Origin of the sequence: Nocardiopsis sp. NPDC101807 (assembly GCF_044766605.1) — a bacterium.
Lineage (GTDB): Bacteria > Actinomycetota > Actinomycetes > Streptosporangiales > Streptosporangiaceae > Nocardiopsis > Nocardiopsis tropica.
Genome location: NZ_JBIWMK010000003.1, coordinates 259,450 through 314,751, shown reverse-complemented (window position 1 = coordinate 314,751; position 55,302 = coordinate 259,450). Strand labels below are relative to the sequence as shown.

At 73.5% G+C, this 55,302-nt stretch carries 49 protein-coding genes and 3 pseudogenes (2 of these 52 cut by a window edge); 25 read left to right on the top strand and 27 right to left on the bottom strand.

Features of this window, described 5'->3' with window-relative positions:
• On the bottom strand, window positions 1-311 hold the beginning of the coding sequence (locus ACIRPH_RS10850; RefSeq protein WP_402912329.1) for a class I SAM-dependent DNA methyltransferase. 487 nt of this gene lie to the left of the window's left edge; only the first 311 of its 798 coding nucleotides appear in the window; the start codon lies at window positions 309-311; its stop codon lies off the left edge, out of view.
• A 671-nt stretch (window positions 312-982) separates the two neighbouring features.
• Here ACIRPH_RS10850 and ACIRPH_RS10845 point away from each other — a divergent pair.
• Entirely contained in the window at window positions 983-2,278 is a 1,296-nt protein-coding gene (locus ACIRPH_RS10845) for an amidohydrolase family protein (RefSeq protein ID WP_402912326.1), read from the top strand.
• Window positions 2,279-2,343: 65 nt separating this feature from the next.
• Here the strand turns inward: ACIRPH_RS10845 and ACIRPH_RS10840 are convergent, their stop codons facing one another.
• Both ACIRPH_RS10840 and ACIRPH_RS10835 read right to left on the bottom strand, forming a co-directional pair.
• Window positions 2,344-2,961, bottom strand: a complete 618-nt coding sequence (locus ACIRPH_RS10840; RefSeq protein WP_402912323.1) for a class I SAM-dependent methyltransferase — start codon at window positions 2,959-2,961, stop codon at window positions 2,344-2,346.
• A gap of 742 nt (window positions 2,962-3,703) precedes the next feature.
• The gene (locus tag ACIRPH_RS10835; protein ID WP_402912320.1) at window positions 3,704-4,492 is read right to left on the bottom strand and encodes a helix-turn-helix domain-containing protein; all 789 of its coding nucleotides are present in this window, start codon (window positions 4,490-4,492) and stop codon (window positions 3,704-3,706) included.
• Window positions 4,493-4,672: 180 nt separating this feature from the next.
• Here ACIRPH_RS10835 and ACIRPH_RS10830 point away from each other — a divergent pair, with 180 nt between their 5' ends.
• Window positions 4,673-5,425: an SDR family NAD(P)-dependent oxidoreductase gene (locus ACIRPH_RS10830; RefSeq protein WP_402912317.1), complete on the top strand. Its 753-nt coding sequence runs from the start codon at window positions 4,673-4,675 to the stop codon at window positions 5,423-5,425.
• A 184-nt stretch (window positions 5,426-5,609) separates the two neighbouring features.
• On the opposite strand, the gene ACIRPH_RS10825 is transcribed toward ACIRPH_RS10830, so the two are convergent.
• Window positions 5,610-6,929: a DUF418 domain-containing protein gene (locus tag ACIRPH_RS10825; RefSeq protein WP_402912314.1), complete on the bottom strand. Its 1,320-nt coding sequence runs from the start codon at window positions 6,927-6,929 to the stop codon at window positions 5,610-5,612.
• A gap of 1,000 nt (window positions 6,930-7,929) precedes the next feature.
• Between ACIRPH_RS10825 and ACIRPH_RS10820 the strand changes: the two genes are divergently transcribed.
• From ACIRPH_RS10820 to ACIRPH_RS10805, 4 genes are all read left to right on the top strand, one after another.
• Complete coding sequence (locus ACIRPH_RS10820) at window positions 7,930-9,744, top strand: calcineurin-like phosphoesterase C-terminal domain-containing protein (protein ID WP_402913284.1); 1,815 nt, start codon at window positions 7,930-7,932, stop codon at window positions 9,742-9,744.
• Window positions 9,745-10,114: 370 nt separating this feature from the next.
• Complete coding sequence (locus tag ACIRPH_RS10815; protein ID WP_402912311.1) at window positions 10,115-11,164, top strand: NAD(P)-dependent alcohol dehydrogenase; 1,050 nt, start codon at window positions 10,115-10,117, stop codon at window positions 11,162-11,164.
• A gap of 126 nt (window positions 11,165-11,290) precedes the next feature.
• A complete protein-coding gene (locus tag ACIRPH_RS10810) occupies window positions 11,291-12,187 on the top strand; it encodes a helix-turn-helix transcriptional regulator (protein WP_402912308.1) in 897 nt (298 codons plus the stop codon).
• 518 nt (window positions 12,188-12,705) lie between these two features.
• Window positions 12,706-13,374 (top strand): YdcF family protein, encoded by a 669-nt coding sequence (locus ACIRPH_RS10805; protein WP_402912305.1) that lies wholly within the window; start codon window positions 12,706-12,708, stop codon window positions 13,372-13,374.
• A 382-nt stretch (window positions 13,375-13,756) separates the two neighbouring features.
• Here ACIRPH_RS10805 and ACIRPH_RS10800 read toward each other — a convergent pair whose 3' ends face one another.
• Entirely contained in the window at window positions 13,757-14,779 is a 1,023-nt protein-coding gene (locus ACIRPH_RS10800) for a zinc-dependent alcohol dehydrogenase family protein (RefSeq protein WP_402912302.1), read from the bottom strand.
• Between the two features lie 327 nt (window positions 14,780-15,106).
• Between ACIRPH_RS10800 and ACIRPH_RS10795 the strand changes: the two genes are divergently transcribed.
• From ACIRPH_RS10795 to ACIRPH_RS10785, 3 genes are all read left to right on the top strand, one after another.
• Window positions 15,107-16,015: a manganese catalase family protein gene (locus ACIRPH_RS10795; protein WP_402912299.1), complete on the top strand. Its 909-nt coding sequence runs from the start codon at window positions 15,107-15,109 to the stop codon at window positions 16,013-16,015.
• Window positions 16,016-16,174: 159 nt separating this feature from the next.
• Window positions 16,175-17,206: an iron-containing redox enzyme family protein gene (locus ACIRPH_RS10790; protein ID WP_402912296.1), complete on the top strand. Its 1,032-nt coding sequence runs from the start codon at window positions 16,175-16,177 to the stop codon at window positions 17,204-17,206.
• Window positions 17,203-18,252, top strand: a complete 1,050-nt coding sequence (locus tag ACIRPH_RS10785) for a glycosyltransferase (RefSeq protein ID WP_402912293.1) — start codon at window positions 17,203-17,205, stop codon at window positions 18,250-18,252. The genes ACIRPH_RS10790 and ACIRPH_RS10785 overlap by 4 nt, the downstream gene beginning before the upstream one ends.
• Here the strand turns inward: ACIRPH_RS10785 and ACIRPH_RS10780 are convergent.
• From ACIRPH_RS10780 to ACIRPH_RS10770, 3 genes and pseudogenes are all read right to left on the bottom strand, one after another.
• A complete protein-coding gene (locus ACIRPH_RS10780) occupies window positions 18,142-18,417 on the bottom strand; it encodes a CDGSH iron-sulfur domain-containing protein (RefSeq protein ID WP_402912290.1) in 276 nt (91 codons plus the stop codon). The genes ACIRPH_RS10785 and ACIRPH_RS10780 overlap by 111 nt on opposite strands.
• 140 nt (window positions 18,418-18,557) lie before the next feature.
• A complete protein-coding gene (locus tag ACIRPH_RS10775) occupies window positions 18,558-19,196 on the bottom strand; it encodes a hypothetical protein (protein WP_402912287.1) in 639 nt (212 codons plus the stop codon).
• A gap of 100 nt (window positions 19,197-19,296) precedes the next feature.
• Window positions 19,297-19,854 (bottom strand): annotated as a pseudogene (locus tag ACIRPH_RS10770) (zinc-binding dehydrogenase); the annotation flags it as partial.
• Between ACIRPH_RS10770 and ACIRPH_RS10765 the strand changes: the two are divergent.
• Window positions 19,808-19,924 (top strand): annotated as a pseudogene (locus ACIRPH_RS10765) (hypothetical protein); the annotation flags it as partial. The pseudogenes ACIRPH_RS10770 and ACIRPH_RS10765 sit on opposite strands and share 47 nt — an antisense overlap.
• Window positions 19,925-19,998: 74 nt before the next feature.
• Here the strand turns inward: ACIRPH_RS10765 and ACIRPH_RS10760 are convergent.
• A pseudogene (locus tag ACIRPH_RS10760) lies at window positions 19,999-20,346 on the bottom strand (alcohol dehydrogenase catalytic domain-containing protein); the annotation flags it as partial.
• A gap of 104 nt (window positions 20,347-20,450) precedes the next feature.
• Here ACIRPH_RS10760 and ACIRPH_RS10755 point away from each other — a divergent pair.
• Complete coding sequence (locus tag ACIRPH_RS10755; RefSeq protein WP_402912284.1) at window positions 20,451-21,092, top strand: TetR/AcrR family transcriptional regulator; 642 nt, start codon at window positions 20,451-20,453, stop codon at window positions 21,090-21,092.
• A gap of 60 nt (window positions 21,093-21,152) precedes the next feature.
• Here ACIRPH_RS10755 and ACIRPH_RS10750 read toward each other — a convergent pair whose 3' ends face one another.
• Window positions 21,153-22,352, bottom strand: coding sequence for an MFS transporter (locus ACIRPH_RS10750; protein ID WP_402912281.1), 1,200 nt, complete (start codon window positions 22,350-22,352; stop codon window positions 21,153-21,155).
• A gap of 84 nt (window positions 22,353-22,436) precedes the next feature.
• Between ACIRPH_RS10750 and ACIRPH_RS10745 the strand changes: the two genes are divergently transcribed.
• On the top strand, window positions 22,437-22,880 hold the full coding sequence (locus ACIRPH_RS10745; protein WP_402912278.1) for a winged helix-turn-helix transcriptional regulator: 444 nt from the start codon (window positions 22,437-22,439) through the stop codon (window positions 22,878-22,880).
• Window positions 22,881-23,052: 172 nt separating this feature from the next.
• Complete coding sequence (locus ACIRPH_RS10740; RefSeq protein ID WP_402912275.1) at window positions 23,053-24,492, top strand: hypothetical protein; 1,440 nt, start codon at window positions 23,053-23,055, stop codon at window positions 24,490-24,492.
• Between the two features lie 210 nt (window positions 24,493-24,702).
• On the opposite strand, the gene ACIRPH_RS10735 is transcribed toward ACIRPH_RS10740, so the two are convergent.
• From ACIRPH_RS10735 to ACIRPH_RS10720, 4 genes are all read right to left on the bottom strand, one after another.
• Window positions 24,703-26,037, bottom strand: coding sequence for an MFS transporter (locus ACIRPH_RS10735; RefSeq protein ID WP_402912272.1), 1,335 nt, complete (start codon window positions 26,035-26,037; stop codon window positions 24,703-24,705).
• Between the two features lie 142 nt (window positions 26,038-26,179).
• Complete coding sequence (locus ACIRPH_RS10730) at window positions 26,180-26,713, bottom strand: 3-isopropylmalate dehydratase (RefSeq protein WP_402912269.1); 534 nt, start codon at window positions 26,711-26,713, stop codon at window positions 26,180-26,182.
• Entirely contained in the window at window positions 26,710-27,978 is a 1,269-nt protein-coding gene (locus ACIRPH_RS10725; protein ID WP_402912267.1) for an aconitase family protein, read from the bottom strand. Before ACIRPH_RS10725 ends, ACIRPH_RS10730 begins: the two co-directional genes overlap by 4 nt.
• A 2-nt stretch (window positions 27,979-27,980) precedes the next feature.
• The gene (locus ACIRPH_RS10720) at window positions 27,981-28,853 is read right to left on the bottom strand and encodes an oxaloacetate decarboxylase (protein WP_402912264.1); all 873 of its coding nucleotides are present in this window, start codon (window positions 28,851-28,853) and stop codon (window positions 27,981-27,983) included.
• A gap of 215 nt (window positions 28,854-29,068) precedes the next feature.
• On the opposite strand from ACIRPH_RS10720, the gene ACIRPH_RS10715 reads away from it, so the two are divergent.
• Window positions 29,069-30,691, top strand: coding sequence for a long-chain-fatty-acid--CoA ligase (locus tag ACIRPH_RS10715; RefSeq protein ID WP_402912261.1), 1,623 nt, complete (start codon window positions 29,069-29,071; stop codon window positions 30,689-30,691).
• Window positions 30,692-30,796: 105 nt separating this feature from the next.
• Complete coding sequence (locus ACIRPH_RS10710) at window positions 30,797-31,597, top strand: IclR family transcriptional regulator (protein ID WP_402913281.1); 801 nt, start codon at window positions 30,797-30,799, stop codon at window positions 31,595-31,597.
• 87 nt (window positions 31,598-31,684) lie between these two features.
• On the opposite strand, the gene ACIRPH_RS10705 is transcribed toward ACIRPH_RS10710, so the two are convergent.
• On the bottom strand, window positions 31,685-32,902 hold the full coding sequence (locus ACIRPH_RS10705; protein WP_402912258.1) for an MFS transporter: 1,218 nt from the start codon (window positions 32,900-32,902) through the stop codon (window positions 31,685-31,687).
• A 125-nt stretch (window positions 32,903-33,027) separates the two neighbouring features.
• Between ACIRPH_RS10705 and ACIRPH_RS10700 the strand changes: the two genes are divergently transcribed.
• Window positions 33,028-33,591, top strand: coding sequence for a TetR/AcrR family transcriptional regulator (locus tag ACIRPH_RS10700; protein WP_402912256.1), 564 nt, complete (start codon window positions 33,028-33,030; stop codon window positions 33,589-33,591).
• A gap of 42 nt (window positions 33,592-33,633) precedes the next feature.
• Here ACIRPH_RS10700 and ACIRPH_RS10695 read toward each other — a convergent pair whose 3' ends face one another.
• The gene (locus tag ACIRPH_RS10695) at window positions 33,634-35,292 is read right to left on the bottom strand and encodes a family 43 glycosylhydrolase (RefSeq protein ID WP_402912253.1); all 1,659 of its coding nucleotides are present in this window, start codon (window positions 35,290-35,292) and stop codon (window positions 33,634-33,636) included.
• 151 nt (window positions 35,293-35,443) lie between these two features.
• Entirely contained in the window at window positions 35,444-35,686 is a 243-nt protein-coding gene (locus ACIRPH_RS10690; RefSeq protein ID WP_402912250.1) for a hypothetical protein, read from the bottom strand.
• A gap of 112 nt (window positions 35,687-35,798) precedes the next feature.
• Between ACIRPH_RS10690 and ACIRPH_RS10685 the strand changes: the two genes are divergently transcribed.
• Complete coding sequence (locus ACIRPH_RS10685; RefSeq protein ID WP_402912247.1) at window positions 35,799-36,713, top strand: LysR family transcriptional regulator; 915 nt, start codon at window positions 35,799-35,801, stop codon at window positions 36,711-36,713.
• A 26-nt stretch (window positions 36,714-36,739) separates the two neighbouring features.
• Here the strand turns inward: ACIRPH_RS10685 and ACIRPH_RS10680 are convergent, their stop codons facing one another.
• The 8 genes from ACIRPH_RS10680 to ACIRPH_RS10645 all read right to left on the bottom strand — a co-directional run bounded on the left by ACIRPH_RS10680 (window position 36,740) and on the right by ACIRPH_RS10645 (window position 45,171).
• A complete protein-coding gene (locus ACIRPH_RS10680; RefSeq protein ID WP_402912244.1) occupies window positions 36,740-37,069 on the bottom strand; it encodes a PRC-barrel domain-containing protein in 330 nt (109 codons plus the stop codon).
• Window positions 37,066-37,452: a hypothetical protein gene (locus ACIRPH_RS10675; RefSeq protein ID WP_402912241.1), complete on the bottom strand. Its 387-nt coding sequence runs from the start codon at window positions 37,450-37,452 to the stop codon at window positions 37,066-37,068. The genes ACIRPH_RS10680 and ACIRPH_RS10675 overlap by 4 nt, the downstream gene beginning before the upstream one ends.
• A gap of 1 nt (window position 37,453) precedes the next feature.
• On the bottom strand, window positions 37,454-38,683 hold the full coding sequence (locus tag ACIRPH_RS10670) for an NRAMP family divalent metal transporter (protein WP_402912238.1): 1,230 nt from the start codon (window positions 38,681-38,683) through the stop codon (window positions 37,454-37,456).
• On the bottom strand, window positions 38,680-39,183 hold the full coding sequence (locus ACIRPH_RS10665) for a hypothetical protein (RefSeq protein ID WP_402912235.1): 504 nt from the start codon (window positions 39,181-39,183) through the stop codon (window positions 38,680-38,682). The genes ACIRPH_RS10670 and ACIRPH_RS10665 overlap by 4 nt, the downstream gene beginning before the upstream one ends.
• Window positions 39,184-39,428: 245 nt before the next feature.
• Window positions 39,429-40,436, bottom strand: a complete 1,008-nt coding sequence (locus tag ACIRPH_RS10660; RefSeq protein ID WP_402912232.1) for a MerR family transcriptional regulator — start codon at window positions 40,434-40,436, stop codon at window positions 39,429-39,431.
• 157 nt (window positions 40,437-40,593) lie between these two features.
• The gene (locus ACIRPH_RS10655; protein ID WP_402912229.1) at window positions 40,594-42,420 is read right to left on the bottom strand and encodes an alkyl/aryl-sulfatase; all 1,827 of its coding nucleotides are present in this window, start codon (window positions 42,418-42,420) and stop codon (window positions 40,594-40,596) included.
• Window positions 42,417-43,607, bottom strand: coding sequence for an acyl-CoA dehydrogenase family protein (locus ACIRPH_RS10650; protein WP_402912226.1), 1,191 nt, complete (start codon window positions 43,605-43,607; stop codon window positions 42,417-42,419). The genes ACIRPH_RS10655 and ACIRPH_RS10650 overlap by 4 nt, the downstream gene beginning before the upstream one ends.
• 7 nt (window positions 43,608-43,614) lie before the next feature.
• Entirely contained in the window at window positions 43,615-45,171 is a 1,557-nt protein-coding gene (locus tag ACIRPH_RS10645; RefSeq protein WP_402912223.1) for a class I adenylate-forming enzyme family protein, read from the bottom strand.
• A gap of 92 nt (window positions 45,172-45,263) precedes the next feature.
• On the opposite strand from ACIRPH_RS10645, the gene ACIRPH_RS10640 reads away from it, so the two are divergent.
• The gene (locus tag ACIRPH_RS10640) at window positions 45,264-45,863 is read left to right on the top strand and encodes a TetR/AcrR family transcriptional regulator (RefSeq protein ID WP_402912220.1); all 600 of its coding nucleotides are present in this window, start codon (window positions 45,264-45,266) and stop codon (window positions 45,861-45,863) included.
• Window positions 45,864-45,953: 90 nt separating this feature from the next.
• Window positions 45,954-47,312 carry an MFS transporter gene (locus ACIRPH_RS10635; RefSeq protein ID WP_402912217.1) on the top strand — a complete coding sequence of 453 codons (1,359 nt, stop codon included), beginning with the start codon at window positions 45,954-45,956 and terminating at the stop codon, window positions 47,310-47,312.
• Window positions 47,313-47,393: 81 nt separating this feature from the next.
• Here the strand turns inward: ACIRPH_RS10635 and ACIRPH_RS10630 are convergent, their stop codons facing one another.
• Window positions 47,394-47,681, bottom strand: a complete 288-nt coding sequence (locus ACIRPH_RS10630; RefSeq protein WP_402912214.1) for a MerR family transcriptional regulator — start codon at window positions 47,679-47,681, stop codon at window positions 47,394-47,396.
• A 160-nt stretch (window positions 47,682-47,841) separates the two neighbouring features.
• On the opposite strand from ACIRPH_RS10630, the gene ACIRPH_RS10625 reads away from it, so the two are divergent.
• The 6 genes from ACIRPH_RS10625 to ACIRPH_RS10600 all read left to right on the top strand — a co-directional run bounded on the left by ACIRPH_RS10625 (window position 47,842) and on the right by ACIRPH_RS10600 (window position 53,013).
• Complete coding sequence (locus tag ACIRPH_RS10625) at window positions 47,842-48,270, top strand: Hsp20/alpha crystallin family protein (protein ID WP_402912211.1); 429 nt, start codon at window positions 47,842-47,844, stop codon at window positions 48,268-48,270.
• A gap of 77 nt (window positions 48,271-48,347) precedes the next feature.
• Entirely contained in the window at window positions 48,348-48,671 is a 324-nt protein-coding gene (locus ACIRPH_RS10620) for a hypothetical protein (RefSeq protein ID WP_402912208.1), read from the top strand.
• A 615-nt stretch (window positions 48,672-49,286) separates the two neighbouring features.
• Window positions 49,287-49,559: a MerR family transcriptional regulator gene (locus ACIRPH_RS10615; RefSeq protein ID WP_402913278.1), complete on the top strand. Its 273-nt coding sequence runs from the start codon at window positions 49,287-49,289 to the stop codon at window positions 49,557-49,559.
• A 418-nt stretch (window positions 49,560-49,977) separates the two neighbouring features.
• Window positions 49,978-50,904, top strand: a complete 927-nt coding sequence (locus tag ACIRPH_RS10610; RefSeq protein ID WP_402912205.1) for a cation diffusion facilitator family transporter — start codon at window positions 49,978-49,980, stop codon at window positions 50,902-50,904.
• Window positions 50,905-51,091: 187 nt separating this feature from the next.
• Window positions 51,092-51,874, top strand: coding sequence for an SDR family NAD(P)-dependent oxidoreductase (locus tag ACIRPH_RS10605; RefSeq protein ID WP_402912202.1), 783 nt, complete (start codon window positions 51,092-51,094; stop codon window positions 51,872-51,874).
• 128 nt (window positions 51,875-52,002) lie between these two features.
• The gene (locus tag ACIRPH_RS10600) at window positions 52,003-53,013 is read left to right on the top strand and encodes an STM4015 family protein (RefSeq protein WP_402912200.1); all 1,011 of its coding nucleotides are present in this window, start codon (window positions 52,003-52,005) and stop codon (window positions 53,011-53,013) included.
• Between the two features lie 73 nt (window positions 53,014-53,086).
• On the opposite strand, the gene ACIRPH_RS10595 is transcribed toward ACIRPH_RS10600, so the two are convergent.
• Window positions 53,087-55,302, bottom strand: partial view of an AAA family ATPase gene (locus tag ACIRPH_RS10595; protein ID WP_402912197.1) — the 3' portion only. 592 nt of this gene lie beyond the right edge of the window; only the last 2,216 of its 2,808 coding nucleotides appear in the window; its start codon lies off the right edge, out of view — the gene reads right to left on this strand; its stop codon occupies window positions 53,087-53,089.

Here is a 55,302-nt window from a genome sequence, read left to right as displayed (position 1 = left end):
GGGCCCAGCGGGGGCAGGTCACGGGCGTCGCCCACGACGAACTCCACCCGCTCGGCCCCGGGCTTGGCCCTGGCGACCTCCAGCATGCGCGCGGAGGAATCCACCCCTGTGACCTCGAACCCGTCCTCGGCGAGCGGGATCGAGCCCTTGCCGGTGCCGCAGCCCAGGTCCAGGAGGCGTCGGCCGGGCGTTCCGTGGTGCCGGAGCGCGCGCCGACAGGTGGCGAGCAGGTCCGTGAGGTTGTGGTCCCTGGCCATGCGGTCGTAGGAGTCGGCCGCGACGTCGTAGTCGTTGTAGACGATCGTGTCCATGGGGGAGTTGTTCCCGGGAAGCGGCCGAGGGGTGCGGAGGCGGTGCGGCTCCCACGGAGCCCGCCCGGTCTTGTCCGGACTCGTGTCTTTCGTTCCGGACCTCGACGCCGGATACGGGCATCCTATTCGTGGGAAAGGGGCTTCTGGAGGGGAGGTCGTTCGATGCTTTTCGTGGTTCTTCTCCTTCCTCCCGGAAATGCGCATCCAAACCTGAGAACAGAATTCGCGCCTTTGGTGGAGGATGGTCGCTTTTTTGGCTTCCGGGGGTCGGGTCGCGATTTTTCCGGTGTGTCCGAGCGGTCCGGAAGGGGTCTTCCCGGAGCAGGCGGGGCGCTCGGGGGCCGAAGCCCCGAAGGGGGCGTCCGCCCGGATCCACGGGGCCTTTGCCTACCCGGGCGGGAGCGCCCCGCAGAGGGAACCCCACGGGGCCGGCCGCCTTCGCGCGAAGGCGGAGCCACGTTTCTCGGCGGGTGCGCGGGGGGTACTAACCGATCGTCCTCCGAAAATGCAGGGAACGGCTCTCCGGAGCGGTATTCCCTCTCTCCTCATTGTGAAAGGCCGCATATGCCCTCCTCTTGTGTCCGTGTTCCCGGGGGTGGCGGCGCCCCCGGACCGGCGGAGTCCCGCTCCGTCCCCGGAGAGCTCTGCCGCACGCCGGGCACGGTCCGTCGATGAGCGCCCCCGACCCGTGCCGCGGCACCGTGCTGCGCGGCGCCGCACTGGTCCTGACGATGGACCCGGACATGGGCGAGGGGCCGCTCGGCGCACTGGCGCACGCCGACGTCCTCATGGAGGACGGCGTGATCACGGCGGTCGGTCCCGACCTGCGCCGCGGTCCCGGCACGGAGGCCGTCGACGCGCGGGGACGCATCGTCCTCCCCGGGTTCGTCGACGCGCACACGCACCTGTGGCAGAGCGCCATCCGCGGACACGGCGCCGAGCTGGGGTTCTACGACTGGTACGGAACGTGCGTGGGGCCGGTCCTTCCGGTGATCGCTCCCGAGGAGATGGACCGGTTCGTGCGGCTCTCCGCGGCCGACGCCCTCCAGTCGGGTGTGACCACCGTGGTCGACTGGGTGCCCGCCGTCGACTTCGCCGTGTCCGAGGCCTACGTGCGCGCGGTGGACGAGAGCGGTCTGCGCTTCGTGCACGCCCCGTACCAGGAGCTGCCCGACATCGGCCTCGTCCGCAAGGTCGTACAGGACCTGGTAACCCCGACCGCGCGGGGCACGGCGCAGGTGGGCTCGGCCGCCTTCCCCGGGTACGCGGACACGGTGCGCGCCCACGCCGACCTGGCCCGGGAACTGGGGGTGGGCCTCAACCTCCACCTGCTCGAACACCCCGACGACCGTGCGGGCGACCCCGTCGGGATGCTCGACGAGGCCGGCGCGCTGGGTCCGCGTACGCTGCTCAACCACGTCATCCACATCACCGGCGCGGAGCTGGACCTGCTCGCCCGCAGGGGTGCCGCCGTCGCCCACTGCCCCCTGAGCAACATGCGCCTGGCGACGGGGGTGATGCCGCTGCCGGAGTTCCGCAGGCGGGGGATCCGGGCCGGCCTGGGCCAGGACGGAGGCACCAACGACAGCGGGGACATGTTCGCCTCCATGAAGGCGGCCGTGGGACTGCAGAGGGCCGTCTCCCTGGACGCCGGGGCGTATCCCGGCCCCCGGGAGGCGTTGGCGATGGCCACCCTGGACGGCGCCCGGGCGATCGGGGAGGCCGATCGCCTGGGCTCGCTCACACCCGGCAAACGCGCGGACGTGGTCGTGCTCGAACCGCGGGCGCTGAACTTCGCCCCGCGCGGTGACTGGCCGGCGCAACTGGTCCTCAACGGTCGCCCGGACAACGTCACGGACGTGTACGTGGACGGGATACCGCGCAAGAGCGGGGGGAGGCTGGCCGGCGTGGACGTGCCCCGCCTGGTGGCGGACGCGGAGGCCGCGGCCGACCGGGTGTGGGCATGAGCGGGCGCCCCACGGGGCGGGGCGCCCGCTCGGGCCCGGCCCCCTGCGGGGCCGGGTGGTCCCGGTCAGAGCCGTTCGGCCTCGACCAGCCACGCCGGGTCGCCCCCGGCCGGGGAGGGGGTGTCCAGGACCGAGGCGCGCATGCTCCTGATCCACCACCCGGCCGCGGACAGGGACGTGCGCAGCTCGTGTTCGGACAGTCGGCGCCTACCGGGTGCGGACCCGGGGGAGCGGTCCGAGAGGCCGAGGAGGACCAGCCAGGTCCCGGGGTGGCTCACCGCGTGCAGTGCCTCCAGGTACGGGGAGCGTTCGGGGCGGTCGAGGCGGTGGAAGTGCGCCATGTCCACGATGGTGGAGAAGTCGCCCACCGACGCATCGATCCGGGTGGCGTCCTCGACACGGAACTCCACGGGCACCCGGGCCCCCTGCGCGCGCAGGACCGCCTCCGCCACGGCGGTGGGGGAGGCGTCGACGGCGACCACCCGGTGACCGTGGCGGGCGAGGTGGACGGCGTTGTCCCCCGACCCGCACCCGACCTCCAGCACAGGTGAACGGATTCCCCCCTCGTCCTGGATCGCGACCAGTCCTCCGTGGGGGCGGGCGCCGTTCCACGGGGTCTCATCGAGGCGTGCGGAGCCGTTCGGACTGCTCCGGTAGAACACGTCGAAGTCGATTCGGGTCATCGTTTCTCCGGTATTCATGAGGGTGTTTCCCGGCCGGGCGGGGGTGCGGCATTGTTGTCGTTCTGCCGGGACATTCGTTCGTGAGTGAAAAGGGGGAGAGCTTGCGCAGGACGGTAGCACCGCGGTCGTCCGCTGTCCCCGTTTTGCGAATACCGGGAACCCCGGTGCTGCCGGGCCCGGATCGGCGGCCGTGGGGGCGATGTCGCCACGCACGCCCGATAAGCCGGGAAGGAAGGAGACCTGTCGGCGCCAGGAAGGGCTCATATGTGTGAAGTGAACACATTCCCCCACGGCGGCGGAGGCCCCTGCGGCCCGCAACACTGCGGCGGAGGGGCTCCCGTCCGGGAAACACGTCCGCCTTTCCGGGCCGGACCTGTGTGCCGACGCCTTTCGGATCGGGCCCGGGGACGGGGGAATCGCCCGGAAGGGAATCGTCCCCCATGCGTGCCGGGCCGTGGACCGCGGCCGCATCCGCGGGGGAGCACCCGCGGAGTCACGCCCGCGCCCTCTTCTCCGCACCGGCGGCGGGAAGACGCGGTTCTGGACTGGGTGGGTGTCCGGGAGAGTGCAGGGGCTGTCGCGGTGACCTCGGGCACCGCGGCCGTTCTGGATCGGCGCGACATCCGCTGACCGGGAGTCGCCCGGCGGGGGACGGTCCTGCTCCGGGCGTTGAGGGGGAGGGGACGGCACGACGACGATCCCGCCGGTCCTGGCTTCCGGATCCGCACCCGACCCCGTGCGGTCATCCCGCGGACGCGTAGATCACCGTCCAGTGGTCCCGCTCGGCGTCGTGCAGCATCTCGCTCTGGAAGGTCTGCCACCCCCGGGTCGGGTGGAGCAGGTGCTTGACGGCGGAGTGTCCCACCCCGACCTCCCCCCGGGCCCAGAAGGACCGGAAGTCGGCACTGGTCGCCGAGAGTTCCGCGTGCAGGGACCTCAGGTACCCGTCGTCCGGGTAGCGGCCCATCGACGAGCGCAACTCCGCCGTGGCCCATCGGGCGTACCGGTGCGCCCCCTCCTCGCCGAGGACACGGCGGGCGTGGGAGGTGAAACCGTGGTGGACGATGCTGCGCCGGAAACGGCCTTCGCCGGGGAGCGGACCGAGGAGCTCGGCCGCGGCCGCGTTGCGCGCCATCACGTCCAGGCGGCCGTCGTGAACGGTGACCGGGACGGTGGCGTCGAGGTTGCGCAGGAGCTGGAGCAGGCCCGGCCGGATCTCGCTGCCCGGTGCGAACGGCTCGGGCGGCAGTTCGCCGGCGAGCCGGAACAGGTGGCCGCGCTCTCCGGCGGTGAGCCCCAGGACCTGCGCCAGGGCGGAGAGCACCTCCCGGGACGGGCGCGGCGCCCGCCCCTGTTCGAGGCGGGTGTAGTAGTCGACGGAGATCCCGGCGCCCTCGGCCAGTTCCTCCCGTCTCAGTCCGGGGACCCGGCGATGGGAGGCCCGCACGGTGGCTGACGGCTCGGGGGGAGCCATCACGGCCCTTCGACCGCGCAGGAACTCCCCGAGGTCCGTTCTCGGCCCGGTCGGCATGCGCCCGATGATACCCGGGGCACTCCGTGCGACCCCGGCCGCGGGGCTTCCCTGCCTGGCCCTGCCGGTCCCGGGATCGACAGTCTCTTCCCCGCCCGGCGCGGCTCCCGCACAGTGGTCGTCGGGCGCCCGGACACGGGCGCCCGATCACCGCACCCCTGACATCCGAGGAGTCCTCACATGCCCGAGAACCGCGTCGCCCTGGTCACCGGGGCCAACCAGGGTATGGGCAGGCACGTGGCCGGGGAGCTGGTTTCCGACGGGGTCGCCGTGTTCCTCGGTTCCCGCGATCTCGCCCGCGGTGAGTCGGCCGCCGCCGAGATCGGCGACGGCGCCACCGCACTTCAGCTCGACGTGACCGACCCGGGGTCCGTCGCCGCGGCAGCCGAGAGGATCGAGGCGGAGGCCGGACGGCTCGACCTCCTCGTCAACAACGCCGCCATCTCCTCCACCCGCACCGACCTCACCATGGCCCAGCTCCGGGCCACGGCCCGGCCGAGCACGGTCTCGCTCGACGAGATGCGGGCGGTCTGGGAGGTGAACGTCCTCGGCCCGCTCGCGGTCTTCCAGGCCGTGCTGCCGCTGCTCCGCGCGTCCTCCGACGCACGGGTCGTGAACGTGACGAGCGCGATGGGTTCGCTGACCGTCATGGCGGACCCGGCCTTCGCGTTCCACCAGACCTTCGAACCGGTCTACTCCGCCTCCAAGACGGCGCTCAACGCCGTGACGCTGGCCATGATGGTCGAGCTCGAAGAGACCGACATCAAGGTCAACCTCGTCTCGCCGGGGTTCGCGAACACCGCCCTGGTCGGGTTCGAGGGAACGGAGACGGTCGAGGACGCCTCCCGGGAGGTGGTGCGGGTGGCCCGCCTCGGCCCCGACGGGCCGAGCGGCACCTTCACCTCCTGGGAGGGCGCGGACCTCCCGTGGTGACCGCCACCGACAGCCGCCGCCCGTCCCCGGGGATCCGGCCAGGCGGGGGTCCCCGGGGACGGGCGCGCTCGGGGGCTGTCGTGGCGCCACGGTGACCTCCGGCGGGGTCCGCCGCTGCCCCCTGCGGCGGACCCCCTCGGCCCGGCCGTCCGCGGCTCCGGGAGGACCGGGCCCCGGGGCCGGGCTACGGCCGTGAGGACGGCGGTGCCCCCTGGGCCCCGGTGGTGCGGACCAGGCGGCCCGCCCTGCGGTAGGTGAGGTTGCGGAGCAGGACCTCGGCGGGCCCGCGCCGCCCCGCCCGGTCGAGCAGGTACGCCCCGACCACGGTCAGCAGCCAGGTGCCGAGGGCCACCAGGACCGCCGTCCAGCTGGACAGGTGCACCCCCAGGCCCAGCCCCCACGCCGCCAGGAAGGGCGCGAAGACCAACGATTGGGCGAGGTAGCCGCTCAGGGAGCGCCGTCCCAGGGCCACCAGCCCCCGGACCGGCAGGGACGGCCCGCCCCTTCGGTCGGCGAGGCGGTGGGCGAGCAGGCCGAAGAGCGCGGCGTAGCCCACGCCGGTGAAGATCCCGGTGTAGAAGTGCACCGAGGCCACCGCCGGGGCGTACACCGGGTCGAGCACGCCCACGTGCTGCAGGCCCAGCACCAGCCCGGGGATCCACCCGACGGAGATGCCCAGGACGGCCACCCTGCGCAGCAGCGGCAGGTGACGCGCCGGGTCCTCCAGGAACCGGTGCCGCGCCGCGAGGACGCCGATCAGGAACACCGTGGGCAGCGCGAGGGAGGCCAGGCCGGACCCGAGCGCGAAGACCCAGGTGGGGAAGCGGATCGCAGCGGAGAGCAGGTAGCCGGTCTCGGCGATGCTGGCCCGTTGCATGCCGGCCGCGTCCACGGCGGGCGCGCCTGCGGGGGCGACCAGGGTGGCGAGCACCGACAGGGCGGTGACCAGGGCCCCCGCTGTGAGCAGGACGGCGGTCCAGATCTTGAGGGTGCGGTCGGTGCGGTGCAGGAACAGGGGCACCATGAGCAGGCCGATGAGGCCGTAGGTGCCGATGATGTCGCCCTGCCACAACAGCAGGGCGTGCACGGCGCCGAAGGCGAGCATCCACAGGTGGCGTGCGCGCAGGATCCTGCGGGCGTCCTTGTCGCGGGTCCCGTGGGCCTTCTGGCGGGCGTACATCTGCCCGATGCCGTAGGCGAACAGGAACCCGAACATGGTGTGGGTGCGGGCGTCCACCACGACCAGGGACAGCACCTGGGCGGCCTTGTCGGCGAGGTTGCCCTCGGCGGGGTGGAGCATGCCCAGGCCGGCGGGGGCGTCGTAGACGAACCAGGGCACGTGGGCCAGCGCGATCAGCAGCAGCATCATGCCCCGGGCCAGGTCCGGGGCCAGGGCCCGCTCGGAGACCGGGGTCGAGCCCGCCACGGCCGTGGCGGGGGCCGGGGACTCCGGAGGCGGGGCGTCGGGGGCGGAGGGCGGACCCTCGGTACGGTGAGTCGTCATGCGGGGCGGGCTCCAGGCTGTCTTCTCTGGTGAGCGGTGGGGTCGGGTCGCGCGGCCCGGCGTGACGACACACGGCCACGCGGACTCCGCCCGAGGACATGACGCCACCCTCTCCGCCCGCGCCGTTCCCCGGCAGTGGGACCGTGTCACCGTTCCCCCGTGACTTCTGTACCGGTGAACCCATGACACGGTGTCACGGGTGGAGGCGCCGGGGTGGCGGCGGACCGGGGGACGCTCCCGGCGTCCGACGTCGGAGACCACGCCCGTGGAGAGGTGGACCCGGCGGCAATACGTGAGGAGCCCACGGCCGCCGAATCCGTCCGGACCGTTCGCGTGCGGTCCCTTGCCGGGACAGTGGTCTCCGGGAGTTCACCGGGTGCGCGCCTGGTCCGTCGAGAGGCGCCGTGCCATTGCGGACCTCTCCTTCGATGGGCTTTTCCGTCGCAGCCCGGGTGATGTCGGACGGAGCCGTGCCAGAACGGAACCGCAGGTCATAAACGAAATGCACCCCGGTGGGCGTGTCGCCCGGCGGCGCCCCCCGAGTTTTCTCGGAGAAGCACGGAGTTGCGTTTCTCCACCTGGGCTGACGTGCGTATACGTTCTGAGTGGCGATGTGGTCCCGGTCGTTCGGGTTCGGCGGCGGCAGTAGGCGTGTCGGGAACACGGCCGACGCAATGCTCCCTCCGGTGGAAGAACCCACAGGAGAAATCGGAGCGAAAACCATGGTGGACCTGGTCGTCGGCAACGCATGGAGAGGGAACTCGCCGAGAAATGCTCGGTGAGTCGTGCCAGTCGTCACCGTCCGGTGGTCGGCTGTTGGTCGGAAACTGGTTCCTTGTTCAGTCTTGTCGAGAAAGGTTGCTTCCCGCCGGTCCCCCTGGCCGGTTTCTCTCCCCCGCATATCGGAGGCAACCGCATGCCAACGCCCCCTTCACGACATGCGCAGACGCGGCGCGCCCCCGGGGCACGCCGTTACTTTCGCACCGCGATGACGGCCTCGATGGCCGCTGCCATCGCCGGTTCCCTCACCATGGTCCCCGCCCCGGCCGCGGCAGAGCCGTCGGAGAACGGGGACGACGCCTACCGCGGCGGGATCGAGGTCGTCCGGTCGCAGCCGGCCGACGACTCGGTGCTGACGGGCCGGGTGTTCGTCGACGCCGACCGCGACAGCGTCAGCGACCGCGGCGAGGACGGCCTGGCCGGCGTCGTGGTCACCAACGGCCGCGACGTGGTCCGCACCGACCGGCGGGGCCGGTATGAGCTGCCCGTGTTCGACAACATGACGGTGTCGGTCACGCAGCCCTCGGGCTACCAGGTGCCGATGGACGAGCACAACATCCCCCAGTTCCACTACAACCACCTGCCCGAGGGGTCCCCGGAGCTGCGCTACGGCGGCATCGAGCCCACCGGACCGCTGCCGTCCGCGATCAACTTCCCGGTCGTCGAGAGCGGGGAGACCGGCGACTCGGACCAGAGCTGCGTCATCGCCGGAGACCTGCAGACCTACGACGAGCAGGAGGTGGAGTACGCGCGGGCCGGCGCGATCAGGGACCTGGCCGAGCGCGACGACTACGCCGGCTGCGGCACCCTGTTCGTCGGCGACGTCGTGGGCGACGACCTGTCGCTCTACCCCGCCATCAAGGACCTGGTCGCCGAGACCAACGGTCCGGCCCGCTTCCTGCCGGGCAACCACGACCTCGACTTCGACGCGCCGAACTCCGAGCACTCCTTCGACACCTTCCGCGCCCAGCTGGCGCCGGAGTACTACTCCTACGACGTCGGCGACGTGCACGTCGTCGCGCTGAACACCGTCGACTACCCGTGCACCGCGGCCGAGGACAGCCCCGCGGGCATCGCGGAGCACTGCGCCGACCCGGAGGGCCGCCCGGCGTACAACGGCCGCATCGACGACGACCAGATCGCGTGGCTCGAACAGGACCTGGCGCACGTCGACCGCGACAAGCTCGTCGTGGTCGCCGGCCACATCGGCCTGCTCAACTACGCCGACGAGAGCTCCCCGGTGCACCAGGTCGACCAGGTCCGCCGCGTGCACGAGCTGCTGGAGGGGCGCAGGGCCGTGGCGCTGTCCGGCCACAGCCACAGCATCGAGAACCTCAAGACCGGCGACGACGTCGAGGGGTGGCGCACCCTCTTCGGTGTCGAGGGGCTGCCGTTCCCGCACATCACCGCCGGCGCGGTCTCGGGCGACTGGTACTCCGGCGAGGTCGGCGAGGAGGGCTACCCGACGGCGATCGGCCGCGACGGAGGCCGCCCCGGCCTGGTGACGCTGGACATCGAGGGCAACGAGTTCCGGGAGCGCTACACCGTCACCGGTGAGTCCGACGACGTGCAGACGCAGCTGGGCATCAACAGCCCGACCTACCGCGAGTGGTTCGCCGAGCGCCAGGAGTGGAACGCCGACCCCGTGGGCGAGGCCCCCGAACTGGACGAGCCCCTGGTGGTCGACCGCTCCGACCTGGCGGGCGGGAGCTGGCTGACGACCAACTTCTTCTTCGGCTCCACCGGCTCGACGGTCGAGGTGAGCATCGACGGCGGGCGGGCCGGGGAGGCCACGCGCACCCAGCAGATGGAGGGCGAGGACGTCAACGTCGGCGTCGAGTACTCCGACCCGTACGCGGTCTCGCAGCAGCTCGTGCACGGCGGCAGCCTCGCCGACCGGACGATGCACCTGTGGCGGTTCGACCTCCCCAGGAACCTGCGCACCGGTGAGCACACCGCCGAGGTGACCGCGACCGACTCCTACGGCCGCGAGTTCACCGACACCGTCGAGTTCGAGGTGGTGGGGCGCCGGTAACGGGGCTCCTCCGCCCGGAGGGCCGCCGCCCGCAGGGGTGGCGGCCCTCCTCCGTGCGGACGGACCGTGCGGAACGGCGCTGCGGGGCCGGACCCCGGTGGAGCCCCCCGGGCAGGATCGAGGGCCCGCCCGCACGCCGCCCGGTGCCGGAGCCCCCGCCCGGCGGTGAGGACGGAAGGAACGCACGGGCCAGGGGATCCGTGCGGCGGTGACGGGTTCTGGCAGGGCCTCCCACCCGGGTTCCCACGGATGTTTCACTGCGACAGGAGGCCGGAAGTCACGGCCCCCGCCTCGTTGCGCCCGCGCGGCGACCCCGCCGCGCCCCGGGCGCCGACGAGGCCGTTCCGAAGAAACACCGCTGAGGAGAAGCATGCCCACCGTCGCCGCCTACACGGCCACCTCGCCGACCGCGCCCCTGACACCGGGCACGGTCGAGCGCCGCGAGGTCGGCCCCAAGGACGTCCTGATCGACATCGCCTACGCCGGGGTCTGCCACTCCGACATCCACACCGTGCGCGGCGACTGGGGCGAGGTCCCCTACCCGCTGACCGTCGGGCACGAGATCGCCGGGGTGGTCGCCCGGGTCGGCGAGGAGGTCACCGCCCACAAGGTCGGCGACCGGGTCGGCGTGGGGTGCATGGTGGACTCCTGCCGCGAGTGCGCCAACTGCCTCGCGGGGGCCGAGCAGTACTGCCTGCGCGGGTTCACCGACACCTACAACGGCACCGACCGCGACGGCACCACCACCCAGGGCGGCTACTCGACCGGCATCGTGGTCGACGAGCACTTCGTGCTGCGCATCCCCGACGCGATCCCCTTCGAGAAGGCCGCCCCCCTGCTGTGCGCGGGGATCACCACCTACTCGCCGCTGCGCAACTGGAACGCCGGACCCGGCACGAAGGTCGCCGTGGTGGGGCTGGGCGGCCTGGGACACATGGCCGTCAAGATCGCCCACGCCCTGGGCGCCGAGGTGACGGTGCTCTCCCAGAGCCTGAAGAAGCGCGAGGACGGGCTGCGGTTCGGCGCCGACCACTACCACGCCACCGCGGACCCGGCCACCTTCGAGCAGCTGGCCGGCGCCTTCGACCTGATCGTCAACACCGTCAGCGCGCCCATCGACCTGGACGCCTACCTGAACCTGCTGGCGCTGGACGGCACGATCGTGAGCGTGGGAGCCCCGCCGGAGCCGGTGTCGGTGACCCTGTTCACGCTGTTCGAGAACCGCCGCTCCTTCGCCGGGTCGAAGATCGGCGGCATCGCCCAGACGCAGGAGATGCTGGACTTCTGCGCCGAGCACGGCATCGCCCCGGAGGTCGAGGTCATCGCCGCCGACGAGGTCAACGACGCCTGGGAGCGGGTGCTGGCCTCGGACGTGCGGTACCGGTTCGTCATCGACGTCTCCACCCTGGGCGGGTCCTGACCCCGGCCCGGGGGAGCCGCCGGGCGACCTGAGGAACGGCCGTGAGGGCAGGCCCCGGCGTACCCCGCAGTTGAGGGGGTCCGCCAGGGCCTGCCACCCCTCGGACGCTCCGCCTAGCCTGGGGGCATGGACAAGAACACCGTCCGCGAGTTCCTGGTCAGCAGGCGCGCCCGCGTGACACCGGAACAGGCCGGGATCCCCACCTACGGGAGCGACCGCCGGGTGCCGGGGCTGCGCCGCGAGGAGGTCGCGATGCTCGCCGACGTCAGCCTCGACTACTACACCCGCCTGGAGCGCGGCAACATCGGCGGCGCCTCCGAGGGCGTCCTGGACGCGATCGCCCGGGCGCTGATGCTGGACGAGGTCGAACGGGCCCACCTGTTCGACCTCGCCCGCGCCGCGTCCGGCAGCCGTGCCCGCGCGGCCTCGCCTCCCCCCGGCGGGGTGCGGGCCTCGGTGCAGCGGATGCTGGACGCGATGGACACCCCGGCCATCGTCCACAACGCCCGCCAGGACCTGGTGGCCGCCAACCGGCTGGGCCGGGCCCTGTACGCGCCGCACTTCGACACCGACCAGCGGCCGCCCAACATGGCGCGGTTCATCTTCCTGGACCCCCGCGCCCGCGACTACTACGTCGACTGGCCCCTGGCCCGCCACACCACCGCGGCGACGATGCGCCTGGAGGCCGGCCGCAACCCCCTCGACAGGGAGCTGACCGCGCTGATCGGGGAGCTGTCGGCGCACAGCACCCACTTCGCCGGGGACTGGGCACGCCACAACGTCCACAGCCACCGCACCGGCACCAAGTCCTTCCGCCACCCCGACGTCGGTCCCGTCGAGGTCGACTTCGACGTGTTCGAGCCGACCGGGCAGGACAGGCTGTGGATCGTCACCTACACCGTCGAGCCGGGCACCCCCTCGGCGGACGCCCTCGCCCTGCTGGGAACCCTCGCCGCCACCGACGAGGAGGACCGGGAGCGCGGCGCCGCCGACACGGATTCCGAGAGCCGCCGCGGACGCTGAGGGAGGGGCTCTCCCGGCCCCTTCCACGTCCCGGAGGCCCGGGCCTCCCACGCAGTTCTCGCGGCGGTGGATGAGAGGCTTGACCACCGTGATCGGGCCCGTGCTCGCCTGTGGGTGGGTACCGTGCTGAGCAAACTCGGCGAGTACGGCCATGCCACGTATGTCATCCAGTCCGCGATCCGGGAATTCGAGGACCTGGCCGAGCCGGGTGACTGGTCAGGAGCTCATCAGAAACTCGCTCTGGCGCATCGGGGCACAGGTAAGTTCGATCGGGCCCTGGACTGCATCGACATCTCACGTGACAGCGGTACCACGGACACACCTATGGCCCAGGTCCGCGTGGACACTGCCCAAGGCCACATATTGCTGTCCGATCCGGCCACCCGGGACGATGGGATGAGGCTCCTCGACCGAGCCGCCGAAACCGCCTCCCGCCGCGGTCTCGACCACCAGCTGCGCAGTATCGAGGGCATCAGGTCCGAGCAGGAGACCTGGTCCCATGGCCAGAGGAGGAATGTATGGCGGACGACGCACGTACCATCACCCAGGAGCAGTGGAGGCAGGCGGAACTGATCTGGGAGTACCACCGCATGCACCACCGGGTGCGACCGTGTGACGTGGCGATCGCCCTGGGTTGTAATGACATCGGCGTCGCGGTGCACGCCGCCGAGCTGTTCCACTCCGGACTCTTCCCGGCTCTGGTGTTCACCGGAGCGAACAGCCCCTCGACCGCGGAGATCTTCCCGCGCGGCGAAGCGGTGCACTTCCGTGAGCGGGCTCTCGAACTCGGCGTCCCCGATCCCGTGATCCTCGTGGAGCCGCAGGCGTCGAACACCGGCCAGAACATCACCTTCTCCCGCCGGGTCCTGGAAGCGAACGGCATCGCCCCCGCCACCGTGCTCCTGGTCTGCATGCCCTACATGGAGCGGCGCGCCTTCGCGACCGCCCGCAAGCTGTGGCCCGAGGTCGAGGTGGTGTGCGCCTCCGCGCCGCTGAGCCTGGGCGACTACGTCAAGGAGATCGGTGACGCCGGGCTCGTCATCGACATGATGGTCGGCGATCTCCAGCGGGTGATGGAGTATCCCGAGCTGGGCTTCGCCGTCGAACAGGACGTTCCCGGCCCAGTAGGCGAGGCCTACAGGTCCCTTGTCGCCTCAGGGTTCGACAGCCGCCTGATCCAGAGCTGACCGCGAGGACGTGGAGCGGCCGGACCGGGTCCTTCTCGGCTGACGGAGTCGGCCGGGCACGAGTTCCAGGACGTGGTCTCGATCGAGGCGGTGACCATCCCCCGGCTCGCGCGCAGGATCGTCCATGGCGCACGAGCCCGTCAGGAGAGCACGACGGTCCACCTGGAGAACGGTGATCCCATCCTGTAGGCCTACTCGCTGACGCGGTGGAGGGTGTCGACGAAAGCACTCCACTCACATGAGGTGAAGGCGGGTCGGCCGCTCGCACGGTTCTGCGTATCGCGCACGTCCGCGCCGACGGTGTGTTCGCGGGCCCCGGGACGGACGGGCGCCGTGGCGGCGTGCCCTCCGGCCCGGCGGCGGGAGGACCCTCGGCGGGCCGTCAGGGAGTGAGGAGCGCCTTGGTGGCGCGGCGCTCGTCCATCGCCCGGTAGCCCTCGGCGGCCTCCTCGAGCGGGAGGGCGAGGTCGAAGACCAGGCCGGGGTCGATCCGGCCGCTCATGACGAGGTCGATCAGCTCCGGCAGGAACCGGCGCACGGGGGCCGGGCCGCCGAGGAGGTTCACCGTGGCGAAGAACAGCTCCAGCCCGTCCAGTTCGACCCCGTGCGAGACGCCCACGTAGCCGACGTGCCCGCCGGGGCGGGTGGCGCCGATGGCCTGCGTCATGGACTCCTGGGTGCCGACGGCCTCGACGGTGGAGTGCGCGCCGTACCCGTCGGTGAGCTCCCTGATCCTCGCGACGCCCTCGGCGCCCCGCTCCTCGACGATGTCGGTGGCGCCGAACCTCCGGGCGAGCGCCTGCCGGTCGGGGTGGCGGGACATGGCGATGATCCGCTCCGAACCGAGGCGCTCGGCGGCCATGACCGCGAGCAGCCCGACCGCGCCGTCGCCGACCACGGCGACCGACTTGCCGATCCCGGCGTCCGCGGCGACCGCCCCGAACCAGCCGGTGCCCAGGACGTCGGAGGCGGCCAGGAGGCTGCGGGCCTGCTCGGGGGTCGGCTCGCCGGGCACCTTCACGAGGGTGCCGTCGGCGAGGGGGATACGGGCGTACTCGGCCTGCGTGCCGATCGCGCCCATCATGACCTGGCGGACGCAGCGGGACTGGAAGCCGGACCGGCAGATCTCGCAGGTGTTGTCACAGGCCACGAAGGAGCCCACGACGAGGTCGCCCTCCTCGACGTAGCGGACACCGGCCCCCACCCGCTCGACGACGCCGACGTACTCGTGGCCCATCTGCGCGGGACCGTCCTGCTGTTCGATGCCGCGGTAGGGCCACAGGTCGGAACCGCAGACACAGGTGGCGGTGACGCGGATGACGGCATCGGTCGGTTCGATGATCTCGGGGTCCGCGACGTCCTCGACGCGGACGTCCCCGGGACCGTGCATGACGACGGCTCGCATGGGTGCTCCTCGGTTGTCGGTTCCTCGAAACCTTCTCCACACCACCACCGTTCCCGTCCGCGTGGAGTTCTACCTGGCAGAGGCGCTGACAGGGGTGTGCTCGCGCTGCTGGGAGCCCCCGCCGCCCGGGGAGGCGGCGCGGGGCCACGGCGGCGCGGGTGTGTTCCGCGCGGGGACCTCCGCCCGGGAGCCCCCGTCCGCCCCTCCGCGCCTCCCGGGGAGGCCGGGGGACGGCCATCGTGCGGACAAGGGTGTCCGATCGGCGGAGCCCGGGTAGTGGGGTCGCACGTTCCTGAGCGGAACGGTGACGAGGAGGCAGGTCAGAGCATGTTCCGACACACCAAGCACCTCCAGTGCGAGGCCAAGCCCGAGGCCCCGGACGCCCTGTACGCCATGAAGCTCCAGGAGCTCATCGGCGGTGCCTACGGCGAGATGACCGTCACCATGCAGTACCTGTTCCAGGGGTGGAACTGCCGGATGGAGGGCAAGTACAAGGACCTCATCATGGACGTGGCGACCGAGGAGATCGGCCACGTGGAGATGCTGGCGACCATGGTCGGACGCCTGCTGGAGGGGGCGCCCGCGGACACCGTCGCCGAGGCCGTGAAGGATCCGGCCGTCGCCGCCGTCGTGGGCGGGATGAACCCGCAGCAGGCCATCATCGCCGGGGGCGGGGCCGTGCCCACGGACTCCGCCGGCACCCCGTGGAACGGCAAGTACATCGTCGCCAGCGGGAACCTGCTCGCGGACTTCCGCGCCAACGTGGCCGCCGAGGCGCAGGGCAGGCTGCAGACCGCGCGGCTGTACAACATGACCGACGACCCCGGGGTCAAGGAGATGCTCCAGTTCAACCTCGCCCGGGACACCGTCCACCAGAACATGTGGCTGGCCGCCATCGAGGAGCTCCAGGAGGACGGACTGGAGGGCGAGATCGCCCCCAACGCACTCCTGGACGTGGAGGACCAGGAGCACGCCAACACCATCTGGGGCCTGTCGGACGGAACGGCCGCCGCCCAGGGCCGCTGGGCCTCCCGGCCCGCCCCCGACGGCGAGCACGAACTGCGCTACCTGGACCAGCCCGACCCGCTCGGCGGACCGGCCTCCGTGCCCCCGCCCGATCCCAAGCTCTACGGGACCTTCGCCGGTCCCGGCGGCGAGGGCTCGGCGAAGGGGGCCTCCAAGGCCACCAAGGGCGGCAAGGGCCTGGCCGACAAGGTCAAGGACGTCCTGGAGTGAGCCTCCGGAGAGGGGTGTGGGCACCGCCGCGCCGTCAGCGGGGCAGGTGTCCGCGCCCCCGCGGCCGGGCCGGCGCCCCACGGCGCGTACCCGGCCCGGCCCCGGTCGCCCCGGAGGCCGACCCCGCGAAGAGCACTGCCCAACCGTGAGAGGCCGCCCATGATCCTTCCCGAGCCCCGAGGCCCGCTCAGCGAGCGACTGCTCCTCTCCCTGACCCGTCCACCCCTGGAGGGGGAGGCGACGCTTCCCCGGGGCGTGCCGGCGGTCGCCGACCCGCTCCAGGACGAGGACCTCCAACTGTCCCTGTTCACCTGCTACCAGCTCCACTACTCGGATCTGGAGGGGGTGGACGGCACGTGGGAGTGGAACCCCGCCCTGCTCGCCCTGCGCGCGGAGCTGGAGGGCGAGCTGGAGCGCGCCCTGCGCGAGGCCGCCCCGGGCCACGGGCGGCAGGGGCAGGAGGACACGCTGCCGTGTGAGGTGCCGACCAGGCTCACGGGGATGATCCGCGCCGACGGCGGGCCGCCCCTGTCGGCCTTCATGCGGCGGCACGCCACCTTCGGGCAGTACCGGGAGTTCGTCAAGCACCGATCCCTGTACCACCTGCGCGAGGCCGACCCCCACACCTGGGCGGTCCCGCGCGTACAGGGCAGGGCCAAGGCCGCCCTCATCGAGATCCAGGCCGACGAGTACGGGCAGGGGCAGGTCGAGAGGATGCACTCCGAGCTCTTCCGCAACACCATGCGCGGCCTCGGCCTGGACACCGCCTACGGCGCCTACCTGGAGTCGGTCCCCGCGGTGACGCTGGCCCTGAACAACACGATGTCGCTCCTCGGCCTCCACCGGCGCCTGCGCGGAGCGCTCCTGGGACATCTGGCGGCCTTCGAGATGACCTCGACCGGCCCCAACCGCGACCTCTCCCTGGGACTGCGGCGGCTGGGCGTGGCGGTCCAGGTGCGCCGCTACTTCGACGAGCACGTGGAGGCCGACGCCGCGCACGAGCAGATCGCCGCCCGCGACATGTGCGGCTCCTTCGCGGCGGACCACCCCGACCTGGTGCCCGACGTGCTGTTCGGCGCCGCCGCGTGCCTGACCCTGGACCGCCTGTGGGCGGAGCACGTCCTGGGCCGCTGGCAGGAGGGGAAGTCGTCGCTGTCGTCGGCGGACGCCCGTACGGCTGCGGCCACATGAGCACCCCGGCCGAACTCAGCGTGGTCGTCCCGCTGAAGTGGGAGGACGACGGGGAGGCGGAGGACCTGACCGCCTACCTGCGGTTCCTCGCGGGCGTGGTCCACGAGGTGATCGTCGTCGACGGTTCCCCGAAGGCCCTCTTCGACGGGCACGCGGAACTCTGGCGCGGAACGGGGGTACGCCACATCCCCCCGGACCGGGCCGACGCGTGCGCGAACGGCAAGGTGGCGGGTATCCGCACCGGTGTGACGGCGGCGACCCGCGAGAAGGTCGTCATCGCGGACGACGACGTGAGGTACGACGAGCCCTCGCTGGGGCACGTCTCCCGGCTGCTGGACGGCGCCCACCTGGTCAGGCCCCAGAACTACTTCGCCCCGGCGCCCTGGCACGCCGTGTGGGACACCGGGCGCACCCTGCTGAACAGGTCCGTGGGCCAGGACTACCCGGGGACCTTCGGGCTGCGGCGGTCGGCGCTGCTGGGCATCGGCGGCTACGACGGGAACACGCTCTTCGAGAACCTCGAACTGGTGCGCACGGTCCGGGCCGCGGGAGGGACCGAGATACTGGCGACCGGCCTGTACGTCCGCCGTCTGCCGCCCCGGGCGTCCCGTTTCTGGTCGCAGAGGCAGCGCCAGGCGTACGACGACACGGCCCAGCCCGCGCGCATGGCGCTCTTCCTGTCACTGCTGCCCCTCACGGGCGTCGCCGCCCTGCGCTCACCCGGGCTCGTGGCGGCCGGGGCCGGGGCCGTCGTCCTGCTCGCCGAAGCGGGCAGGAGGAGGGCGGGGGGACGCGACGTCTTCCCGGTGCGCGCCTCGCTCGGCGCGCCGCTCTGGGTCCTCGAACGGGCGGTGTGCGCGTGGCCCGCGTTCGCCGCCTGGCTGACCGGCAGAGGTGTTCCCTACGCGGGTTCGAGGCTCACGACCGCCGCCCACTCACCCCGTCTGCTCAGGCGGAGCCGGGCGGGGACGCCCTCCCTCCGCCCCGCCGGGGGCGGTGAACCCGATCTCCTTGTGCGTGCCGTCGCAGAAGGGGCGTATGGATGACGCACCGCAGCGGCACAGTGCCACCGTCCGTCGGCCCTTGGGGACGGGGTCGCCCTCCGCGTCCAACAGCCGGAAGGGGCCGCGCAGCAGCAGCGGACCGTCCGGGCAGACGGTCACGGAGACCTCCGGGGCGGAAGGGCGTTCGTTCGGCGGCTCGTCTTCCATACGGGGCCCCTGCCCCGACGGGGGTCACGGAAAACGGCGGATTCGGCGGGCCCGGCCCTCTCCGCGCCGCCGCCCCGGGCGGACCGGCGTCGCGGACACACGGGCGGACGGCGTTCGACGGGCGGCATCGAGGGGGAGGGTCACGACACCTGGGGCGGGGCCACGTCCAGGGCCCGGCCGAGGGCGGCGGTGAGCCGCGCGGAACGCCCGGGGAGGCACTGCTCGGCCCACGCCCCGGCCGACCTCAGGAAACCGGTCAGGTCCGTCTCGGCCTCGGCCACCAACCGGCGGAGCCCGGGAGCGGAGGTCTCGATGACCGGGCCGTCCCGCTGTTCCTGGTCGGGCGTCAGGCGCACGGTTCCTCCCGAGACCTCGACGAGCGGGAAGGGGTCGTGGCCGAGGTCGAGCCGACGACTGCGTCCGTCGAGGTAGTCGAGCCAGTCACGCCACTCGTTGAGGTCGCTGCAGCAGCCGGGCAGCAGGACGGCGCCGGTCGTGGTGTCGGTGATGCGCATCCCGCCGGCCACGAAGGGCCCGTCCGACGCGAGCAGGGGGTGGAGGAAGCGGTCGAGCGGTTCCGCGGGGCGCGGAGGATGCTCCTCGGGGAACAGCCCTTCGACGTCGTTGCAGGCGGCGATGAGCATCACCGCCGTACCGATGTCGACGGGGGACATCCCGCCGTGCAGCCGCAGGAAGTCGAAGACGGCGGGTTCGCCGACGGGCCACAGCGAGAATCCGCCGCCGAAGTGGAGTTCCACCACGGGATGCACGACGATCATGCCGGGAGTCTGCCGCACGGCGGGTGGCGGCGCCACAGGTTTCGGCGGCCGGAGCGGCCCCGGCGGTGCCCGCCCCCTTCCGGGCGAAGGGACGCGACCCCTACGCGTCGGGGACGAGCACGACCTTGCCGACGACGGTGCGGGACTCGGCGAGGGCCAGCGCCGCCGCCGCGTCCGAGAGGGGGACGCGGGCGCCGACCTGCGGCGTCAGGACGCCTTCGGCGAGCAGGCCGAGCACCTGGGCGAGGTCCTCGCGCAGCCGGGCGCGGAAGGCGTCGGCGCGGCGGCTCCCGGCCCAGAAGTTGTAGAAGCCGGCGCTGCGGCCGTTGGGCAGCGCGTTCCACACGCCGAGGCGGCCGAAGAGCTTGAGCACGGGCAGCCGGGAGCTGCCCTCGACGTCCTTGGTCGCGGCGGTCCCGTAGGAGACGAGGGCGCCGCCGCGCCGCAGCAGGCGCCAGGACCGGACGAGGCCCTCGCCGCCGACGTGGTCGAACACCGCGTCCACGCCGTGGGGCGCCAGGGAACGGATCCTGTCGTACATGCCCTCGTCGCGGGAGTCGACGGGGGTGGCGCCGAGCTCGCGCACGGCCTCGTGGTGGCGCCGCGCGGCGGTGCCGATCACGGTGATCCCGGAGTGCCGGGCGAGCTGGAGCAGCGTGGTGCCGACCCCGCCGTTGGCGCCGAGGACGACGACCGTGCCGCCGCGCGGCACCGCGGCCGTGCGGTGCAGCATCTGCCACGCGGTGATGCCGTTGACGAGCAGCGTCTCGACGGCCGCGGGGTCCGCGTCGTCGGGCACGGGGACGAGGTCGCGGGCGTCGAGGTGCAGGTGGCTGGCCCAGGCGCCGGTCTTCGTGACGGCGGCGAACCTGCCTCCGAGGAGGGCGGCGTCCACGCCGGGCCCGACGGCGGTGACGGTGCCGACGACGTCGTAGCCGGGCACGAACGGGAACGGGGGCTGGTCGAAGTACTTGCCCCGGCGCATCTGCTGCTCGGCGAACGACACCCCGGTCGCCTCCATGCGGAGCACGGCCCGGCCGGGCCCCGGAGCGGCCAGCTGCTGCGTGCGCACCTGCAGGCCGGCGGGCTCCACCTTGCCCGGCAGGAGGATCTGGGTGGCGGTGACGGTGGCGTTGCTGGCGGGGTTCATGCGGGCTCCTCCGGAACATGTGGGCTAACGGCTGTAACCTTACGCTTGTAACCCTGGTGGTGCAAGGTCGCCTCCGGAAAAACTCACAGCTGTAAGGTGACACCATGAAGGCCACGAAGGACACATCGGCTCCGCGCACCCGCAACCGCCGCGGCCAGGGCGGACGCCTGCGCGAGGACATCGTCGACGCGGCGGTCGCCCTGCTCGACGAGACGGGCGACGAGCGCACCATCACCCTGCGCTCCATCGCGCGCCGGGTCGGCATCGCCGCGCCCTCCATCTACCCGCACTTCTCCGACCAGCCCTCCATCATGCTGGCCGTGGTCAGGCGGGCCTTCGACGAGCTCGAAGCGGCGCTGCGCACGGCACTGGAGGGGGCGGGAGAGGACCCCCGGGCGCGCCTGTACGCCGTGTGCCACGCCTACCTGGACTTCTCCCGCGTGCACCCCGAGCGGTACCGCACCATGTTCGGCGGCCTGTGGATGCCCACGCTCGCCGACACCGCGGTCACCGAGGAGGACCTCGTGGCGCTCGGCGACTCCAGCCTGCGGATCCTGTCCGGGGTCCTGGCCGGGTGCGCCGAGGCAGGACTCTCCACGAGCACCGATACCGGCGCCGACGCGTACGCTCTGTGGCTCGGCCTGCACGGGCTCGCGCACCAGAGGTCCGTCACCCGCGTGTTCCCCGGCCCCGACGACATCGGGGACCGGATGATCCCCGCGCTGGCCCGCCTGCGCGAGGGCTGAGCCCCGACCGGGGCCGCGGGCGGCCGCTCACGGGAACGCGGCCGGATGCGGTCCGCGGCGTCATCCCCGCTCCCGGCGGGCCGCATCGCCGGGTCGGGCGGTCGCGCCGGGCCGCGAGCGTGCCCACGCGAGGAGGCCCGCCAGGGCGTAGGAGGCGCCGAACAGGCAGGAGGCCCACCAGCCCCAGGCGGTGTACGCCCAGGCGGAGGTGACGGCTCCCAGGGCGGAGCCCAGGGAGTAGAAGGCCATGTAGGCGCCGATGACACCGCTGGCGCGGTCCGCGTGTGCCGAGGTCAGCAGGTGCTGGTTGCCGACGTGGACGGCCTGGACGGCGAAGTCCAGCAGGACGATCCCTGCGACGAGGGGCCACAGGGTCGGCTCCGTCCGGGCGATGAGGGCCCAGGAGGCGATCAGCAGCACGAGGGACCACCCGCTGATCCGCTGGGCGCGGCCGCCGTCGGCCCATCTCCCCGCCCGGGAGGCCCCGAGGGCCCCGGCGAGGCCCGCCAGCCCGAAGAGGCCGATCGCCGTGGTGCCGAACGACCAGGGTTCGGCGCCGAGCGGCAAGGCGAGCCCGCTCCAGAGGGTGCCGAAGGACGCGAAGAGGAAGAAGGCGATGAGGCCCCGGCCGAGGAGCAGGCGGTCGGTGACGGCCAGCCGCGCCATCGCGCCGACCGCCCTCGCGTACGGCTCGCGGGAGGCGCGGGGGTCCGGGCGCAGGCCCGCGCGCACGGCCGCGGCGAGCACGGTGCACAGCAGCGCGAGCACGAGGTAGACGGCGCGCCAGCCCACCGTGTCGCCCAGCGCGCCCGCCAGGACGCGGACCCCGAGGATGCCGACCACCACCCCCGACGTGACCGCGCCGATGTTGCGCCCGCGCTCGCCGGGCGCGGAGACGGAGGCGACATGGGCCACGGCGACCTGGACCACGACCGCGAAGAAGCCGGCGGTCGCCAGCCCCGCCGTCGCCACCGCACCGTTGGGGGCGAGGGCCGTGGTCCCGGCGCCCGCGGCGACGAGCGCCAGGAGCCGGGTGAGGAGCCGCCGCCGGTCCACCGCGTCGCCGAGGGGGACCAGCAGGATCAGACCCGCGAAGTAGCCGAGCTGGCCTGCGGCGGCCAGCCGGCCGAGTGCCGCGGGCGCCATCCCCAGGTCGGCGCCCGCGGCTTCCAGGACCGGTTGGATCGCGTACACGGTGGACACCGCCACGGCGCACACCACAGCCAGGATGGTGCGCTGAGCACTCGTCACCCCTGTCACGACCCACCCCTTTGGTTTCAAAATGCAACCATTGGAGGCTAGGGCATAATGGTTTCAAAGTGCAACCAACAAAGGAGGGCTTCCATGGCGGAGACGGAAACCGGCCGTGGCTGGACCGATCCCACGTGCCCGGTCGCCCGAACGGTCGACCTCGTCGGCGACCGGTGGAGCCTGCTCATCGTCCGCGACGCGATGGAGGGACCGGCGTCCTTCACCGAGTTCCGCCGGCGGCTCGGCATCGCCCGCAACATCCTCAGCGACCGGCTCCGCAAGCTCGTCGACCACGGCGTCCTGGTCACCAGCCCCAGCGGCGGGCGGCACGTCTACGAGCTGACCGGGGCCGGAAGGGACCTGTTCACCGTCGTGGTGGCGCTGAGGCAGTGGGGGGAACGCCACGCCTTCGCCGACGGCGAGCCCCGTTCGCGCCTCACCGACGCCGAGGGGCGTCCGCTCGCGGAGCTCCGCCCCCGGAGCCAGGACGGCGCCCCCCTCACCGCCGGCGCGACCCGGGTGGAGAGGGTGGGCTGAAGGGGGCCGCGGCGTTCCCCCGGACTCCGCCCGACCGGTCGCCCGACCGCACGGAAATCCCGACACCTCCGCCGGTACCGGACACCGCTCCGGCGGAGATCGGACCGTTTCGGCCACGCGGCGGACATGCGGTGTGGTAGGTCTCGGGGGACACCCTGGGAAAGGCGGGACGTTGGTCAAGATCGCACTGGTCTGCGGAGACGGTCTCCCCGTCAGCGGCCTGCTCACCGTCTTCCGCAACGTCGTGACCCGCTTCCACGGGCGGCCGGACCCGCACGAGCCCGTCCCGGCCGACCTCGGCTACTCGTGGCGCCCCGACAAGCCGGCCTTCTTCCCCGACGGCGCCGGAGCGGACTGCTACCCGCCCTGGCTCCGGGTGAGCCGGGTCCGGCCCTGCGCGGGACCGGACCTGGCGGGGGAGCTCCTCGACGTGCGGCGACAGGTCGCCCGGGCGGACGTCCTCGGCCCCGGTGAGAGGGCACGCCTGCACCGGCGCGTCGAGGCCCTGGCCGGCCCCTACCGGGCCTACTTCTCGGAGTGGCTCGACGAGCACGACGTGGACTGGGTGGTGGCGGTCAACATGACCCTCTCCGACGCGGTCCCGGTGACCCTGGCCCTCCACCGCGCCGCGGAGGAGCGCTGGGGCGGCGGACGCCCCGGCGGGGTCCTCTTCTGGGACCACGACCTGTTCGGCAGCTACGCCGTGCACGAGGGCGACGAACGGGTCTACCCCCCGGCCCCCAACGAGTTCACCCCGCTGCCGGGAGGGCACCCCGCGCACCGCTGGGCGGTGGTCTCGGAGGCACTGCGTGCCGAGGCCCGCGGGTACCCCACCCCGCTGGAGCCGGTCACGGTCCCCAACGTGCTGCCCGAAGCACCCCCCGAGGGGCTGCAGGACCGGCACACGGAGTTCCTGGAGCAGATCGGCGCCGCGCCCGGCCAACCCCTGCTGCTGGTCCCCGTCCGCGTCTTCAGGGTCAAGGGCGTGGAGATCTCGGTCCGGCTCTTCTCCCGCATGCGGCAGGTGAGCCGGGAGCAGGGGCGTCCCGAACCCCTTCTCCTGGTCTTCGGGGACCTCGGCGAGGACCCGGACTACACCAAGGAGGTGCTCGACGAGTCCTCGCAGGAGGGCGTGCTGGAGCACGTGAGGTTCCTGGACGGGGTGCCGCTGCAGAGCCACCGGGGGACGGATCTGCGCTGGCGCCTCGACGAGGTCGACCTCCTGCGCGTGAGCGCCGCCACGGGCGGAGGGGTGCTGTTCACACCCAACCGCCCGGACGTGGAGAGCGTGGGTCTGGGGCCCGCGCTGGCCACCGTCGCGGGCCTGCCCAGCGCGGTCGGCGACTTCCACGCCTTCCCCGACATCTACGGCGACGCGTTCCTGTGCGCACGCCTGCACCGGGACGGCGACCTGCGCGGGACGGCAGAGGAGATGCTCGGGCTCATGCGAGCCCGGGTGGACGGCGAGCTCTGGTTCGCCGAGGCCATGCGGCGCAACAGGGCGAGGATGGACTCCCACTTCCCCGTCGGGCCGTGGCGGCGGCTCTGGGAGGAGCTGGTCTCCGGGACGGGAGGGGCCGCCCCGGCGCCGGAGGACCCGGACGGCGCATGAGCGCGGGCCGTCCGCGCGGAGGGACGGCGCCGCGGGCCGTCAGGCTCCGCGCCTTCCCCGGACGGGCACGTGCCTCCGTCGGCCGCCTCCGGGGCGGCCCGCACGTCCGGCCCCGCCCCGTTCGCGCCCGGCCCGGGAACGGCGGAGCCCCCGCACGACCGGGAAGCGTCGTGCGGGGCCCCGCCGCCGCGCGGTCGGCCGGAGGCGACCTCAGCCGGGGAGTTCGCCCGAGCGGTTGGAGCGCAGGGTCAGCGCGGTGAGCAGGCCGACCGCCGCCACCCCCATCACCCAGTACGCCGGGGAGACCGGGTTGCCCGTGGACGCGACCAGCTGGGCCGCGATGTAGGGGGCCGTCCCCCCGGCGACGATGGTCCCGACGTTGAAGCCGAGGGAGACGCCGGTGTAGCGGACCGCCCGCGGGAAGAGCTCGGTGAACAGCGGGAAGGCGGGGACCTGCAGCGCCGCGTTGAGGACCATGAACACCAGGTACACCAGCCCCACGACCAGGAGCCCCGAGGCCTCGGACATGGCCAGCAGGATGGGGTAGGCCAGCAGGACGTACCCGACGCACCCCGTGGTGAGCACGGTCAGGCGCCCGAAGCGGTCGGTGAGCATGCCCATGAACGGCATGGACACGCAGGCCAGGCCGATGACCGCCGCCGAGAGCCAGTACACGTGCTGGGAGTCGTAGCCCAGGTCGTTGATCAGGTAGACGTTCATGTAGGTCAGCCCGACGTACCCCGTGCCGTTGGTGGCGACGGCCAGGCCGATGACCTTGAGGACCGAGCCCGAGTTGCTCCGCAGCACGTCGACGAAGGGGCTGCGGGCCACCTCCGACCGGGCCTCCATCTCCCGGAAGTCGGGGGTGTCCTCCAGCTTGAGCCGCGCCCACAGGCACAGGAGGGTCAGCGGGACGCACAGCAGGAACGGGACGCGCCACCCCCAGGCCGACATCTGGTCGGGGGACAGGAGCCCGACGACGATCCCGGCCACGGCGGCGGCGACCGCGAAGCCCAGGGTGGACCCGGTCGGGGTGAAGGCGCCGAAGAAGCCGCGCAGCCCGGACGGCGAGGACTCCGCGATGTAGGTGGCCGATCCGCCGATCTCGCCCCCGGCCGAGAAGCCCTCCGCCATGCGGACGATCACCAGCAGGATCGGCGCGGTGATGCCGACCTGCGGGTAGGTGGGCAACAGGCCCATCAGCGCGCAGCACAGGCCCATGCTGACGACCGTGGACACCAGGGCGACCTTGCGCCCGCTCCGGTCGCCGAGGCGGCCGAAGAAGATCCCGCCGAGCGGCCGCATCAGGTACCCGGACCCGAACACGGCCAGGGTGGCCAGGATCGACGTGGCGGGGTTGGAGCTGGGGAAGAACAGCGGGGCGATGACGACGGCCAGGAACCCGTAGACGCTGAACGCGTAGTACTCGATCAGGGTTCCCACCCCGCCGGCGACCGCGGCGCGCAGCGCGGTGCGCCGGTCGCGTACGGGTGGGCCCGGGACGGCGACGGCCGGGGGGCTCCCGGCGCTCTCTGGAGAGGACAAGGCGATACCTCCTGGTGGGATGGGGCTCGAGCGCCCGCCGTGGGCTCTCGGGGGGATGGCGCCTCCCCGTGCGTGCGGGGCGGCGGGGCGAGGCGTCGGCGTGGTGCTCCCGCCCGTCGGTGAGGTGGGTCGGGAGCGCCGGTCAGCCGGCGGCGCGTGCCCGTCGGTGCTCGGCGAGGAGCAGGTTGAGGCTGCCGCCCGCCTCGATGACCTTGACCACGCGCTCGCTGAGCGGTTCCCCGGCCAGTTCGGCGTCCTGTCGGGCGAGGCGGACGGCGGGGCGCCGCCAGTCGATGGAGACGCGGTCCCAGCGGCGGACGGCGCCGGTGATCCCCGGGACGGTCAGGAGCGGCATGCCGTTGTAGGTCTCCCCGCGCCAGAAGCCGGGGGAGAAGGACTCGGCGACGACGGCCGCGATCCCGAGGTTGCGCAGCGCGACCATCGGCGGGTAGTGCGGATGCCCGTAGCCGAAGTTGCGGCCTCCGACGACGACGTCGCCGGGGCGCACCTCGTCGGCGAACGCCGGGTCGTAGTGCCGCATGCACACCCTGCGCAGCACGTCGGGGTCGTAGTGCTTGATGTTCTCCACGCCGATGACGAGGTCGATGTCGAAGTCGTCCCCGAAGATCCAGGCGACACGGCCCTCGATGGTGTCGGGCGGGGGCAGCGGACTCACGGGCCCGTCACCTCCCGTACGTCGGAGATCTCCCCGGTCACGGCGCTGGCGGCGACGGTGTAGGCGGACCCCATGTAGATGTGGGCGCCCGTGTCGCCCATGCGCCCGGAGATGTTGAGCACCCCCGTGGACACGCAGTTCTCCCCGGCCCGCAGCGGTTTCTGGTAGCCGAAGCAGAAGTCGCAGCTGGACGTGGCCACGGACGCCCCCGCGTCGCGCAGGACGTCGAGCAGCCCCTCCTCCTCCGCCCGGCGGTGGATCGCGGCCGAGGTGGGGACGACGTTGAGCTGCACGCCGTCGGCGACCCTGCGGCCCCGCAGCACCTGCGCGGCGGCGCGGATGTCCTCCAGCCTCCCGCTGGCGCAGGAGCCGATGAACGCCTTGGTGACGGGGGTGCCCTTCAGGGCCGAGACCCCCCTCGTGTTCGCGCCCCGCGCGGAGCCGGGGAGCACGACCTGTGGTTCCAGCTCCGAGAGGTCGATCTCGTGCACGCCGGTGTAGACCGCGTCGGGATCGCTGTAGAGCGGTTCGGGGAGGGCGTCGGACACCCGGCGGGCGTAGTCCAGGGAGAGTTCGTCCGGGTTGAAGATCGCCGACACCGCGCCGGTGAACATCGCCATGCCGCACAGGCCCTGCCTGCGGTCGATGCTCATGGAGCGCGCGCCGGGCCCGGTGAACTCCATGACCTGGTGGGCGCAGCCGTCGGCGCCGAGCCGGGCGATGATGGTGTGGATCAGGTCGCGGTTGTCCACCCCCTCGGGGAAGCTACCGGTGAGCTCGAACCGCACCGACTCCGGCACGTCCAGGTGGATCCGTCCGGTGACCCACGCCTCCAGGAGGTCGCGCCGCACCCCCCAGCCGAGGGCCCCGAAGGCTCCCAGCCCGCTGATGTGGCCGTCGAAGTGGATGAGGAACCTGCCGGGGAGCGCGTACCCGAGCTCGGCGGCGACCTGGTGGCCGATCCCCTCGGCCTCGTGCAGGGTGATCCCGTAGAAGTCGCACCAGTCCCGGGTGACCTGGTGGACCGCCTCCTCCTTGGCGTCGCCCCGGGTGAGCATGTGGTCGATGAAGACCAGGTAGCGCTCGGGGTCGTCCAGTTCCGTGATGCCGAAGTCGTCGTGCATCTGGCGGAACATCACGTCGGTGTACCCGGGGAAGTCGTAGGCGATCATGTGGTCGGGGCGGAAGGCGCGGTTGTCGCGGGCGCGGACCGGCGGGCCCCCGGCCGTCCGGCCGAGGATCTTCTCGGTGATGGTGCGGCCCATGGTCAGGCTCCTCCCCGGGCCGCGGGCAGGTAGGCCTTCTGCGCGGCCTCCACCTCGGCGAACCCGATCAGGTCGACGAACTCGTGGTGCGGCAGGGCGTCGGCGCTCACGTCCGCGGGGGGTTCGCCCGCCGCGAGCCGGCCCAGGGCCTGTCGTACGGCCCCGGTGGCCGCCATCAGGATCTGGGTGGGCAGGAGCGCGATCGCGACCCCGACCTCCTCCAGGACCCGGGGGGTGAACTCGCGCTCGGTCCAGGCGGACGCGGTGAGCGTGGCCACGAGGGGGACGCCGGCGGCCTCCCGGCACCGGGCCCATTCGTCGGCGGTGGAGAAGGTCCTGGTGACCGGCATGACCATGTCGGCCCCGGCCCCGGCGTAGGACTTCGCCCGGTGCAGCGCCTCCTCGCCCCGGGCGTCGGTGCGCGCGATGACGAGGACGTCGTCGCCGACGGCGTCCTTGACGGCGCGCACCTTCAGGGCCGCCTCCTCCGGCGGTACCAGCGGCACGGGGTCCCCGACGCAGAGGGGGCAGCGCTTGGGCGACTCCTGGTCCTCCATGAAGACCGCGGCGACCCCCGCGTCGCGGAAGCGCCGGGCCGTCCGGGCGGCGTTGAGGGCGTTGCCGTACCCGGTGTCGATGTCGGCGATCAGCGGGAGGCCGCTGGACTCGCGGATGCGGCGGGTGGCCTCCAGGTTCTCCGACATGGTGTAGAGCTCGGCGTCGGGATAGCCGAGGGACGCGGAGACCGCGAAGCCCGAGGCGCACAGTGCGGAGAAGCCGGCCTGCTCGGCGAGGCGGGCGGTGAGCCCGTCCCACACGCCGGGCGCGTGGACGACCCCCTCGCCCATCAGCTCGCGCAGTCGTCGGGAACTCATCCTCACCCCTTTCGTATTGCGGAACGCGTTTCAAAAAGACATTAGGGAGCGCTAGGATCTTGTGTCAAGGGTCACTATGGTCTGTAACCCAGCAGACACGGAAGTGATCTACGTGCCGAAACGGCCCGAGTCGGAGATGCGCTCCGGTCGCGATGCCGACCGAGTCGGCAAAAAATGGAACGCATTCCGGTCAACCACGAAGAGAGGGAGTCTCCATGATCTCCGCGATGCAGACCGAACCGCTGGGGTTGCACCACGTCTTCGATCGGGCCGAGGCGGTCTTCGCCGACCGCGAGGTCACCGGCCGGGAACCCGGAGGCGTCCGCGGACTGGACTACGCCGAGCTCTTCGCCGGGGCCCGCGGGCTCGCCGAGGACCTGGCGGGGCTCGGACTCCGGCCCGGCGACCGGGTCGCCACCTACGCCTGGAACACCCTGGACCACATGCGCGCCTACGTCGCGATCCCCGGGGCGGGACTGGTCATGCACACGGTGAACATCCGCCTCGGCGCCGACGAGGTCGCCTACACGCTCGCGCACGCCGGAGACCGCGCGGTGCTCGTGGACGGCTCCCTGTGGGAGTCCTGGTCCGCCGTCGACCTCCCCGACACGGTCGAGCACGTGCTCGTCATGGGGGAGGCCCCCGATCTCCCCGCCGCCCAGGGCGGCGCGGCCGTGCACCGGCTGGAGACCCGCCCGGTCCCCGGACAGCGGGGCTGGTGGCGTCCGCGGGACGAGAACGAGGCCGTGGGCGTCTGCTACACGTCCGGCACCACCGGCCGCCCCAAGGCGGTGGTCTACAGCCACCGGTCGGTCTACCTGCACGCGCTCACGCTGTGCGGGACCGACGCGTTCGCCGTCGGCCACCACGACGTGGTGCTGCCGGTCGTGCCGATGTTCCACGCGAACGCGTGGAACCTGCCCTACGCCGGGCTGCTGGCGGGGGCCGGGCTGGCGTTGCCCGGACGCCACCTCGACCCGGTCGGCCTCACCGGGTTCGTCCGGGACTCCCGGGCGACGTTCGCCGCCGGCGTCCCCACCGTGTGGGCCGCCGTGGTCAGGGCGCTCCACGAGGGGCGGGTGCCCGAAGACGCTCTGGCGACCATGGACCGGATCGTCATCGGCGGATCCTCGGCCCCGGAGAGCCTGCTCGACGCGCTCACCGGTCTGGGGATCCGGCCCGTCCACGCCTGGGGCATGACCGAGTGCTCCCCGGTCGGGCTGGTCGCGTCGGAGCCGTGCACCCCCGACGCGGAGGTGCGTTCGGCCGCCCGGCGCACCCAGGGCCGACCCCTGCCCGGCCTGGCCGTGCGCTCGTCGGCGGAGGGGCGCGAGGCCGCCCGCGACGGCGCCGCGGTGGGGGAGCTGGAGATCAGCGGCCCCTTCGTCGTCGACCACTACCACGCCCCGGAGAAGGACGACAGCGCGTCCTTCACCGCTTCCCCCGACGGGCGCCGCTGGCTGCGCACGGGCGACATGGTCACGGTCGACGCCCGGGGATACGTGACCCTGGTGGACCGCGCCAAGGACATGGTCAAGTCCGGAGGGGAGTGGATCTCCTCGGTCGACCTGGAGAACAGGCTGGCCGCCCACCCGCGGGTGCACGAGACCGCCGTCATCGCGGTTCCCGACGAGGTCTGGGGCGAGCGGCCCGTCGCCGTCCTCTCGAGCGCGGACGGCGAACCGATCGACCCCGACGAGCTGCGGAGCTTCCTCGGGGAGCAGGTCCCGCGCTGGCAGCTGCCCGACCGGTTCGTGGTGGTGGACGAGGTGCCCAAGACCGGCGTGGGCAAGTTCGACAAGAAGCGGATGCGCGCGGAGTACGGCCATGGGGGCTGAACCGCTGGGAGGCCCCGGGGCCCGCGCACGGTGGCGGGAGTGCCGCGAACCGGCCGTTACCCTGTCATCGACGACGGAGCGTGCGAGGAGGTCTCCTCAGTGGCGATGATCGACGGTGAATCGGCCGCTGATCCCAAGGGCACGGTCAACGCGGTGCTCCGTGCCTGCCGGCTCCTGGAGTGCTTCACCCACGAACGGCCCGCGCTCACACTCGGTGAGCTGGCGGAGCGGACCGGCCTGAACAAGGCCACCACGCACCGCCTCCTGGCCACGCTGGTACAGGTCGGCTGGGTGAGCCAGCGCGCGGACGGCGCCTACAAGGTCAACATGCGGCTGTTCGCTGTGGGTTCCGTGGCGCTGGCCGAGCTCAACCTGCGCGACGAGGCCGCGCCGCTGCTGCGCGACCTGTCCGCGCGCTTCGGCCACACCGCCTACCTGATGGTGCCCTCCGAGGACGGCGCGGTCTGCATCGACCTCGTCGAGGGCGCCGGGCCGCTGACCGTCAAGCAGATCACCGTCGGCAGCGTGCTGCCCTTCCACACGGCGGCGGGGCCGATGACGATGCTGGCCCACTCCTCCGCGCTGCGGGAGCGGTGGCTGTCCCGGCCGCTGCGCAGGTACACCCCGCACACCCTCACCGACGCGGAGGTGTTGCGGGGGGAGCTGAAGAAGATCGCGTCCGAGGGCTACACCGTCAGCGACGAGGACTTCCTCCAAGACGTGGGCGCCGTGGCCGCACCCGTCTTCGACTCCTCCGGGGGCCTGGCGGCCACGGTGAGCCTGGGCGGCCCCGCCACGCACTTCCGGGGCACCGGCCTGGTCGGCGTCATCGCGGCCGTCCGCGAGGCGGCGGCCGAGCTGTCGCTCCAGCTGGGGGCCCAGGGCCGGGCCCCCGCCGGGGGCTGAGGGCCCCGGGACGGCTCCGGCTCCCGGGAGGCGGAGCCGTGCAGCGGGGCGCCCCCGGCCGGCGCCCGCCCTCCCGGGAGCGGGACGCTACCGGGGGTCCCGGTCCCCGGCCCCGTCCCGCTCGGCATCGGCGTCCGCCGACGCGCGGGGCCGGGCCGCCGAGGAGAGGAGGCCGGCGACGGCGACGAGGACCAGGGGCACGACCAGGGCTCCGCGCAGGCCGTACGCCTCGCCCAGGAAGCCGAGCACGGGCGGGCCCACCAGGAACGCCACGTAGCCGAGGGTCGCCACCAGTGAGACGCGGGCCGCGGAGTCCGGCCCGGAGTCGCCGGCCGCGGACAGGGCCACGGGAAAGCCCAGGGACGCCCCCAGTCCCCACAGGACCACGGCCGCCGCGGCCAGGACCTGGCTGTCCGCGCCGGCCACCATCCCCATCCCCAGGACCCCGGCGGCCGCACTGGCGGCGAGCACCGCGACCCGGCCGAAACGCGCCAGGAAGTACCCGCCGGCGAAGCGTCCGACCGTCATCGAGGCGGCGAACACGGCATAGACCATCGACCCCGCCGCCGGGTCGAAGCCGTGGCCGTCGACCATGATCAGGGGCAGCCAGTCGTTGGCGGTGCCCTCCGCCAGGGCCATCGCGAGCACGATGGCGCCGATCAGGAGCAGGCGCGTGTCCTTCCACGGCGCGCGTCCCGGGCCGGGGCCGCGGTCGTCGGCCCGGGGGCGCGCCCGGCCCGTGCCGGCGGGGACGGAGCCGAGGACCGAGGCCGAGGCGGCCAGGGCCAGGAGGCCGACGATCCCCAGGTGCCAGACGACGGGGAAGTCCGTCGCGGTGAACGCGATGCCGGCGACCGCGCCCACCACGGTGCCCAGGCTGAAGAAGCCGTGCAGGCGCGGGAGCAGCGGCTCGGACAGGGCCTTCTCGACCTCGGCGCCCTCGATGTTCAGGGCGATCTCCCCGCCGCCCATGCCCAGGCCGAAGAGGAACAGGCCGATCGCGACCAGCGCCGGGGCCGACAGGGCCGCGCCCGCCCCGATGGCGGGCATGCTCAGGACCAGGGTGGCGGTGCCGAACACGATGACCGGACGGGCGCCCAGGCGGGCGACGAGCGGCCCCGAGGCGAGGATGCCGAGCATCGATCCGGCCGAGAGGCCGAACAGGACCAACCCCATCTCGGCGGTGGAGGCCCCCAGCGCGTCGCGGATGGCGGGGGTGCGGGTGACCCAGGAGGAGATCCCCAGGCCGGGGAGGAGGAAGAGCGTGCACAGCGCGAAGCGCCGGCGTCTCATGGCGGTGTCCACGAAGAGGGTTCCTAGCGGTGTGCCGGGCAATAGAGTGTACAAAAGTACACACTTTACCCGGCGGCCGTCACGGGGCCGGGACCGGGGCGCGCGTCCGCCACAATGGTGGGTGGGAAGGGGGCGGCATGGGCGGACCACGGCGGGTCGGCAACGACCCGCAGCGCAAGGAGCGCATCCTCGCGGCGGCCCTGGAGGTGATCGCCGAGCGCGGCGTGCACAGGACCACCCACCGCGCGATCGCCCAGCGGGCCTCGGTCCCCCTGGGATCGCTCACCTACCACTTCGACGGCCTGACGGAGATCCTGGAACAGGCCTTCGCGCACCTGGCCCGGACCATGGCGCGGTACTACGGCGACAGGATGGCCGCGGCGAGCAGCCGGGCCGAGGCGTGCGAGGCCGTGGTCGACCTCATCTGCGGCCCCGGGTACGCCACCCCCGGGCAGTTCGTGCTGCTCTTCGAGATGTACTCCTACGCCAACCACAACGACGCGGTCCGGGAGGCCGCGCGCGCGTGGATGGGCGTCAGCCGCGGCTTCCTGTCCGCGCACTTCTCCCCGGAGGCATGCCGGGCGCTGGACGCCCTGGTCGAGGGGTGGTCCCTGCACCGGCACTTCGAGCGGGACGGCGGGGGCCCGGACCGCGCCCTGGTCTCGGCGACGGTGACCGCCGTCGCCGAGCGGCTCGGCTGACCCGCGCCGCGTCCCCCGAGGGGCCGCTCGCCCGGGGCGGTCTCAGCGCCCCCCGTCCGGCCGCGCCGGGGGCCGCAGCCGGTAGGTCGCCTCGTCGAAGTCGGCGTGCAGGCCCTGACCGCCCAGGTCCCAGACCCACAGGCCGACGAAGGCGCCCGTGAACCCCATGGTCCGGAGCCCTCCGTCCTCGATCTCCTCGGCGTGCTCGTCCGAGAGCACGGTGGCGTCCAGCCACGGTCCCAGGGGGTCCCACCCCCCGCCGACGTCGCGGCGGAAGCGCAGGCGGGGGCCGTCCACGTCCACGCCCAGCCGCGTCCGCCCGCCCGTACCGGGGGCGAGGACCTCGGTCCCCTCCAGGGTCACCCGCCCCCGGTCGCAGGCCGCCACCCCCAGCACCTGCCGTCCCGCGTCGTCGGTGCTGCGGTACGCGAAGAACCAGTTCCGGGTGTTGTAGTAGGCGGTGAGCCCGGCCAGGTGGCGGGTGTCCGACGGCCGGTACTCCACGGTGGTCTCGAACGAGCAGTGCGGGGAGCTCACCCTCCGGGCGACCAGGCTCGTGTCGACGAGGCTCTGCGGGGAGCGCCCGCCCCGCACCCGCAGGTGCGAGCGCCGCGCGGCCGTGGTGACCCAGTCCCGGGTCGCGGGGCGGCGCAGCGTGGACCAGTGCGGCCCGAGCACGGCCCCGTCGAAGTGGTCGGTGCCCTCCCCGTGGACGTCCGGGGCCGGATCCCCGCCCCCGCCCGCCCCGGCGGCCCCCGGGACGACGGGCGCGGGGATCCGCGGCTCCGGCCGCCCGCCGGGCACCCGCGGCCAGCCCTGCGGGGTCCAGGTGACGGGCGCCAGCGCGGTCTCGCGGCCCAGGACGCACGGGCCGCGCCGCCCCAGGGGGCGGGCGACGAGGTAGGCGAGGTAGGTCTCCCCGCCGGGGGTGTCCACCAGGCAGCCGTGCCCGGCCTTCTGCAGGGGCAGGTCGGGCCGGTCGCGGGAGGTGATGAGCGGGCCCCCGGGATCGCGTTCGTAGGGGCCGCTCAGGTTCCTGGAGCGGGCGGCGGTGACGCGGTGCTCGTAACCGGTGCCCCCGTCCGCGGTGAGCAGGTAGTACCAGGAGCCGATGCGCCGGATCCGGGGGCCCTCGACCCAGCCCTCCCCCTCCGGGAGCGAGATCCGGACCGGTGCGCCCACCAGTGTCCGTGCGCGGCGGTCGTAGCGCACGGCCTCCAGCCCCGAGGAGCCCCCGTGGCCGGGGCGCCAGTCGTGCGCCAGGCTCACCAGCCAGCTCTCGTCGCCGTCGTGCAGGAGCGCCGCGTCGAACCCGCGTGCGTGCAGGGGGACCGGGTCCGACCACGGCCCGTGGATCGTCGGAGCGGTCACGAGGAGGTTGGGGCTGTCGGTGAAGCCGCCGGCGTAGGACGTGACGTTGCTGTAGACGAGGTGGAACAGCCCGTCGGCGTGGCTGAGGTCGGGGGCCCACACGCCCCCCGAGTCCGGGCGGCCCGCCAGGTCGAGCCAGGGAGGGCCGGGCAGCGCCCCGCCCAGGGGGCGCCACCGCGCGAGGTCGGTGGAGTGGTGCAGGCGCACGCCCGGGTACCACTCGAAGGTGGAGGTGGCGAGGTAGAAGTCCCCGCCGACCCGCAGGACGCAGGGGTCCGGGTGCGATCCCGGAAGGATCGGGTTGAGGACGGGCACCGGTTCCGACGGCATGGGGGGTCCTTTCCGCGCCACTGGTTCGGAAGGGGCGCCCGGCGCGCCTCCCGCGACCGGGGGCACGGAGGGCGCCCTGTCGGCCGATCCTAGGCCCGTGCGGAGCAGGAGGCGCCGGCCGCGGTCGGCGGCCGTGCGCGCCCCGGCCCCCTCAGCGGCGGGGTCGGCCACGCTTCCCGCCGGGCGCCCAGGGCCCCTCGCACGCCACCCTCGACGCCTCGTCGGGCCGGCCGTCCTCCAACAGCCACACGATCACGTGGAGCTGCTCCCGGTAGGCGGTTTCCGCGGACCCGGCCGACGGCCGCCCCCACGCCTCTAGCATGGCCCGTAGCCGGTCCGGGAGGATCACCGCCGACCGCGGCCACCGCCACCGGCCGTCCCGTGGGACCACCATGGACCTCTCCCTCCGTGCTCGCCCGGACCCGCCCGGGGTCGCGGCTCCCGGGGATTCTCGCCCACGGGCGCGGAGCTTGCGTTGAGGCCGGACGAAGAGGGGTGTCGAGAAGATGAAGGCAGGGCCGATGGGGGTCGCCGACCTGAGCGACCTCGCGCTGCTCGTGGAGGTGATCGAGGCGGGCTCCATCACGGACGGGGCCCAGCGGTGCGGGATATCGCTGTCGGCCGCCAGCGTCCGCATCACCGCACTCGAACGGCACTACGGGCTGCGGCTGCTCGACCGGCGCCACCGGGGGGTGACCCCGACCCCGGCTGGCGAGGCCCTGGCCGCGAGGGGCCTGGTCCTGCTCGACGGCGCCCGGGACCTGGAGGCGGGCATGGCCGCGCGCGCCCGGGGGCTGGAGAACAGCGTCAGGCTGGCGACCAACAGCTCCGCCGCCGACGCCCTCACCGAGTTCCTCGCCGCCACGCTCAACCGCCTGCCCAACACCGCGGTCACCATGGTCGAGCTGAGCAGCGAGGCTGCCGTCGCCCACGTCCTCGACGGGCTCTCCGACATCGCGGTCGTCTCCTCGGCGCCCGCCGGCTCGGCCTGCCAGACGCGCCGGCTGTGGGACGACGACCTCGTCGCCGTCGGCCCGGCCTCCTCCCCGCCCCGGAGGCCGCTCCGCCTGGCGGACCTGCTCCGCGAACCCCTGGTCGGCCTCCTGCGGGGGAGCCCTCTGCAGGACCTCGTCGACCGGCAGGCGCACGCGGCGGGGGCGGAGCCCGCCTACCGGGTCCGGCTGCCCTCGCTCGGGGCCGTCTGCGCCGTGGCCTGCACCGGTGCGGGGTACGCCGTGGTGCCGCGGGGGGCGGCCCGGCGCCACGGCGTCTCTCCCGCGTCCCTGTACGAGTTGGACGAACCGTGGGCGCCGCGGCACGCCGTCCTCGTCGCGGCGGACTTCTCCACCCTCACCGAGAGCACGGCGGCGTTCGTCCGCCACCTCCTGGAGCACGGTCCGGCCATGGACGACGAGGGGTAGGGCCCGCGGCCGGGGCGCGGCGGCGGTCAGGGCCGGGAGCGCCACCCGCGGGGCAGCGACCCGCGCTCCACCGCGATCTCGACCGCGTCCTCCTCCACGACCACGACGTCCTCCCAGCGGACGTAGCGCTCGTGGCGCCGCAACCACCCCAGCAGGTGCCGCCAGGGGGTGGGCGCCTCCAGGGAGTCCCCGAACCCGAAGCGCCCGGCGAGCGCGGAACGCCCCGCCACCAGTCCCAGGACGGTGTACGCGCCCCCGCTGTGGCGGACGACGACGTCCTGGACCGAACCCGCGTCCTTCCCGTCGCAGTCGACGATCCGCAGCCCCAGGAGCGCGCCGGCGCGCAGCCGGGTCACCGCCGCCCCCCGGGGATGCGGCCGATGAGGTGGCGCGCCACCCACGCCTCCAGGGGGCGCATCCCCGGCGGGGCGTCCGTCGACAGCACCGTGGTGGGGGCGAACGCCTCGACGTCGGTGAGCGGGATCCGGGTGGGCGCCTCCTCCGGCGGGCGCATCCGCTCCAGGACCGTCTCCCAGAACCGGCCGAACCGCCCGGCGATCCGGCCGCCGAGGGAGGCCGAGTCGATGATCAGGGCCGTCATGGCCGGCGCCTCGCCCTCCCGCCAGGTGAACTCCACGTCGTCGACCTTGCCCAGGTTCTCGCCCCGGCGGTCGACCACCTGGCGGTCCAGGACGGTGAACCCGATCCTGAAGACCGTTCCGTCCGCCTCGTCGGACATCTCACTGCCCCGCTTTCGTGTAGAGCATGAGGGGGATGGCGGCCACCGACACCACGCACAGCAGCACCAGGTAGACCGAGGCCAGGACGTTGGTGAAGCGCGAGTTGACCCGGTCGCCGAGGTAGCCGCGGTCGTTGGCGACGACGAGGATCGGCAGGTAGGTCAGGGGCAGGGCCGCGGCCGAGAAGACCAGGCTGTACTCGGTGACGGTGATGGGGTCGACCCCGGTGAGGACGAAGAGGGTGCCGCTCAGCAGGCTCACCATGATGACGAGGTGGAAGTAGGGGGCGCTCGTCGGCGGCAGTGTCTTCCCCCAGTGCCAGCCGAAGTACTGGGCGACGCCGTACCCCGCGGCCAGGCCCGACTCCAGGGCGGCGCCGAAGGTGGCGGCGAAGAACCCGAGGATCACCACGATCAGTCCCAGCCTGCCCAAAGCGGAGACGACGGGGAGCGCGACCTGTCCCAGGTCGGACACCTGGACCCCGGCGGGCATGAGCAGGACCGCGGCGCAGCCCATGATGGCGAGGGACAGCAGCCCTCCCAGGGGGAGGCCGAGGAAGACGTTGAGGCGCGCGGTGGCCAGGTCCTGGGAGGTCCACTTCTCCTCGACCCCGCCCGAGGAGAAGAAGAGGACGGTGTACGGGGTCATGGCGGCCCCGAACAGGGTGATGGCGTAGTACCACCAGACGGCCGCCCCCTCGTTCGGGGGCGGGGAGAAGGACACCGCCTGCGTGAGGAGCGCCCCCAGGTCCGGGCCCATCCTCCACAGGGCCACGCCGAACACGACGAGGGCCAGGCCCAGGAGGCCGTAGGTCTTCTCCATGTACGCGAAGGGCAGCCGCCACAGCACGATCCAGACGAGGAACCCGACGACCGGCACCCACAGCAGGTAGTGGATGCCGCTGGCGAGCTCCAGGGCCAGCGCGATGCCCCCCATCTGCGCGGACAGGGTGAGCAGGGTGATGAGGTAGGAGGCCAGGAGGTTGGCGAGGCCGACCCTGGCGCCGAGCCGTTCGCGCACCAGGTCGAAGGTCCCGCGTCCGGTGGCGGTGACCACGCGGGCGGACATCTCGGTGAACACCATCAGCCCGACCACGCCGACGGGGACGACCCAGGCCAGGCTCATCCCGAAGCGGGAGCCGACCACGGAGTTGGCGACCAGGTCGCCGATGTCCAGGAAGCCGCCGATGGCGGTGAGCAGGCCCAGGGTGAAGGCCGTCAGCCACCTCACGAGAGGGCCTCCTCGAGGTCGGAGAGGCCGGCCGAAACGGTCAGGAGGGTCTGCCCGGCCGCCTCGACCGCGGCGTCGTCGTCCCTGCGCAGGGCGATGCGAAGGTCGGCGAGCGCGTTCACCGCGGTGTCGCAGAGGGGGGAGAGCTCCGCCCGCAGGGCGTCGGACCCGGCGGTGGGCGGCTGGCGCGTCCCGAAGGTGTCGGCGATCGAGCGGGCGGCGTCCTCGGCGTCCTCGGCGGTGGTCTCCGCGTAGGGGGAGAACGCCCTGCCCCCGCGGTGGATCTCGACGAGCAGGACGCCCGTCCCGACGGCCGAGAGGAGGTCCGTGACGGTCTGCTCGGCGGCGTCCCGGTAGGAGTCGGCGGTCGGGGTCGGGGCCGTGCAGCCGGAGACCAGGAGCAGGAGGGCCGCCACCAGGGCCGGGACGGGGCCGGCGGGCCGTACCGGGAACCGGCCGGTGCGGCCGGGCCCCTGAGAGGGCGAACGGGGCTGGAGCACTCCACGACGATAGCCAGCGGTGACGGGATGATCGCTCAAGGCGAGGTGGTGTGTCGGGGCGGGGGCGGCACGGCGCCCCGGGACGGCTCCGCTCCCGCGGCCCCCCGGCCCTCAGCTCCGGCCTCCCGCCGGGGGACGCGGACGGCGCAGGGGAGGGGGCCGCGGTCCGCGGCCCGGCGCGGGCGGTGCGCCGTCCCCCGGCACGCCGCCCGCGCGTCATCCGCGCCGAGGCGGGCGCGGGGCCCTCAGGCGCCGTCGTCCGGGGCGCGCATGGCCTCGGCCAGCCATGCGTAGGGCAGCTTCTCCTCCTCGGTCGGGTGTCCGTTGACCACCGCCACCAGGGACATGTACCGGCCGTGGGTGTCGTCGTAGACGGGGTCCTCGGAGGCGGCGTCCTCCTCGGCGATCTGGCGCTCGATGTCGGGGAGCAGCCGATAGGCGTCGGCCATCCGGTTGCGCCTTTCGACGGTGAGCGCGGTGCCGGACACCCCCGCGGCCCCCTCCATGAAGCGCGTGACGGCGTTCTGCGCCCAGGGGGAGCGGGGGGACTCGCCGGCGCGGTGGGCGGCCATGACCTCCTCGGTGAGGGAGACCCCGCTCCCGTAGATGAAGTCCTGGAACGGCGCGCTCGCGATGCTCCTGCCCACGTCCGTCGAGTAGGTGTCGTGCAGGTAGGCGCGGACCGCGTCGCGGAACGCCGGGTCCCGCACCAGGTCGGCCAGTTCGATCCACGCCTCCAGCTGGGCGGCCGTGGGGTCGGCGGGCAGGACCGGCCGGATCGCGCGCAGCCGGTCGACGAAGCCGTCGGGGACGTCGAGGCCCTGTTCGACGTCGTTCCAGAAGTCGTCGATGGTCTGCTCGCGCTCCTCGTCGGTCATCGAGACGAGCTTGTGCATCAGGTCGGCCTGCGCGGTCGTGCCGCCCTGCCTGATCAGGGTCCGCAGCACCGCCCTCCTGGCCCGTAGGGAGCGCTCCTGGCGCTCGACGATCTCCAGGTGGGTGGTGAGCAGGCCGTGCAGGGTCGTGCCCCCTTCGAGCAGGCGGCGGATCTCGTCCAGGTCGGTGTCCAGTTCGCGCAGGGTGCGGACGAGTTCCAGGCGGGCGATGGCGTCGACGTCGTACAGGCGGTGGCCCGCCCCGGACAGGTCGGCGGGCTCGACGACCCCGGCGTCGGCGTAGAAGCGGACGGCGCTGACGCTCAGGCCGCTGCGGCGCGCGGCGTCTCCGATGGGGTACAGCTCGTGGTCGTTCATGGGGGCCACTGTGCTACCTCGAGCCGCTTGAGATGCAAGCCCCCGGGGCGCCCGGATCCGCGCGGAGGCCGGGGAGGGCCGCGCTGCTCCCCGTGCGCCCGCGGTCGCGCCGCCCCGGGCGGGGGCCCGGGGCGGCGGGGCTCCGGTCGGCGCCCTTTCAGGGCCGCACCACGGCGAAGGCGGGGTCGGGCGCCTCCAGGACCCCGAACAGCGAGCTGAGAACGCCGAGGTCCCCCTCGTGCCCGACGCCCCGGAGGTCCCGGCGGGTGATGACGCCGATCAGCTGCTGCCTCGTCAGGGTGAGCACCAGGCGCGCCCGCGGGTCGGGGGCGCGGTCCCGGTGGTGCACGAGCACCCCGTTGGCGAGGCGCAGGTGCCACACCGCGTCGTGGTCGACCAGGTGCAGGTCCAGGCGCAGGTCGAGGTCCCATGCCGCGGGGCCGTCGACCCGGACGGCGAGGGAGTCGAGCAGCTGGTCGACTCCGAGGGCCGCCAGCAGGCGGCCCCCGCCCGGACGGCGGGCCTGGCGGGGGCCGTGGACGAGCTCCTGCGCCCCGGTGAGGTAGTAGTTGCGCCACGTCGCGTTCTCGCAGGCGTGGCCGAGCGCGGTGTAGACGTCGGCCAGCCGCCGGCGCGCCCCCTCGTGGTCCGGCTCGGCGAAGACCGCGTGGTTGAGCAGGGTGGCGGCGAAGCGCAGGTCGCCCTCGCCGACGAGGTCGTCCGCGCGCGCGAGGGTCCCGCCGATGCCGCCGAGCAGGTCGACCCAGCGCCTCGACTCCTCGACCGGTGGGTGTTCCCACAGGTGGGCGGGGTTTCCGTCGAACCAGCCGAGGTAGCGCTGGTAGACGCCCTTGACGTTGTGGCTCAGCGACCCGTAGTAGCCGCGGTTGGCCCACCGCCGGTCCAGGGCGGGAGGGAGCGTGAGCTCCTCCGCGATCTCCCGGGGGGTGAGGCCCCGGTTGATCAGGCGCACCGTCTGGTCGTGCAGGTAGGCGTAGAGGTCGCGCTGCCCGGTCAGGAACCCCTCGATCCGGTCCGCGCCCCAGGTCGGCCAGTGGTGGGTGGCGAAGGCGACGTCGGTGCGGTGGCAGAAGAGCCGGACGGCCTCGGTGAGGTAGCGGGCCCACTGGTGCGCGTCGCGGACCTGGGCTCCTCGCAGGGTGACGATGTTGTGCATGGTGTGCACGGCGTTCTCGGCCAGGCACAGCGCCCGGCGCTGGGGGAAGTACATGTTCATCTCCGCCGGCGCCTCCGTCCCCGGGGTGAGCTGGAATTCGATGTGCACCCCGTCGACCACGCGCACCTGGCCGGTCCGGGTGATCGACTCCGTGGGCTCGGCCAGGCCGACAGTGCCGGCGGACAGGCGCTGTCCCAGGCCGCACCCCAGGTGGCCGGCGGGGGAGGCCTCCAGCGCGGTGCCGTACATGAACCCCGACCTCCGGGCCATCGCGGGTCCGGCGTAGACGTTCTCGGAGACCGCGTGTTCCAGGAACCCCTCGGGCGCGAGCACCGGGACGCCGGGTGCGGCGTCCGCGAGGACACCGTCCACGCCTCCGAAGTGGTCGGCGTGCGGGTGGGTGAGCACGACGCCGGTGACCGGGCGGTCGCCGCGGTGGGCCCGGTAGAGCGCCAGCGCCGCGGCGGCGGTCTCCGCCGAGGTCAGGGTGTCGATGACGACGACGCCGGTATCGCCCTCGACCAGGGTCGTGTTGGCCAGGTCCAGGCCCCGGACCTGGTAGATCCCCTCGGTCACCCGGAACAGGCCGTGCATGGACGCCAGACGGCTCTGCCGCCACAGGCTCGGGTTCGCGGTCCCGGGCGCCGGCCCGTCCAGGAACGCGTACGCGTCGGCGTCGTACACCACGCGGCCGGCGGCGTCGGTGACGAGGGCCGGATCGAGCGTCGCCACGAAGCCGCGCCCGGCGTCGCGCAGGTCCTGCCCGTCCTCGGGGGGAAGGCCCCCGGTCGGTTCCTCGGCGGTCATGCCGCACCCCCGGCGGCCCTGACCATCTCGCGGAGGATGCCGTTGCGCTGGATCTCCGAGGCTCCGGTCAGCACGCGGAACATGCGCAGCTGCCGCCAGATCACCTCCACCGGGGCGCCGCGCACCATGCCTGCCTTGCCGTGCATCTGCACCGCCCGGTCCGCGATGGCGAACGCGCGCTCGGCCACGAACAGCTTGCACATGAAGGACTCCACCCGGGGCCGCTCTCCCGCGTCGAGCAGGGCGAGGGCGTCGTAGGTCATCGAACGGGCCGCGTAGTAGTCGGTGGCCATGTCGGCGAGTGTGTGCTGGACCGCCTGCTTCTCCAGGAGGAGCCCGCCGGAGACGCGGCGCCCGGCGGCGAAGCCGAAGGCGAGGTCGATCGCCCGCCGTGCCGCGCCGAGGGCGGTGGGGCAGTGGAGCAGGCGGTTCGCGGTGACCCGCCCGAGGCTGATCCGCATCCCCTGCCCCTCCTCGCCGAGCAGGTTCTCGGCGGGTACGAAGCAGTCGTCGAGGACGACGTCGCTCTCGATGTTCTGCCCCGACAGGGGCACCTGTCCCGGTTCCACGCGGCAGCCGGGGGAGTCCAGGTCGACGAGGAACGCGGAGTAGGACTCCTCGGAGCCGGCCATGCGGGCGACCAGGATCGAGAAGTCCGCGAAGGTGCCGCCGGTGCTGAACACCTTGTGCCCGGTGATCCGGTAGCCGCCCGGCACCGGGGTCGCGGTGGTGCGCATGCGGCGGACGTCGGAGCCCGCGTCGTCCTCGGTCATGGAGAAGCAGCAGGCCCGCTGCGCCCTGACGACCGGCAGCAGGTACTTCTCCCTCTGGTACTCGGTGGCGTGCTCGAAGATCGCGCCGATCCGCAGGGGCCCGCCCATGTCGCCGAGCACGCTCGTGGCCAGCACGCGCCCGGAGGCGCCGACCTCCTCCTTGAGCGCCGCCAGCTCCGTGTAGGACAGCGCCCGGCCGCCGAGGTGCTCGGGGAGGTGGATGCCGTAGAAGCCCAGCTCCCGGCTGCGCCGCCACACCGGCTCCAGCTGGGACCGGTGCAGCGGGGTCTCGGGCGTCAGCCCGAGGTCGTCCTCGTAGGCGGCGAGCTCCCCGGTCAGGTAGTCCCGGAGGGCGCCGACCAGTGCGTCGAGGCGCGGGTCGTCGTGGTACGTCGGCTGAAGCATGAAGGCCATGGGTCGTTCATCCCACCTGTCGCTCGGAGCCGGCCCACTCGCGCCGCCGGAGCGAGCGCCGGTCGATCTTGCCGTTGCGGTTGCGCGGGATTCGCTCGACGAACTCGACGATGCGGGGGAGCTTGACCCGGGACAGCCGGGTCGCGCAGAACTCGCGCAGCTCGTCCCCGGTGGCGGCGGCGTCGGGCCGGAGCGTCACGAACGCCTTGACTGTCTCCCCCCAGCGTTCGTCGGGGACGCCCACGACACAGGTCTCGAAGACCGCGGGGTGCTCGTAGAGGGCGGCCTCCACCTCGGTGCAGTACACGTTGTAGCCCCCGGAGATGATCATGTCCTTCTCGCGGTCCACGATGAACAGGTAGCCGTCCCGGCGGAAGAAGCCGAGGTCCCCGGTGCGCACCCACCCGTCGCGGAACGTCTCGGCGGTGGCCTCCTCGGCGTGGAAGTACTCCCGGACGCAGTCGGGCCCGCGTGCCAGGATCCGGCCGACCTCTCCGGCGGGGAGCGTGTTCCCCCCGTCGTCGACGACGCGGACCTCCGTGTCGAAGACCGGTCGCCCGCAGGAGAGCAGCAGCTCGGGGTCGGACTCGATGCCCCGCGCCACGTCCTCGGAGGTGAGGAAGGTGATCGCGCTCGTGGTCTCGCCCTGCCCGTAGCCCTGGTTGACCACGGGGCCGAACAGCTCGACGGCGTCGCGGAGGCGGGCCGGGCTGACGGGGGCGCCGCCGATCGTGACGCTGCGCAGGCGGGACAGGTCCCGGCCGCGCGCGGTGGGCGAGGCCAGGACCATGTTGAGCATGACAGGAACCAGGAAGGTGTGGGTGACGCGTTCGCGCTCGAGGACGTCGAGGTAGGCCTCGGCGTCGAAGGCCGGGAGCACCACGACGGCGGCGCCGCGGAAGAAGCAGCCGAGGATCCCCATCCCGCTCGCGTGGGTGATCGGTCCGGGGGCGAGGTAGACCGACCCCGGGCCGGTGGAACCCTGCGGGTTCATCGCCAGTTTGCGCATGTTGGACAGCCTGTTGCCGACCGTCTGGACCGCCGCCTTGAGCGTGCCGGTGGAGCCCGAGGTGAAGTTCAGCACCGCCGGGCTGTCCTCGTCGAGGTCGACCGCCACCGTCCCGGGGCCGCCCTCGGCGAGGAGGGCGGTGTAGGCGAGGGCGTCACCGGCGTCTCCGTCGAGGGAGACCACGAGGCAGTCGGGGGCGCGGGAGTCGACGATCGCGCGCACGGTCCCGAGGTTGGCCGCGTCCACGAGGACCAGCCGCACCTGTGCGTCCACGAGGACGTGCTCGATCTCGGCCGCCGCCAGTCTGGTGCTGACCGGCACCCGGAGGCCCCCGGCCTTGCAGAGCGCCATCTCCGCGACGACCAGCTCCCCGCGGTTGCCGGACAGGGTGGCGACCGCCGTGCCGGGCGTGCAGCCGCGCGCGAGGAGGGCGGAGGCCAGCCTGTTGGCCTCCTGTTCGAGGGCGAGGTAGCTCCAGCGCCGGTCCCCGGACACCAGGGCCTCCGCCTCCGGCCAGTGGCACGCGCTGCGGGTGAGGTAGCTGCCAAGGTTCACGGTCCCTCCAGAGGTCTTCGAGTGAACACGGAGATACTAGACACTATGTCCAGGAAGTGTCCAGGGGTGTCGGGCGTTGCTAGAAAGACCCCATGACAAACGAGGATCGGCGCACACTCCGCACCCGGGCCGCCCTGCGGGCGGCGTTCGTCTCCCGGGTGCTCGCCGACGGGTACGCCGGGGTCAGGGTGGAGCACATCGCGGCGGCTGCCGATGTCGGGAGGGCGACGTTCTACACGCACTTCCGCGACAAGGAGGCGCTCTACGACCACGTGGTCGAGGTCGTCCTGGGCGAGCTGCGGGAGCGGATGGCCCCCGTCGACCGGGAGGGCGTGGGGTTCACCGGGTGGCCGGTGGCCGAACTCTTCCGCCACGCGGCCGAGCAGCCGGACGTCTACCGCCTGATCCTGAGGGGGGAGGGCGACGGCCGCGGACTGCGGGCCCTGGTCGACGCGTGGACCGAGGCGGCCCACGACATCTTCGCGGAGCGGGCGAGGGCCCACCGCATCCGCCCCCGCGTCGACCTGCGGGTCATCGCCCGGGCCTGGGTCGGCGAGCAGGTCTCGGTGCTCCTGTGGTGGCTGGAGTCGCCGGCGCCGCGCCCGGACGTGGAGCAGGTCGTGGAGACGCTGGTCGAGCTGTCCCGGCGCGGGCGCTACTGGGCGACGGGCTTCGACTCGATTTCCGACTAAGGGGTTGTGTGGCCCCGGTCACTCACCTTATGTTCTGGACACCTCGAACGTTATTGGTCGCTGTGTCCAGGAAATGAGAGGGCTGGCCCCGTGCTGTCACACCGAAGACTCCTCCACGAGTACCCCACGGGCGCCCGGCGACGGCTGCTGGTGGCCGTCGTCGTCCTGGCGCTGTTCATCTCCGCCTACGAGGGGCAGCTCGCGCCGGTCCTGCCCCTGCTGCTGGCCGACCTCGGCATGTCCCTGGGCGCCTACGGCCAGATCACCGCCGTGTCGCTGCTGTTCGGGGCCGTGTCCGGCTACCTGGGCGGCGAGCTGGTCGACCGCGTGGGCCGGGTCCGCGTGGTGGTGCCGCTCATGTTCCTGTCCGCTGCGGCGTGCCTGTTCATGGCGCTGTCGCAGTCGGTCGCCCACTTCACCGCCGCGCGCATCCTGCTCGCGTTCGTCGAGGGCATGGCGGTGGCCGGCACCCAGCCGCTGATCCGGGACTTCACGCCGCGGATGGGCAGGGCCCAGGCCTTCGCCTTCTGGAGCTGGGGGCCCGTGGGGGCGAACTTCTTCGCGGCGGCCGTCGCCGCGCTGACACTCGACCTGTTCGACCACTCCTGGCGCTCGCAGGTCTTCCTGATGTCGGGCGCGGCCTTCGTGGGGGCGACGATCGTCGCCCTCACCCTGCGCGACCTGGCCCCGGGGCTGCGGCGCACCATCCGCCTCACCGAGCGGACGACCGGCGGGGGCGGGGCCCCCGCGGGCGGGAGCCGGCTGCTGCCGCTCCTGCGCCGCCGCGTCGTCCGGGCGCACGTGGCCGCGATGTCGCTGCTCTACGTGCTGCTCGCCACCATGAACGCCTACGGCCAGACCATGTTGGTCGACCACTTCGCCATGACGGTGCGCACGGCGTCCGCGATCGTGATGTCGTTCTGGGCGGGCAACCTGGTGGCCGGCCTGGTCTTCTCCCGGCTCTCCGACAGGACGCAGAGCCGCAAGCCGTTCCTCGTCGGCGGGGCGCTGGCGGCGACGCTGCTGCTCGGCTCGCTCGTCCTCGCGATGGGCGCGGGCGCGTCCGCCCCGCGGTTCCTCCTCGTCGTGCTGCTGACCGGTGTCGGGATCTCCCTCGGCGCCGTCCTCGGGCCGTGGATGGCCAGCTTCTCGGAGTACACCGAGGAGGTGCACCCGGACGTCCAGGGGCTGGCCTTCGGCCTCAACCACTTCGTCAGCCGTGTGTTCATCCTCGCGGCGGTACTGCTGGCGCCGGTGGTGGCCGCGTCCGGCGGCTGGCAGGTGTGGATGGCCGTCACGCTGGTGACGACCGCCGCCTTCGCGATCGTCTCCACGCGGGTCCAGGGCAGTGTGCGGCGCGCTCCCCGCCCATCGGCGGCGGAGGAGGCCGGTGCGGCGCCCCCTGGCCCCGGCGAACCCGGGAGCTTGCGCGGGACCCCGGGCCCGTAGGCCGGGCGGGAGGCGCGCGCCGGAGAGGGGGAGGGGCGCCGACGCGGACCGGCCGCGGCGGCGGGGCCGGGAGGGGCGCCCTCACCCGTTCCCGGGAGGGCCGTCGCGCAGACGGGTGTTCTCCTCCTCCAGCTCCAGGATCCGGCCTATCCCCGCCAGGTTCACCCCCTGTGCCGTCAGCTCGACGACCCGTCGCAGCCGGGCGATGTCGTCGTCGCTGTACATGCGGGTGCCGCCCCCGGTGCGCGCCGGGGCGACCAGGCCCCGCTCCTCGTAGGAGCGCAGGCTCGGCGGTGCGACCCCCGCCATCCCGGCGGCCACGGAGATCGTGTACAGGCCGCGTGCGGTACCCGGACGCGGTTCCGCCATCAGCACGTCCTTCCTGGCCGAGCCGTCGGTGCGTCCTCCGGCCCTACCTCCTGGCTCGAGAAGAGCTTTGTCGGACGCGGTTGTTTATCTCCCAGGACCTGAGGTATAAAACCTGCGTCACCTCGCATCAGGTTTTCTACTAGGGCCAGAGGAGGTTTCCATGATGCTGATGCGTACCGACCCCTTCCGGGACATCGACCGCCTCACGCAGCGGATCCTGGGGGAGGCGTCACGACCGGCCACGATGCCGATCGACGCCTACCGCGAGGGAGACGACTTCGTCGTCTGCTTCGACCTGCCGGGGGTGAGCGCCGACTCCATCGACCTGGAGGTCGAGCGCAACGTGCTCACCGTGACCGCCGAGCGACCCGACGCCGTGCGCGACCGCGAGGCGGTGGTGGTCGCCGAACGCCCCACCGGCACCTTCTCGCGGCAGCTGTTCCTCGGCGAGACGCTGCGGACCGACGCCATCCGGGCCGACTACGCCGACGGTGTCCTGACCCTGCGCATCCCGGTGGCCGAGCAGGCCAGGCCGCGCAAGATCAGCATCGGCCAGGGCGACGGCAGGCCCCGCCGCATCGACGCCTGAGCCCCCGGCGGCCCGGCCCCGCCGGGCCGCCCCTCCAGCAGTGTCCGTCCCCCTCTTCCCGGGAAGCAGTGAACCGAATGCCTTCCACACTCCGCAGGACGCGCGCGATGGCCGAGCACATCCAGCGCCACGACCACCGCGAGTCGACCCATCTGGCGTGCGTCCGCTTCTTCCGCGCGCTCCGCGCCTACGAGGCCGCCTGGGGGAGCACGCCCGGACGGCTCCGCCGGACCCTGGAGGACCTCAGGGGGGCCACCGCCGACCTCACCGGCGACCCCGAGGCCTTCCGGCGCGCGTTCCGGGACCCCCGCCACCGGGGTGCGCCGCACAGCCTCGACGAACCGCTGGCCGAGCAGCTGCGGGCGTTCCTGGAGGCCCCGGCCTACGCAAGGGCGGGCTGAGGCGCGGGCTCCAGGAAACCTGTGCACGGGGCGAGTCAAAACCTCCATCGGCCGGAGTAGACATGCCACGGGACCGCTGATACATTTCCTGTCGTAGCCACAGGTATCCACACGGTGGACCACCGGAAACGCCGGTGGAAAGCAGGACCGGCGCCCCGCCGACACGGAGGACGCCGGGGCAGTGGGGAAGGACGCGGTGGGGCTCGACCGGTACGCAGACGTCGAACGGTACCGGGGGCCGGCAGGACCGCAGCGGCAGTACCGGTGTCCCGCCCGTACGCGGGGCGCCGCGGCAGGAGTGAAGTGCACGCAGTGAGATCGAGAGGAGTAGATGCCATCGAGGATCGCCCGGGTGTGGGTTGTTCCGCCCGGGTACCGCAGACCCCGGTTCGGAAGAAGGTGGTCCGCGGTCACACAACCGCGATCCCCGCGTTCCCGTTCCAGTTCGACCTCGGGAAGCGGAAGACCGGCGGCAGCCGGTAGGTGGTATTGAACTCTCGGGCCCCAGCGCCGTTCGGCGCTGGGGCCCTCGGCGTGCGATGAGGAGAGAAAGAGAAACGCTTGAGCAGTTCCGGAACCAACCGGTTCGACGATGACGACTACCCCGCCTACACCATGGGCCGCGCCGCGGAGATGATCGGCGCCACGCCGGCCTTCCTGCGCGCTCTGGGCGAGGCCCGGCTGATCGAGCCCCTGCGCTCGGCGGGCGGACACCGCCGCTACTCCCGCTACCAGCTCAGGATCGCCTCCCGTGCCCGCGAGCTCGTGGACGAGGGCACCCCGATCGAAGCCGCTTGCAGGATCATCATCCTGGAGGACCAGCTGGAGGAGGCGCAGCGGATCAACGAGGAGCTCCGCACCTCCGGAGGCGGTCCGCGGACCGGCTGAGCGGTCGCCGCCCCGCAGGCGCCCGGGACGGCACGGACTCACGGGACCGCTCCCGGGAGCCCGTCCCGTCCGGCGCCGAGGGGACGGCCGGGGGCCTCGGCGCCGGGATGCTCCGCCCTCCGCCCCGCCCCGGCGGCCTCACCCGGTCCGGCGCTCCCCGCGCGCCCGCACCGCCCCCCCGGTACCGGTGGGGCCGTCCTCGGGCGTGCGCGTCGGCGTCTCGTGGTCGACCGACACGCCGCCGGACCTGCGGCCGTACCCCGGTCCGACACGGCGGTGGGGTGCTTGCACGTGCACCGCCCGCCACGGAACCTGGGACAGTCCGGGCCCGGGCCCCCGGACACCGCGCCCCGGGCCGGCGGCTGTGCGACCGCCGCGGCCCCGCCGGACGGTCCGCAGCTGACGAGGAGGCGACGCGGTGACGACCGAGGACAGCACGAAGGCCGTGGTCATGGCGCTGGCGGCCAACCTCGGGATCGCCGTGACCAAGTTCGTGGCCTACCTCCTGACCGCGTCCTCGGCCATGCTCGCGGAGTCGGTGCACTCGGTGGCCGACTCCGGCAACCAGATCCTCCTGCTCATCGGAGGACGGCGGGCGGGGCGCAGCGCCACGCCGGAGCACCCCTTCGGCTTCGGCCACGAGCGCTACGTCTACGCCTTCCTCGTGGCGATCGTGCTGTTCACCCTCGGCGGGCTGTTCGCCCTGTACGAGGCGTGGGAGAAGATCCGCGACCCCCACCCGATCACCTCCTGGCAGTGGGTGCCCATCGTGGTGCTGCTGGTGGCCGCCGTCATGGAGGCGACGGCGTTGCGCACCGCGCTGCGCCAGTCGCGGTCGGCGCGTGCGCGGGTGGGATGGTTCGGGTTCATCCGCCGCACCAAGTCCCCCGAACTGCCGGTGATCCTGCTGGAGGACACCGGCGCCCTCATCGGACTGGCCTTCGCCCTGGTCGGGGTCGGCCTCACCCTGATCACCGGCAACGGAGTCTGGGACGGCCTGGGCTCGGGGGCCATCGGGCTGCTGCTCATGGTGTTCGCCGTGCTCCTGGCCGTGGAGGTCAAGAGCCTGCTCATCGGGGAGTCCGCCAGCGAGGAGAACGTCCGCCTCATCCGCGGGGCCATCCTGGAGTGCGCGGACATCGACGCCGTCATCCACATGCGCACGATGCACCTGGGTCCCGAGGAGCTGCTGGTCGCGGCCAAGGTCGCCGTGGACGCCGAGGACGACGCCCGCCGTGTCACCCGCGCGATCGACGAGGCCGAGCGCAGGATCCGCGAGGCCGTGCCCATCGCGAAGATCATCTACATCGAACCCGACCTGCTGCGCACCCGGCCCCCGGGCTGAGCCGGCCGCGGAGCCACGGGGGCCGGGCCCGCCCCGCCGGTGCCCGGACAAAGGGGTTGCGCCTGCGGGGAGGGGAGGGAACCCTGGGCGCACCGGCCCGCGGCGGGTCGGGACGCGGCCGGGACGCGGAGTGTGAACGCGTCCGCCTCCACGCCCGGCCGGACGACGAAGCACCGAAGGGGCAACGATGATCGACACCCGCCTCGCCGGACAGACCGTCCTGGTCACCGGCGGATCCGGGAACATCGGCGCGGCGATCAGCCGTGCGTTCGCCGCCCAGGGGGCGCGCGTGGCGGTCCACCGCCTCGACCGCGACCCTCCTGCGCCGGAGGGGGCCGAGTGGGCCCACGTCACCCCCGTGGCGGGGACGGCGGACGAACTCGCGGAGGAACTCGGCAACGGCTCCTTCGCCGTCGGCGCCGACCTGTCCGAACCGGACGGGCCCCTGCGGCTCGTGCGCGAGGTCGCGGACCGGGCCGGGGCGGTCAACGTCCTGGTCAACAACGCCGCCCACTGCGAGACGCCGGACACCGTCGACACCCTGACCCACGCGTCCCTGGAGCGCCACTACCGGGTCAACGCCGTCGCCCCCGCGGTCCTCACCGCCGAGGCGGCACGGCTGCGCCGCGGGGACGAGCCGCTGTGCGTCGTCAACATCACCACCGACGCCGCGCGGGCCTTCCCCGGCCAGACCGGCTACGGGACGTCCAAGGGAGCCCTGGAGGCGCTGACCAGGTCCACCGCGCTGGACCTGGCGGCGCGCGGCATCCGGGTGAACGCCGTCGCCCCGGGCCCCGTCCAGACCGGCTGGATGGACGAGGACCTCGTCGCCCGGGCGGGGGAGGCCGTGCCGATGGGCAGGGTCGGGGAGCCCGACGACATCGCCGACGCCGTGGTCTACCTGGCCTCCCACCAGGCGCGCTGGGTCACCGGGCAGGTCCTGCAGGTCGCCGGGGGACACGCGCTGTGAGCGGTCCGGGGGCGCGGGGCGCGCCTTCGGCCGCTCCGCACCGGAGGGCTCCCGGAGCCCCGCCTGTCCCCCGGAGCTGCTAGGCATGGGGGACGTCTCGCCCCCTGAAGCCTGAGAAGAGAGCCCCCATGTCCGACCTCACCGAGTTCGCGGGCCTGCCCGTGGTCGAGTTCCCCGCCGGCGGCACGTGGGAGGAGCGGCTCGCACGCATCCGGTCCCAGGGCGGCGACCCGCACGACCCCGCCGCCACGGCCTGGCGGCTGCGGACGAGTGCGGGTACGCGGAGACCCCCCGAGGACGACTGCGCCGACTACCTCGCCCGGTTCCTGTCCGAGGTGGACGCCGAGCGGCTGACGGCACTGGTCGTCGGCGAATGGTCCTATGCCAACGAGGGAGGCCTGTACCAGGCCGCGGACCTGCTGGTCGAGCACGCCGACGCGCTGCCGAACCTGCGCTCGGTCTTCTTCGGCGACATCACCTTCGAGGAGTGCGAGCTCTCCTGGATCTCCCAGCCCGACCTGGCGCCGCTCGTGGCCGCCTTCCCCCGGCTGGAGGCGCTGACCGTGAAGGGCGCCGACGGCATGGGGGGCCGGCTCGGGCTGCACGTGCCCTCGCACGCCTCGCTGCGTTCCCTCACCCTGCAGAGCGGCGGCCTGCCCGGCCGGGTCGTGCGCGAGGTGGCGTCCTCGGGGCTGCCGGCGCTGGAGCACCTGGAGCTGTGGCTGGGGATGGAGGACTACGGCGGCAGCACCTCCCCGCAGGACCTGGCGCCGGTGCTCTCGGGCGAGGCGTTCCCCCGGCTGCGGTACCTGGGGGTGCGCAACGCCGAGAAGTGGGCGGAGTGGGTCCCGGTGCTCGCCGAGGCGCCCGTCCTCGCGGGCCTGGAGGTCCTCGACCTGTCCCTGGGCATCCTCACGGACCAGGGCGCACGCGAGCTCGTCGACCGGGCGGGGGCCTTCTCCGGTCTGCGCCGGCTCGACCTGCACCACCACTTCCTGAGCGAGGAGACGGTGGAGCGCGTGCGGGCCGCGTTCGCCGGGTCCGGGGTCGAGCTCGACCTGGACGCCGGGAGGGACGGCGATGACGAGGAGTACGACGAGGACGAGGAGCCCTACTACTACACCGCGGCGTCCGAGTAGCCGGAACGCCCACGGCCGGGGCCGGGCCGACCGCCGGCGGCCCCGGCCGTGGGCGGCCACCCGTACCCCGCCGCTACTCGGCTGCGGGGCCCCACTGGCCCCGGGGCCCGGCCGCCGCGGGCGCGCCCCCGACGAGGTCGCGCAGCTGGGACCGGGCGGTGACGCCCAGCTTGGGGAAGCTGCGGTACAGGTGCGAGCCCACCGTGCGCGGGGAGAGGAAGAGCTTCTCGCCGATCTCGCGGTTGGTCAGCCCCCGGGAGGCGAGCCTGACGATCTGCTGCTGTTGCGGGCTGAGTTCGGCGAGCGCGTCCGGGGCGGCGTCCGCGACGTCGAGGCCGGCGGCGCGCGCCTCGGCCCGGGCGCGCTCGATCCACGGCCGTGCGCCCAGACGGCGGAAGACCTCCAGGGCCTCGGCGAGCGGTGCCCGGGCCTCCGCGATGCGCCGTCGGCGCCGCAGACGTTCGGCGAGGTCCAGCAGGGCCTGCGCGTGCTCGAAGGGCCAGTGCGCGAGGACCGGGTCGGCCAAGGCCGCCCGCAGGTGCGGTTCGGCGTCCTCGGGGTCCGCCAGCAGGCCCCGGGCCCGGCTGATCAGCGCGCCCAGGCGGGGCGAGGCGCCCTTCGCGAGCGAGCGCGCGCAACGCTCGACGATCGCGGCGGCCTCCTCGCGGTGACCGCTGCGCACGGCGGCCGCGGCCAGGTCGGCGAGGGCCGGGTGGGAGGCGTGGTAGTGCACGGGCGCGCCGTCCGCGGTGAAGAGCGCGCGGAAGTGGTCGTACGCGGTCCCGTACGCGCCTTCGGCGACCGCCGCGGCCCCGAGCGCACGGCGGGCGTAGACGCCGACCGAGCGGCTTTCCAGCGGGTCCACCAGGGCGAGCGCCTCCTCGGCCCTGGCACGGGCAGCGACCGCGTCGCCCCGGTGGGCCAGCACGGTGGCGTCCACGGCGGCCGCGCAGGCCACGGCGTGGTCGAGGCCGGTCAGCCGGCCGACAGCCGTGGTGCGGGCGCAGGCCTCCCGGGCCTGGTCCCACCTTCCCCGGTCCACATAGGCCCAGGCGACGGCGCCGCCCAGCCCCTCCGGCAGCGTTCCCCGCACCTGCCAGCGGTCGAACGCCTCGTCGAAGGCGCGGACGGCGCGCGGGGTCTCGTCCAGGAGCCATGCCGTGATCCCGACGGCGATGAGCTGTTCCGGCCGGTCCCGCGCCCCGGCGGCCAGCCGCGCGAGCAGGGGCAGGACCTCGTCCCTGGCGGCGAGGGGGTCCGACACGGTCCTCACCCAGGCGCGCACGGCCGCGTCCCCTTCGGGGAGGCGCCCCAGGAGGTCGTGTACGCGCCGGCGCTGGGCGTCCTCCCCGGAGTAGAAGCGCACCACGGCGGCCCCGGACAGAAGGTCCAGGGCGGCGGAGGGCCGTGAGGCCGCCAGGCCCTCGGCGGCGTCGGCCAGCCGGGAGAAGACCGCGGTGTGGCGCGCGGTCAGGACCGCCAGCCGTCCGGCCTGCACGGCGACGGACGCCAGCAGCGACGCGTCGTCCGTGCGCGCGCGTGCCTCGGCGGCCAGTTCCTCGACCCGGGCGAGGTCCCCGGTGAACACGGCCGCCGAAGCGGCCCCGACCAGCAGCCTGGCGCCGTCCTCGCGACGCGGCGCCAGCTCCGCGGCGCGCCGGAGGGCCTCGGCCGCCGCCGCGTGGCCGCCGCGCCGGAGGGCCCGGTCGGCGGTCCGCTCCAGCTCCGCGGACACGGCCGGGTCCGGGCCCGTGCAGGCGGCGGCCAGGTGCCAGGCGCGCCGGTCCGGTTCGTCCCGCAGCAGCCCGGCGAGCGCCAGGTGGGCCTCGCGCCGTGCCTCCGGCGACGCGGCGTGGTACACGGCGGACCGTACGAGCGGATGGCCGAACCGGGGGACCGGGCCGGCCCGCCGGACCAGCCCGGCCCGCTCCGCGGGCGGCCAGAGGGCGTCCCCGGACCCGGGCAGCCCGGACGCGGCGGCGACACCGGAGTCGGCGCTGTCCATGGCGGCCAGGAGCAGCAGGGCCCGCCCCGTCGCCGGGGGAAGGCCGTCCAGGCGTGCGGCGAAGACCCGCTCCAGGTGGCCGGTGAGCGGCAGCGGGCCCGCGTCGGGCAGCCCCGCGGCCGTGTCGCGGGCGGCGGCGGCCCTCGCCAGTTCCACCAGCGCCAGCGGGTTGCCGGCGGCCTGCTCGGTGATCCGCGCCCTGGTGCGTCCGGTGGGAGCCGCCGGCTGCAGGTCCAGGAGCCGGTCGGCCGAGGCGCCGTCGAGCGGGCCCAGGGTGATCGTGG

Excerpts from the sequence above, each read along its gene's own strand:
- ACIRPH_RS10845 (WP_402912326.1), top strand. The coding sequence starts at position 983 with ATGAGCGCCCCCGACCCGTGCCGCGGCACCGTGCTGCGCGGCGCCGCA.
- ACIRPH_RS10840 (WP_402912323.1), bottom strand. The coding sequence starts at position 2,961 with ATGACCCGAATCGACTTCGACGTGTTCTACCGGAGCAGTCCGAACGGC.
- ACIRPH_RS10835 (WP_402912320.1), bottom strand. The coding sequence starts at position 4,492 with ATGCCGACCGGGCCGAGAACGGACCTCGGGGAGTTCCTGCGCGGTCGA.
- ACIRPH_RS10830 (WP_402912317.1), top strand. The coding sequence starts at position 4,673 with ATGCCCGAGAACCGCGTCGCCCTGGTCACCGGGGCCAACCAGGGTATG.
- ACIRPH_RS10825 (WP_402912314.1), bottom strand. The coding sequence starts at position 6,929 with ATGACGACTCACCGTACCGAGGGTCCGCCCTCCGCCCCCGACGCCCCG.
- ACIRPH_RS10820 (WP_402913284.1), top strand. The coding sequence starts at position 7,930 with ATGGCCGCTGCCATCGCCGGTTCCCTCACCATGGTCCCCGCCCCGGCC.
- ACIRPH_RS10815 (WP_402912311.1), top strand. The coding sequence starts at position 10,115 with ATGCCCACCGTCGCCGCCTACACGGCCACCTCGCCGACCGCGCCCCTG.
- ACIRPH_RS10810 (WP_402912308.1), top strand. The coding sequence starts at position 11,291 with ATGGACAAGAACACCGTCCGCGAGTTCCTGGTCAGCAGGCGCGCCCGC.
- ACIRPH_RS10805 (WP_402912305.1), top strand. The coding sequence starts at position 12,706 with ATGGCGGACGACGCACGTACCATCACCCAGGAGCAGTGGAGGCAGGCG.
- ACIRPH_RS10800 (WP_402912302.1), bottom strand. The coding sequence starts at position 14,779 with ATGCGAGCCGTCGTCATGCACGGTCCCGGGGACGTCCGCGTCGAGGAC.
- ACIRPH_RS10795 (WP_402912299.1), top strand. The coding sequence starts at position 15,107 with ATGTTCCGACACACCAAGCACCTCCAGTGCGAGGCCAAGCCCGAGGCC.
- ACIRPH_RS10790 (WP_402912296.1), top strand. The coding sequence starts at position 16,175 with ATGATCCTTCCCGAGCCCCGAGGCCCGCTCAGCGAGCGACTGCTCCTC.
- ACIRPH_RS10785 (WP_402912293.1), top strand. The coding sequence starts at position 17,203 with ATGAGCACCCCGGCCGAACTCAGCGTGGTCGTCCCGCTGAAGTGGGAG.
- ACIRPH_RS10780 (WP_402912290.1), bottom strand. The coding sequence starts at position 18,417 with ATGGAAGACGAGCCGCCGAACGAACGCCCTTCCGCCCCGGAGGTCTCC.
- ACIRPH_RS10775 (WP_402912287.1), bottom strand. The coding sequence starts at position 19,196 with ATGATCGTCGTGCATCCCGTGGTGGAACTCCACTTCGGCGGCGGATTC.
- ACIRPH_RS10755 (WP_402912284.1), top strand. The coding sequence starts at position 20,451 with ATGAAGGCCACGAAGGACACATCGGCTCCGCGCACCCGCAACCGCCGC.
- ACIRPH_RS10745 (WP_402912278.1), top strand. The coding sequence starts at position 22,437 with ATGGCGGAGACGGAAACCGGCCGTGGCTGGACCGATCCCACGTGCCCG.
- ACIRPH_RS10725 (WP_402912267.1), bottom strand. The coding sequence starts at position 27,978 with ATGGGCCGCACCATCACCGAGAAGATCCTCGGCCGGACGGCCGGGGGC.
- ACIRPH_RS10720 (WP_402912264.1), bottom strand. The coding sequence starts at position 28,853 with ATGAGTTCCCGACGACTGCGCGAGCTGATGGGCGAGGGGGTCGTCCAC.
- ACIRPH_RS10715 (WP_402912261.1), top strand. The coding sequence starts at position 29,069 with ATGATCTCCGCGATGCAGACCGAACCGCTGGGGTTGCACCACGTCTTC.
- ACIRPH_RS10710 (WP_402913281.1), top strand. The coding sequence starts at position 30,797 with ATGATCGACGGTGAATCGGCCGCTGATCCCAAGGGCACGGTCAACGCG.
- ACIRPH_RS10700 (WP_402912256.1), top strand. The coding sequence starts at position 33,028 with ATGGGCGGACCACGGCGGGTCGGCAACGACCCGCAGCGCAAGGAGCGC.
- ACIRPH_RS10695 (WP_402912253.1), bottom strand. The coding sequence starts at position 35,292 with ATGCCGTCGGAACCGGTGCCCGTCCTCAACCCGATCCTTCCGGGATCG.
- ACIRPH_RS10690 (WP_402912250.1), bottom strand. The coding sequence starts at position 35,686 with ATGGTGGTCCCACGGGACGGCCGGTGGCGGTGGCCGCGGTCGGCGGTG.
- ACIRPH_RS10685 (WP_402912247.1), top strand. The coding sequence starts at position 35,799 with ATGAAGGCAGGGCCGATGGGGGTCGCCGACCTGAGCGACCTCGCGCTG.
- ACIRPH_RS10675 (WP_402912241.1), bottom strand. The coding sequence starts at position 37,452 with ATGTCCGACGAGGCGGACGGAACGGTCTTCAGGATCGGGTTCACCGTC.
- ACIRPH_RS10660 (WP_402912232.1), bottom strand. The coding sequence starts at position 40,436 with ATGAACGACCACGAGCTGTACCCCATCGGAGACGCCGCGCGCCGCAGC.
- ACIRPH_RS10655 (WP_402912229.1), bottom strand. The coding sequence starts at position 42,420 with ATGACCGCCGAGGAACCGACCGGGGGCCTTCCCCCCGAGGACGGGCAG.
- ACIRPH_RS10650 (WP_402912226.1), bottom strand. The coding sequence starts at position 43,607 with ATGGCCTTCATGCTTCAGCCGACGTACCACGACGACCCGCGCCTCGAC.
- ACIRPH_RS10640 (WP_402912220.1), top strand. The coding sequence starts at position 45,264 with ATGACAAACGAGGATCGGCGCACACTCCGCACCCGGGCCGCCCTGCGG.
- ACIRPH_RS10630 (WP_402912214.1), bottom strand. The coding sequence starts at position 47,681 with ATGGCGGAACCGCGTCCGGGTACCGCACGCGGCCTGTACACGATCTCC.
- ACIRPH_RS10625 (WP_402912211.1), top strand. The coding sequence starts at position 47,842 with ATGATGCTGATGCGTACCGACCCCTTCCGGGACATCGACCGCCTCACG.
- ACIRPH_RS10620 (WP_402912208.1), top strand. The coding sequence starts at position 48,348 with ATGCCTTCCACACTCCGCAGGACGCGCGCGATGGCCGAGCACATCCAG.
- ACIRPH_RS10615 (WP_402913278.1), top strand. The coding sequence starts at position 49,287 with ATGGGCCGCGCCGCGGAGATGATCGGCGCCACGCCGGCCTTCCTGCGC.
- ACIRPH_RS10605 (WP_402912202.1), top strand. The coding sequence starts at position 51,092 with ATGATCGACACCCGCCTCGCCGGACAGACCGTCCTGGTCACCGGCGGA.
- ACIRPH_RS10600 (WP_402912200.1), top strand. The coding sequence starts at position 52,003 with ATGTCCGACCTCACCGAGTTCGCGGGCCTGCCCGTGGTCGAGTTCCCC.